Source organism: Streptomyces sp. RKAG337 (assembly GCF_023701715.1).
GTDB lineage: Bacteria > Actinomycetota > Actinomycetes > Streptomycetales > Streptomycetaceae > Actinacidiphila.
In genome coordinates, this window is the sequence record NZ_JAJOZA010000001.1 from 4,702,837 (window position 1) to 4,760,507 (window position 57,671).

General features: G+C 72.0%; 43 protein-coding genes, 4 tRNA genes and 1 pseudogene (2 of these 48 only partly in view). 16 read left to right on the forward strand and 32 right to left on the reverse strand.

Annotated features, from left to right (window positions below):
- From LNW73_RS20930 to LNW73_RS20940, 3 genes are all read right to left on the reverse strand, one after another.
- Positions 1-33, reverse strand: the 5' portion of a protein-coding gene (locus tag LNW73_RS20930) for a hypothetical protein (RefSeq protein WP_250976024.1). The gene continues 264 nt to the left of window position 1, outside the view; only the first 33 of its 297 coding nucleotides appear in the window; its start codon is at positions 31-33; the stop codon falls past the left edge of the window.
- 162 nt (positions 34-195) lie between these two features.
- Positions 196-269: transfer RNA gene (locus tag LNW73_RS20935), tRNA-Lys, on the reverse strand.
- A 131-nt stretch (positions 270-400) separates the two neighbouring features.
- Entirely contained in the window at positions 401-4,150 is a 3,750-nt protein-coding gene (locus tag LNW73_RS20940) for a S8 family serine peptidase (RefSeq protein ID WP_250990945.1), read from the reverse strand.
- A gap of 127 nt (positions 4,151-4,277) precedes the next feature.
- On the opposite strand from LNW73_RS20940, the gene LNW73_RS20945 reads away from it, so the two are divergent.
- Positions 4,278-4,351 (forward strand) — tRNA-Lys (locus LNW73_RS20945).
- A 77-nt stretch (positions 4,352-4,428) separates the two neighbouring features.
- Here the strand turns inward: LNW73_RS20945 and LNW73_RS20950 are convergent.
- On the reverse strand, positions 4,429-5,184 hold the full coding sequence (locus tag LNW73_RS20950) for an IclR family transcriptional regulator (RefSeq protein ID WP_250990946.1): 756 nt from the start codon (positions 5,182-5,184) through the stop codon (positions 4,429-4,431).
- Positions 5,185-5,540: 356 nt separating this feature from the next.
- Between LNW73_RS20950 and LNW73_RS20955 the strand changes: the two genes are divergently transcribed.
- Entirely contained in the window at positions 5,541-6,647 is a 1,107-nt protein-coding gene (locus LNW73_RS20955) for an LLM class flavin-dependent oxidoreductase (RefSeq protein ID WP_250976021.1), read from the forward strand.
- A 348-nt stretch (positions 6,648-6,995) separates the two neighbouring features.
- A complete protein-coding gene (locus tag LNW73_RS20960; protein WP_250990947.1) occupies positions 6,996-8,741 on the forward strand; it encodes a glycosyl hydrolase family 18 protein in 1,746 nt (581 codons plus the stop codon).
- 103 nt (positions 8,742-8,844) lie between these two features.
- Here the strand turns inward: LNW73_RS20960 and LNW73_RS20965 are convergent, their stop codons facing one another.
- Positions 8,845-10,620, reverse strand: a complete 1,776-nt coding sequence (locus LNW73_RS20965) for a putative bifunctional diguanylate cyclase/phosphodiesterase (protein ID WP_285391423.1) — start codon at positions 10,618-10,620, stop codon at positions 8,845-8,847.
- A gap of 331 nt (positions 10,621-10,951) precedes the next feature.
- On the opposite strand from LNW73_RS20965, the gene LNW73_RS20970 reads away from it, so the two are divergent.
- Both LNW73_RS20970 and LNW73_RS20975 read left to right on the forward strand, forming a co-directional pair.
- Positions 10,952-12,127, forward strand: coding sequence for a M6 family metalloprotease domain-containing protein (locus tag LNW73_RS20970; protein WP_250980175.1), 1,176 nt, complete (start codon positions 10,952-10,954; stop codon positions 12,125-12,127).
- Between the two features lie 4 nt (positions 12,128-12,131).
- Positions 12,132-13,385 (forward strand): M6 family metalloprotease domain-containing protein, encoded by a 1,254-nt coding sequence (locus LNW73_RS20975; RefSeq protein WP_250976019.1) that lies wholly within the window; start codon positions 12,132-12,134, stop codon positions 13,383-13,385.
- Between the two features lie 91 nt (positions 13,386-13,476).
- Here the strand turns inward: LNW73_RS20975 and LNW73_RS20980 are convergent, their stop codons facing one another.
- From LNW73_RS20980 to lysX, 3 genes are all read right to left on the reverse strand, one after another.
- Positions 13,477-13,908 (reverse strand): OsmC family peroxiredoxin, encoded by a 432-nt coding sequence (locus LNW73_RS20980; protein ID WP_250976018.1) that lies wholly within the window; start codon positions 13,906-13,908, stop codon positions 13,477-13,479.
- A 141-nt stretch (positions 13,909-14,049) separates the two neighbouring features.
- A complete protein-coding gene (locus LNW73_RS20985) occupies positions 14,050-14,913 on the reverse strand; it encodes a polysaccharide deacetylase family protein (protein WP_250990948.1) in 864 nt (287 codons plus the stop codon).
- A gap of 309 nt (positions 14,914-15,222) precedes the next feature.
- Entirely contained in the window at positions 15,223-18,459 is a 3,237-nt protein-coding gene (lysX, locus tag LNW73_RS20990) for a bifunctional lysylphosphatidylglycerol synthetase/lysine--tRNA ligase LysX (RefSeq protein WP_250990949.1), read from the reverse strand.
- A gap of 460 nt (positions 18,460-18,919) precedes the next feature.
- On the opposite strand from lysX, the gene LNW73_RS20995 reads away from it, so the two are divergent.
- Complete coding sequence (locus LNW73_RS20995; RefSeq protein WP_250990950.1) at positions 18,920-20,371, forward strand: alpha/beta hydrolase; 1,452 nt, start codon at positions 18,920-18,922, stop codon at positions 20,369-20,371.
- A gap of 70 nt (positions 20,372-20,441) precedes the next feature.
- Here the strand turns inward: LNW73_RS20995 and LNW73_RS21000 are convergent, their stop codons facing one another.
- The 13 genes from LNW73_RS21000 to LNW73_RS21060 all read right to left on the reverse strand — a co-directional run bounded on the left by LNW73_RS21000 (position 20,442) and on the right by LNW73_RS21060 (position 35,590).
- Positions 20,442-21,104 (reverse strand): hypothetical protein, encoded by a 663-nt coding sequence (locus tag LNW73_RS21000; RefSeq protein WP_250990951.1) that lies wholly within the window; start codon positions 21,102-21,104, stop codon positions 20,442-20,444.
- A 259-nt stretch (positions 21,105-21,363) separates the two neighbouring features.
- Entirely contained in the window at positions 21,364-22,200 is an 837-nt protein-coding gene (locus LNW73_RS21005; protein ID WP_250990952.1) for a phosphatidylglycerol lysyltransferase domain-containing protein, read from the reverse strand.
- Positions 22,201-22,226: 26 nt separating this feature from the next.
- A complete protein-coding gene (locus LNW73_RS21010; RefSeq protein WP_250990953.1) occupies positions 22,227-24,014 on the reverse strand; it encodes a phosphatidylglycerol lysyltransferase domain-containing protein in 1,788 nt (595 codons plus the stop codon).
- A gap of 32 nt (positions 24,015-24,046) precedes the next feature.
- Positions 24,047-26,620, reverse strand: coding sequence for a bifunctional lysylphosphatidylglycerol flippase/synthetase MprF (locus LNW73_RS21015; protein ID WP_250990954.1), 2,574 nt, complete (start codon positions 26,618-26,620; stop codon positions 24,047-24,049).
- A 13-nt stretch (positions 26,621-26,633) separates the two neighbouring features.
- Entirely contained in the window at positions 26,634-27,977 is a 1,344-nt protein-coding gene (locus LNW73_RS36425) for an alpha/beta hydrolase (RefSeq protein ID WP_250990955.1), read from the reverse strand.
- 225 nt (positions 27,978-28,202) lie between these two features.
- Positions 28,203-28,931 carry a class F sortase gene (locus LNW73_RS21025; RefSeq protein ID WP_308407697.1) on the reverse strand — a complete coding sequence of 243 codons (729 nt, stop codon included), beginning with the start codon at positions 28,929-28,931 and terminating at the stop codon, positions 28,203-28,205.
- A 184-nt stretch (positions 28,932-29,115) separates the two neighbouring features.
- Positions 29,116-29,189 (reverse strand) — tRNA-Lys (locus LNW73_RS21030).
- A gap of 57 nt (positions 29,190-29,246) precedes the next feature.
- Positions 29,247-29,864 (reverse strand): bifunctional DNA primase/polymerase, encoded by a 618-nt coding sequence (locus LNW73_RS21035; protein WP_250990956.1) that lies wholly within the window; start codon positions 29,862-29,864, stop codon positions 29,247-29,249.
- Between the two features lie 152 nt (positions 29,865-30,016).
- Positions 30,017-30,379: a hypothetical protein gene (locus tag LNW73_RS21040; protein ID WP_250976009.1), complete on the reverse strand. Its 363-nt coding sequence runs from the start codon at positions 30,377-30,379 to the stop codon at positions 30,017-30,019.
- A 122-nt stretch (positions 30,380-30,501) separates the two neighbouring features.
- The gene (locus tag LNW73_RS21045) at positions 30,502-31,884 is read right to left on the reverse strand and encodes an AAA family ATPase (protein ID WP_250990957.1); all 1,383 of its coding nucleotides are present in this window, start codon (positions 31,882-31,884) and stop codon (positions 30,502-30,504) included.
- Positions 31,881-33,443, reverse strand: a complete 1,563-nt coding sequence (locus LNW73_RS21050; protein WP_250990958.1) for a hypothetical protein — start codon at positions 33,441-33,443, stop codon at positions 31,881-31,883. The genes LNW73_RS21045 and LNW73_RS21050 overlap by 4 nt, the downstream gene beginning before the upstream one ends.
- Positions 33,434-34,573 carry a hypothetical protein gene (locus LNW73_RS21055; protein ID WP_250990959.1) on the reverse strand — a complete coding sequence of 380 codons (1,140 nt, stop codon included), beginning with the start codon at positions 34,571-34,573 and terminating at the stop codon, positions 33,434-33,436. Before LNW73_RS21055 ends, LNW73_RS21050 begins: the two co-directional genes overlap by 10 nt.
- A gap of 21 nt (positions 34,574-34,594) precedes the next feature.
- Complete coding sequence (locus LNW73_RS21060) at positions 34,595-35,590, reverse strand: phosphatase PAP2 family protein (protein WP_250976005.1); 996 nt, start codon at positions 35,588-35,590, stop codon at positions 34,595-34,597.
- A gap of 214 nt (positions 35,591-35,804) precedes the next feature.
- Here LNW73_RS21060 and LNW73_RS21065 point away from each other — a divergent pair, with 214 nt between their 5' ends.
- Together LNW73_RS21065 and LNW73_RS21070 are read left to right on the forward strand one after the other, a co-directional pair.
- On the forward strand, positions 35,805-36,512 hold the full coding sequence (locus tag LNW73_RS21065) for a TetR/AcrR family transcriptional regulator (RefSeq protein WP_250976004.1): 708 nt from the start codon (positions 35,805-35,807) through the stop codon (positions 36,510-36,512).
- 38 nt (positions 36,513-36,550) lie between these two features.
- Positions 36,551-37,158 (forward strand): annotated as a pseudogene (locus tag LNW73_RS21070) (histidine phosphatase family protein).
- A gap of 473 nt (positions 37,159-37,631) precedes the next feature.
- Here the strand turns inward: LNW73_RS21070 and LNW73_RS21075 are convergent.
- Positions 37,632-38,951, reverse strand: a complete 1,320-nt coding sequence (locus tag LNW73_RS21075; RefSeq protein ID WP_250990960.1) for a tetratricopeptide repeat protein — start codon at positions 38,949-38,951, stop codon at positions 37,632-37,634.
- A gap of 252 nt (positions 38,952-39,203) precedes the next feature.
- On the opposite strand from LNW73_RS21075, the gene LNW73_RS21080 reads away from it, so the two are divergent.
- Entirely contained in the window at positions 39,204-39,563 is a 360-nt protein-coding gene (locus tag LNW73_RS21080; RefSeq protein ID WP_250992989.1) for a hypothetical protein, read from the forward strand.
- Between the two features lie 25 nt (positions 39,564-39,588).
- The gene (locus LNW73_RS21085; RefSeq protein ID WP_198357335.1) at positions 39,589-40,455 is read left to right on the forward strand and encodes a spermidine synthase; all 867 of its coding nucleotides are present in this window, start codon (positions 39,589-39,591) and stop codon (positions 40,453-40,455) included.
- A 13-nt stretch (positions 40,456-40,468) separates the two neighbouring features.
- Here the strand turns inward: LNW73_RS21085 and LNW73_RS21090 are convergent, their stop codons facing one another.
- Positions 40,469-41,005, reverse strand: coding sequence for a hypothetical protein (locus tag LNW73_RS21090; protein ID WP_250990961.1), 537 nt, complete (start codon positions 41,003-41,005; stop codon positions 40,469-40,471).
- Positions 41,006-41,101: 96 nt separating this feature from the next.
- On the opposite strand from LNW73_RS21090, the gene LNW73_RS21095 reads away from it, so the two are divergent.
- From LNW73_RS21095 to LNW73_RS21105, 3 genes are all read left to right on the forward strand, one after another.
- Positions 41,102-41,791: a response regulator transcription factor gene (locus LNW73_RS21095; RefSeq protein ID WP_164295417.1), complete on the forward strand. Its 690-nt coding sequence runs from the start codon at positions 41,102-41,104 to the stop codon at positions 41,789-41,791.
- Positions 41,788-43,182: a HAMP domain-containing sensor histidine kinase gene (locus LNW73_RS21100; protein ID WP_250976000.1), complete on the forward strand. Its 1,395-nt coding sequence runs from the start codon at positions 41,788-41,790 to the stop codon at positions 43,180-43,182. The genes LNW73_RS21095 and LNW73_RS21100 overlap by 4 nt, the downstream gene beginning before the upstream one ends.
- A 125-nt stretch (positions 43,183-43,307) precedes the next feature.
- Complete coding sequence (locus tag LNW73_RS21105) at positions 43,308-44,783, forward strand: cellulose binding domain-containing protein (protein ID WP_250990962.1); 1,476 nt, start codon at positions 43,308-43,310, stop codon at positions 44,781-44,783.
- A 117-nt stretch (positions 44,784-44,900) separates the two neighbouring features.
- Here the strand turns inward: LNW73_RS21105 and LNW73_RS21110 are convergent, their stop codons facing one another.
- The 4 genes from LNW73_RS21110 to LNW73_RS21125 all read right to left on the reverse strand — a co-directional run bounded on the left by LNW73_RS21110 (position 44,901) and on the right by LNW73_RS21125 (position 49,837).
- Positions 44,901-46,364 (reverse strand): GH1 family beta-glucosidase, encoded by a 1,464-nt coding sequence (locus LNW73_RS21110; RefSeq protein WP_250975998.1) that lies wholly within the window; start codon positions 46,362-46,364, stop codon positions 44,901-44,903.
- 70 nt (positions 46,365-46,434) lie between these two features.
- On the reverse strand, positions 46,435-47,346 hold the full coding sequence (locus LNW73_RS21115) for a carbohydrate ABC transporter permease (protein WP_250975997.1): 912 nt from the start codon (positions 47,344-47,346) through the stop codon (positions 46,435-46,437).
- A 4-nt stretch (positions 47,347-47,350) separates the two neighbouring features.
- Positions 47,351-48,361 carry a carbohydrate ABC transporter permease gene (locus tag LNW73_RS21120; protein WP_250990963.1) on the reverse strand — a complete coding sequence of 337 codons (1,011 nt, stop codon included), beginning with the start codon at positions 48,359-48,361 and terminating at the stop codon, positions 47,351-47,353.
- Positions 48,362-48,490: 129 nt separating this feature from the next.
- The gene (locus LNW73_RS21125) at positions 48,491-49,837 is read right to left on the reverse strand and encodes an ABC transporter substrate-binding protein (RefSeq protein ID WP_250990964.1); all 1,347 of its coding nucleotides are present in this window, start codon (positions 49,835-49,837) and stop codon (positions 48,491-48,493) included.
- A gap of 272 nt (positions 49,838-50,109) precedes the next feature.
- Between LNW73_RS21125 and LNW73_RS21130 the strand changes: the two genes are divergently transcribed.
- Positions 50,110-51,168, forward strand: a complete 1,059-nt coding sequence (locus LNW73_RS21130) for a LacI family DNA-binding transcriptional regulator (RefSeq protein ID WP_250975994.1) — start codon at positions 50,110-50,112, stop codon at positions 51,166-51,168.
- A gap of 137 nt (positions 51,169-51,305) precedes the next feature.
- Here LNW73_RS21130 and LNW73_RS21135 read toward each other — a convergent pair.
- The 3 genes from LNW73_RS21135 to LNW73_RS21145 all read right to left on the reverse strand — a co-directional run bounded on the left by LNW73_RS21135 (position 51,306) and on the right by LNW73_RS21145 (position 53,337).
- Positions 51,306-51,378, reverse strand: a tRNA-His gene (locus LNW73_RS21135).
- Positions 51,379-51,445: 67 nt separating this feature from the next.
- The gene (gene orn, locus LNW73_RS21140; protein ID WP_138355047.1) at positions 51,446-52,048 is read right to left on the reverse strand and encodes an oligoribonuclease; all 603 of its coding nucleotides are present in this window, start codon (positions 52,046-52,048) and stop codon (positions 51,446-51,448) included.
- 5 nt (positions 52,049-52,053) lie between these two features.
- A complete protein-coding gene (locus LNW73_RS21145; protein ID WP_250980172.1) occupies positions 52,054-53,337 on the reverse strand; it encodes a helix-turn-helix domain-containing protein in 1,284 nt (427 codons plus the stop codon).
- 1,029 nt (positions 53,338-54,366) lie between these two features.
- On the opposite strand from LNW73_RS21145, the gene LNW73_RS21150 reads away from it, so the two are divergent.
- Positions 54,367-54,888, forward strand: a complete 522-nt coding sequence (locus LNW73_RS21150) for a universal stress protein (protein ID WP_138355048.1) — start codon at positions 54,367-54,369, stop codon at positions 54,886-54,888.
- 269 nt (positions 54,889-55,157) lie between these two features.
- On the opposite strand, the gene glmS is transcribed toward LNW73_RS21150, so the two are convergent.
- Positions 55,158-56,972, reverse strand: coding sequence for a glutamine--fructose-6-phosphate transaminase (isomerizing) (gene glmS / locus LNW73_RS21155; RefSeq protein ID WP_250975993.1), 1,815 nt, complete (start codon positions 56,970-56,972; stop codon positions 55,158-55,160).
- A gap of 98 nt (positions 56,973-57,070) precedes the next feature.
- On the reverse strand, positions 57,071-57,346 hold the full coding sequence (locus LNW73_RS21160; protein WP_250975992.1) for a hypothetical protein: 276 nt from the start codon (positions 57,344-57,346) through the stop codon (positions 57,071-57,073).
- A 178-nt stretch (positions 57,347-57,524) separates the two neighbouring features.
- Here LNW73_RS21160 and LNW73_RS21165 point away from each other — a divergent pair, with 178 nt between their 5' ends.
- On the forward strand, positions 57,525-57,671 hold the start of the coding sequence (locus LNW73_RS21165) for a beta-N-acetylhexosaminidase (RefSeq protein ID WP_374118147.1). Its footprint extends 1,551 nt past the window's final position; only the first 147 of its 1,698 coding nucleotides appear in the window; the start codon lies at positions 57,525-57,527; its stop codon lies beyond the right edge, outside the window.

Consider the following 57,671-nt stretch of genomic DNA (forward strand, 5'->3'; position numbering starts at 1 on the left):
ACCGGGGAATTCGAAGATCACGAGGATCGCCATGCGGGGCTCCTATGGGGGGAGTTTTGCGACACCGGACCAGTCGACCACCTCACCGGGCCCCCCGCGCGCCGGCCTGCGCCGTGCGGGTCGCGGCCGGAACAACCGGCCGGAAACGACCAAAGGTGCTCTTCCCGGAGGAAGAGCACCTTTGGTGTTCTGCTGTGCGCCGTCAGGGACTCGAACCCCGGACCCGCTGATTAAGAGTCAGCTGCTCTAACCAACTGAGCTAACGGCGCCTACGGGTCAATCATACGGGGCCGGAGGGGGTGCTGATGACCATCCTCCCCTCCGGCCCCGCGTCATGATCGGCGTGCGGCGAGCACGCCGGGATCAGCCGCCGGGATCGCTCCCGGGATCGGCTCCGGGATCAGCGCAGGCCGAAGGCGCGGATGATCTCCTGGCTGACGGTGCCGCCCTTGCCGTCCTGGGCGGTGGCCTTGAGCGAGACCGCGCCGCCGGGCTTGTTCGGCGTCCTGACGAGCGTGGTCCAGGAACCGTCGCCCGTCCTGACCAGGAGGGTCGGCGCCCAGGTCTTGCCGTCGTCGTACGAGACCGACAGCGTCGCCCTGGTGGCCTTCGTCACGCCGGCCAGCCACTGCTGCGTGGCGGACGAGAGACCGATCCGCGTCCACTGCCCGGCCTTGACGTCACCCGCGGTGTCCGTGGGTACGTCGTAGTCGAGCTGCAGCAGCTTGACGTCCTCCTGCCAGGGTCCGTCCTGCGGAATCGCGCCGGAGACGAAGCCCCACTCGGTGTGCGTGCGGATCGAGCTCTTCCACTCCTTCGCGTCCCGTGCGGAGTCCAGCACCAGGCGGTACGGGAGGGTCTGCGGGGACACGTTCCACAGTCCGCCCGCCCGGCCGGTGCCCTTCGCGATCACGGTGTCGCCCTGGTAGCCGGTGTACGTGGTGGTGTCGTACTCGTCCGGCGGCATCGAGCCGGAGTGGCCCGCTCCCGCGTCCGTCCACGGCGTGATGTTGAACTGGATGTCGTTGTAGACGCTGCGGTTCGGACCCCAGAACGCCTGGCCCAGACGCGGTCGCACCACCCCGCCGAACCACTCGGTGGAGTAGTGCCGGCCCGCGGTGAAGTGGTCGTTGCCGCCGCGCATCTCGAACAGCTCGTCCGAGTAGTCCGGCTTGTAGACCGCGTGGTCCTCGTACCAGAAGCCGGTGCCGTGCTGCGGCGAGACGTACTCGGTGCGCACGCCGGGGTAGGACTCCTTCTCGGTGAAGCCGATGCCCGGCCCCCAGGCGGGGATGTCGTAGCGGAAGCCGCCGCCGGCCCGCTGCCGGTCGCCGTCGTACTTGGCGTCGATCCGGGCGAGGTCCCGCTTGGGGTCGGGGGTGTAGGCGAGGGACCGGTCGGGGATCGCGCCGTCCTGCTGGGAGAGCAGGTCGTAGAGGTAGCGCGGGTCGGTGCGCTGTGTGACGTCGAGGGTGAGCCTGCCGCCCCTGGCGTCGGCGACGAGCCGGGCGCCCGCGTCGCGCATGATCGAGACGACGCCGAGCGGGGTGCTGGTGCCCGCGTCGTCCGCGTAGTAGTCGGAGAGCCGGCCGGTGCCGTCGTTGACGACGATCAGCAGCTTGGCGCCCGCCTTGGCCGCGTTCGCGGCGCGGTCGGCGGGGGAGACGTCGTCGCCGCGGGTGATGACGACGGCCTTGCCCTTGGCGTCCAGACCCGCGTAGTCGGCCGCGGCGCCCTTGCCCGCGGTGACGACGCGCAGCTCGGCCGAGCCGTCGTGGACGGTGGCGCCGGCCTGCGGCAGCAGTTCGAGGTCCCGGCCGTGCGCCGAGGCGTCGACCTGCTTCTCGCCGAGCCGCCAGCGGGTCACGAAGGAGAAGGTGCCGTCGGTGACCTTCCGGGTGGGCGCGGCGTAGATGGTGTCGACCGCCGGCGGCACGATGTACGCGTCGCGGATGAGGTTGCCGTTGGAGAAGGTGCGGGCCAGGTCCAGGTGCAGCTGGCGCTGCTCGGTCTCCTGCGGGACGCGGGCGCTGACCTTGTGCGCCGTGCTCGCGTCGAGCGTCACCGTGGTGTTCCTGGTGAGCACCGTCCCGGGGTCGGTGAGCACCGCCAGGCCGCGGGAGTCCGGGGTGTCACCGGTGACCTCCAGCTCCGCGTACGCCATGTACGTGCCCGGCGGAAGCCGCAGGGTGCGCTCGCCGGCCACGTCGAGCGGCGACGGGTACGGGTTGTCCTTCTCGGCGAGGACGACGGTGCCGGCGGCCGGCTTCCCGTCGCGTCCGGTCAGCTTGATCGTGTAGTCGTAGAGCTCCTGCTCCTTGGTGAGCGCGAAGCCGGTGTGCGCGACGGCCTTGCCGCCGGCCGCGTCGGTCGCGGTGACCTGGCCGGAGAAGGTGGTCGCGGCCGGGACGGTCGTGGGGTCGAGGGTGAGGGTGACCGCGGCGGTGCCGCCCGCCGGGACGGCGACCGTCTTCGCGGACAGCGTGTAGGCGCCGGCCGCCTGGGCGGCCGGGTCCAGCGCGAGGTTCAGCGTGACGTCCGCCGTGCCGTTGTTGCGGTAGGTGATGGTGCGCGTGGTGCTCGTGGCACCGGCGTGCGGCCACTTGTAGACGGCGGCGTCGACCGAGCCGGTGGCCTGGACCGTGGAGTCCACGGCGGCGAGCACATCGACCCGCCCGGTGCCCATCTCGTACGGGGTGAAGGCGGTGAGCTGCTTCGACGAGCTCATCAGCGCGTCCTTGAGCTGCTGCCCGCTCCAGTCGGGGTGCCGCTGCTTGAGGATCGCGGCGGCGCCGGCGACGTGCGGCGTGGCCATCGAGGTGCCGGACATGGTCTGGTACATGCCGCTGCCGGAGGCGAGCGCCTGCGAGCGGGCGGCGGTGATGTCGACGCCGGGCGCCGAGATGTCCGGCTTCAGTGCGTACGAGCCGGTCAGCGGGCCCATGCTGGAGAAGTCGGCGCGGCCGTCCTGCTTGTCCACGGCGGCGACGGTGAGCGCCGCGGCCGCGGAGCCGGGAGAGCCGATGGAGCCGGCTTCGTATGCGTTTCCGGCGGCGATGACGAAGAGCGGTCCGCCGTTCGCCGAGAGGTTGTCGACCGCCTGTGACATCGGGTCGGTGCCGTCGTCGGGGAGCGGCGAGCCGAGGCTCATGCTGACCACGTCGGCGCCCTGGGCCTTGGCCCACTCCATGCCCGCGATGATCCAGGAGTCCTCGCCGGAGCCCTCGTTGGAGAGCACCTTGCCGATCAGCAGCTTGGCGCCGGGCGCGACGCCCTTGTAGTCGCCGTTGGAGGCGGCTCCGGTGCCCGCGATCGTCGAGGCGACGTGCGTGCCGTGACCGTTCCGGTCGGTGACCGGCTGGTCGGGGACGAAGCTCTGCTCGGCGGAGACCTGGTCCTTCAGGTCCGGGTGGGTGTCGTCGATCCCGGTGTCCAGGATGGCGACCTTCCGGCCCTTGCCGTCGTAGCCCTGCGCCCAGGCCTGCGGTGCGTTGATCTGCGGTACCGACTCCTTCAGGCTCGCCTCGACCCGGCCGTCCAGCCACAGCTTGTCGATGCCGTTGTCGAGCGACCGTGCCTTCGCCGCGGCGGCCGGCGCGGCCACCACGTCCTGCCAGAAGGCGCGGCTGTCCTTCTTCCGGGCCTTGAGCGCGGCGCCGCCGATGCTCGGCAGCTGCCGGGTGGTGGTGCTGCCGGCGGGGGCGGCGGGCAGCGACCGGGCGGCGCGGGCGGCGGCGGTGTAGGTGGCGATCATCGGGACGCCGCCGGAGCGGGCGTCGTCGTAGCCCATCTTCACCAGCGCGGTGAGGTCGAACAGCCGGCGGTCGAGCTTGCCGGCGGCGATCAGCGGCAGCGCCTCGTCCGGCAGCACGTAGGTCTCACCGCCCGCCTGCTGGACGTGCACGCCGCCGGGGGCGCCGTGCGGGCGGTCCACGGTGACGGTGTCCTGGTTGCCGGCCCCGTCGGCGAAGTGCACGACGTCCCCGGTGACCAGGGTGATGTCGTACGTGGTGGCCTGCTGCGGTGCCGCGGGGCGCGGGGTGGCGCCGGGGGCGGCGGTCGCGGGGGTCGTGGGAAGGAGGAGTCCGGTACTGAGCGCGAGCGCGGTGGCGCTGGCGAGCAGGGAGGCGCGGCGTCTTATCGGCGTCATGCACATGATCTATCGGCCCGGAGCCGCGCCGCGCACCGGCACGGCCTGGCAGGATCCCGCCTGGCGGAGATCCGCCGCCGGTTTTTGAGCACCCCGGAGGATCGGGTACGATCTTCCATGTCAGCACGCGCCGTTAGCTCAGTTGGTTAGAGCAGCTGACTCTTAATCAGCGGGTCCGGGGTTCGAGTCCCTGACGGCGCACAGACGGTCGAAGGCCCCTCGCGGAAGCGGGGGGCCTTCTTCGTGTCGTACACCGGGTAGTGGCCGGTCCTGGTGGGTCAGAAGCTGAGCGAGAGCAGCACCGGGGCCGCGCGTTCGTTCAGGGTGTCGACGGCCGGTTTGAGGCGGTGCGCCTGGGAGGTGGGCATCGACAGCGCGAGGCAGGCGACCGTCTTCCCGATGGTGAGCGGTACCGCGGCGCAGACCGTGCCGACCGCGTATTCCTGCAGGTCGAGCATGGGGTGGCTGGCCGGCCGGCTCTCCAGGTCGGAGAGCAGGGCCTTCTCGTCGACGACGGTGCGCGAGGTGAGGCGCGCGGTCCGGTGCCGGGACAGGTGTTCGCGGCGGCCGCGGTGGTCGAGCTGCGCGAGCAGGCACTTGCCGACCGCGCTGGCGTGCGCGGAGGAGCGGAAGTCCACCCATTCGTTCACCCGCGGGGTGGCCGGCCCGTCCGCCACGTCGACCACCGTCACCTCACCGTCGTCGTAACGGCCGAAATAGACGGCGGCGCCGACCTCGTCGCGCAGCTCGTTGAGGACGCTGTTGAGCTTGTCGGCGAGCGCCTGCTCACGGTCGGCGGCGCCCAGCAGCACGAGGGATTCGCCGGTCACGTATCCGCCGCCGGGCAGGAACGCGAGATAGCGCTCGCGCTTGAGCATGGCCAGCAGTTGCGAGAGATAGCCGATGGGCACGCCGATCTCGCGGGCCAGCTGCTCGGCCGTCACGCCGTGCCGGTGGTGGTCGACGGCCTCCAGTACGCGCAGCGCGTACTGGACCGCGTACACCGGCGCGATCTGTCGGTACTCAAGCGCCACGGAATCCCCCTGCAGGTGTGCCGTTCGCGTCCGGTGCGGCGTGCCGTACGTCACGGCTGTAGCTGCTGGTCACGGCCGATGGGCGTACCGATCGGACCCGACAGCCGAGCCGCTTCCCACGATAGCCGTAACGGCGTTGAAGGTAGAGGCCGTTGACCGGCCGATCGGTGGGCTTCGTGCGTATATGCAGGAAAGCGTCGTATCGGCATATGCCATGGGCCTGGTCGAGGGGTGATCGGGATGGAGGGCGGGGTGCGGGTCGGCCGATGGTCGGGTGATGGTCGGCCGGGAATAACCGGAGTGCGTCTCCGGTTCCAGTTGCCGCAGGCGAATACATGACCGAGGAGGCGCCCCCCGTGGGAGACGAACCGCAGACCACCGATGACATCCGCGGAGCAGCCCGTGGCAGCGCGCCCGTGCCGCTGTCCGTGCTCGACCTGGCGACCGTGGGAAGCGGGCTGACCGCCACCCACGCCCTGCGCGCCAGTGTCGAACTGGCCGAACTCGCCGAGGCCCGCGGATTCCACCGGATGTGGGTCGCCGAGCACCACTCGATGCCGGGTGTGGCCAGTTCCTCCCCTGCGGTGATCCTCGCCCACCTCGCCGCGTTCACCCGCACGCTGCGGCTCGGTTCCGGCGGAGTGATGCTCCCCAACCACGCCCCGCTGGTGATCGCCGAGCAGTTCGGCACGCTGGAGGCGCTCGCCCCCGGCCGGATCGACCTCGGTCTGGGCCGCGCGCCCGGCACCGACGGCGCCACCGCCGCGGCGCTGCGCCGCACCGACCGCCCGGACGGCGCCGACGACTTCCCGCAGCAGCTCGCCGAGCTGACCCGGTTCCTGGACGACGACTTCCCGGACGGGCACCGCTACGCGCGCATCCACGCGATCCCCGGACCGGTGCAGGGCTCCGTCGCCGGCGGGGTGCAGTCCGCGTCGCGTCCGTCGGTCTGGCTGCTCGGCTCCTCCGGCTTCAGCGCCCGGCTGGCCGGCGCGCTCGGCCTGCCGTTCTCCTTCGCGCACCACTTCTCGGCGGCCAACACCGTTCCCGCGCTGGAGCTCTACCGCGAATCGTTCCGCCCGTCCGCGGTCCTGGACCGCCCGTACGCCGCGATCGGCGTCTCCGCCCTCGCGGCCGACGACCCCGCCGAGGCGCGCCGCCAGGTGCTCACCGGTGCGCTCGGCATGCTGCGGCTGCGCACCGGGCGGCCGGGGCTCATCCCGTCGCCCGAGGAGGCCGAGGCGTACGAATTCAGCGCCCTGGAGCGGGAGTTCATCGACTCCTGGCTCGTCAATGTGGTGCACGGCGGTGCGGAGGAGGTCCGCGACGGGCTCGACGCCCTGGTGAAGCGGACCGGTGCGGACGAGCTGATCATCACGGCCAACGCCCATACGCCGGCCGCCCGTCTGCGGTCCTACGCGTTGATCGCGGACGCCTACGGGCTGCCCGGCGGCGAGTCGTAGGGCACTCGGAACGACCCGGCGGGGCGACCCCGAGCCCGCACCGCCGATCGCCCCGCCGAACGCCCCGGCGGTTAAAAACGGGTTTCCCGAAGGGGCGTGGTTCGTCTCCCGGAGGGACATGTTCCGGATCCTTAACTCAGGCTAAAGCCGCTTGTCAGCACCTGCGACAGGCGGCTTTTCGCTGGCCGGAGGGGGTTTCTGGCGGGTAGCTGACACGTCAATTGGTCTAGTCCTAAGTCTGGTTCAGACCATTGACCGGAGCATCTCAAGGGCGCTATTCAGTGCGCAGCCCCCTGCTCCTCCCTCTCCCCCCGGAGGTCTTTCGTGCAGCTCCAGAAAAGATCACTCGTGGCTGCCGCCACCAGTGCGGCCCTCGCCCTCGGCGCGATCACCGCGCTCGTCGGCGGACTCGCCCCGGCGAGCGCCGCGGGCAGTGCGGGTACCGACGCCCAGCCGGCCGCCGCGGCCGCGAGCAGCGGCGGGGTGAAGATCGCCTACTACGACCAGTGGAGCGTGTACGGCAACGCCTTCTACCCCAAGGACCTCGACACCCGGGGGATCGCGAGCAAGCTCGACGTCATCAACTACTCGTTCGGGAACATCCACCCGACCGACCTCACCTGTTTCGAGGCCAACAAGGCCGCCTCGCAGGACGAGAACAACCCCAGCGCCGGTGACGGCGCGGGCGACTCCTTCGCGGACTACCAGAAGTCCTTCGGCGCGGCCGACAGCGTCGACGGGGTGGCCGACACCTGGAACCAGCCGATCACCGGCGCGTTCAACCAGCTGCGGAAGCTCAAGGCGAAGTACCCGAAGCTGAAGGTCGACATCTCCATCGGCGGCTGGACGTACTCCAAGTACTTCTCGGACGCGGCGAAGACCGACGCGAGCCGCAAGAAGCTCGTGACGTCCTGCATCGACCAGTACATCAAGGGCAACCTGCCCGTCGACGGCGGCTTCGGCGGCCCCGGCTCCGCGGCCGGCGTGTTCGACGGGATCGACCTCGACTGGGAGTACCCGGGCTCGACGGGCGGCCACCTCGGCAACCACGTGGACGCGGCCGACAAGCAGAACTTCACGCTGCTGCTCGCCGAGTTCCGCAAGCAGCTCGACGCGTACGGCACCGCCAACGGCGGCAAGAAGATGCTGCTGACCGCCGCGCTGCCGGCCGGCCAGGACAAGATCTCGCACATCGAGACCAACAAGGTCGGGCAGTACCTCGACTACGCGAACATCATGACCTACGACATGCACGGCGCCTGGGACACCGACGGACCGGTCTACCACCAGTCGCCGCTCGTCCCGTCGGCCACCGACCCGACCGACCCGATCGCGCCGGGCACCGAGAAGTACAACATCACCAACGCGGTGAACGCCTGGCTCGACGGCAACGCCGCCTACGGCATCGCCGGCGGCTTCCCCGCCAACAAGCTGACGCTGGGCTACGAGCTCTACTACCGCGGCTGGACGGGCGTTCCCGCCGGTGCCAACCACGGTCTGGGCCAGCCCGCCACCGGCCCCGCCCCGGCCCGCAGCCTCAGCGCCACGGCCGGTATCGCGTACTACAAGGAACTCGGCGGCATCGTCGACAACCCCGCGACCACCTTCTGGGACGACGCGTCGAAGTCCTCGTACTTCTACAACGGCACGGAGTTCTGGACCGGTCTCAACGCCCAGTCGATCCAGGCCCGCGCGGACTACGCGCACTGCCGCGGACTGGCCGGCGCGATGATGTACTCGCTGCTGGACCTGGACACCGGCACCACGCTGCTCAACAAGATCAACACCGCCGTGGGCGGCTCCGCGAGCGGCTGCGGCACCACACCGCCGACGACCCCGCCCACGACTCCTCCGACCACCCCGCCGACCACTCCGCCCACGACGCCTCCGACCACGCCTCCCACCACCCCGCCGACGACGCCGCCCACCGGCACCTGCGCCGCGGCCGCCTGGAGCTCCTCCGCCGTCTACACCAGTGCCAGCGGAACGGTCTCCTGGAAGGGCCACAACTGGAAGGCCAAGTGGTGGACGACGGGCGAGGAGCCCGGCACCACCGGCGAATGGGGCGTGTGGCAGGACCTCGGCGCCTGCTGACCTGACCGCCCCATCCGGAGCCCGCGTCCCTTCCCCCCACGGACGCGGGCTCCGGCATGTGCGGGTACAGGGGCCACACGGGCCTGGCAGCGGCCGCCCGGCGTCAGCCCGCGAGCAGTTCGGAGATCCGCTCGGCGGCGACGGGACGGGAGTAGTGCCAGCCCTGACCGGTGTCGCAGCCGATCCGCCGCAGCCGCTCGGCCTGTTCGGCGTTCTCGACGCATTCCGCGGTGACGGTGAGACCGAGCCGGTGGGCGAGCTCCACCAAGGCCTCGACGATGGTCTCGTCGGCGGGGTTGGGGTGTTCGGCCGAGCGGAAGCCCTGGACGAAGGAACCGTCGAGCTTGAGGGCGGAGACCGGCAGCCGGCTCATGTAGGCGAGGTTGGAGTAGCCGGTGCCGAAGTCGTCGATGGCGATCCGCACGCCCATCTCGCTCAGCGCGTGCAGGGCCTGCAGCGGCCGGCCGGCCGAGCCCATGACGGCGGACTCGGTGAGTTCCAGCTGCAGCAGTTCCGGCGGCAGCCCGGTCTCCTCCAGGATGGCGGCGACATCGGCGACGAGGTCGGAGTCCCAGACCTGCCGGACCGCGACGTTGACGCTGATGAAGATCGGGTCGTCCGGGTGGTCCTTCTGCCAGACCCGCGCCTGACGGCACGATTCGGCAAGCACCCAGCGGCCGAGCTGGACGATGGAGCCGTTCTCCTCGGCGAGGCCGATGAAACGGTCCGGCGCCAGCCGCCCGAAGTGCGGGTGCTGCCAGCGGACCAGCGCCTCGACGCCGCGCAGCACACCGCTGTCGAGCCCGACGAGCGGCTGGTACTCCAGGATGAACTCCCCGCGCTCCACGGCCTGTCGCAGCGTGCTGGACAGCGCCTGCCGGGTCATGCGGTGGGCGTTGCGCTCGGGGTCGAAGAGCGTCCAGCGGGCCTTGCCGTCGGCCTTGGCCCAGTAGAGCGTGGTGTCGGCGGCCTGCATCAGTCCGGTGGCGGAGCTGCCGGCCACCTCGCGCTCGACCACGCCGATGCTCGCCGACACGGCGAGCCGCTGGCCGTCCACGTCGAACGGCCGCTGCAGTGAGGTGAGTACGGACTCGGCGAGCACGGTGGCCTGTCCCGTGCCGGTGGAGTCCCGGACGAGCAGGGCGAATTCATCGCCGCCGAGCCGGGCGACCAGGTTGCCGCCGGGCTCCGCGCAGGTCAGCAGCCGCTGGGCGACGGCGGCGAGCAGCTGGTCGCCGATCCGGTGCCCGAGGGTGTCGTTGATGGCCTTGAAGCCGTCGAGGTCGAGGTAACAGAGCCCGATCCGGCCGGTCCTGCTGCCGGCGCCGTCGAGGGCGGCGGAGAGCCGCTCGAAGAACAGCGCCCGGTTGGGCAGCCGGGTGACGGAGTCGTGCATCTGCAGATGGCGCAACTGCTCGCGCAGGCTGTGGCGTTCGCCGATGTCCTCGACGGACAGCAGCGCCGTCCCGCAGGCGCTTCCGGTGCCGGAGAGCGTCACCTCGGCCCACAGGGAGCCGCCGTCGCGGCGCTTGATGCGGCGGGTGCAGCGCAGTTGGTCGCGGCGGCCGCCGAGCACCTCACGGTAGGCGGTGCGGACCGGATCGTCGTCGGCCAGGCCCAGCAGTCCGGCGGCGACGCGGGCGGCGAGCCCGGCGGGGCTGGTGCCGAGGAGCGCGCCGAGCGCCTGGTTGGCCTCCAGCACCCAGCCGTCGCGGTCCACCAGCGCCATGGGCAGCCGGGCCGCGGTGAAGGCGGCGCGGTAGTCGCGCGGTTCACCGGCCGTGGGGCCGGGCGGCCCCGGAGGGGAACCGTTACTCAGCGTGAGGATTACCGGTGTGATGTCGGGTTCGGCACTGGGGCCGCCCGAGGGTCCGCCCATTGCCCGCTCCCCGTGTCGCGCTGGTCTCGGTGGCGATCATAGGCGCTGGCGGAGCGGCTGATCCAGCGCCGTCGTGGTGATTCTTGGCACGCAAGCTGACGGATTGATCGTTTCTGCACGAATGCGGCGAGCAACTGACCGATTCGGATAGGCCATTACGCACAGTAATGACGACGGAATCACCCCGGGCGGAGCAACTCAACAGGACATAACGTCGCAATTCATAGCAACGTGGTGAAGGTGTCCCGAACGGGCTCACGATTCCTCCCCGGAGGTCCATGTGCGGCGGTCAGGCATCCTCATACGGGCGCGGCGGCGACCCCTGCGCGCGATGGCGGCGGCGGCGAGTGTCTTCGCCGCCGTCGTCGCCTGGACGCTCGTCGCGGGGCCCACCGCGGCCGCCGCTCCCGGCGGGGACTGCGCCCTGCCGCGCACCACGGCCCACCACTCCGAAGGAGTGGATACGTGGAACGCCTCGTACCCCCGGCCGAGCACGGCGCTGGACGCCGTGATGATCTTCCTCTCGTTTCCGGACGCCGTGCCGGCCCTGACGACCCAAGAGGTCGCCGCCGACCACTTCCCGGAGACCTCGCGTTTCTACGACCGTGCCTCGTACGGGCAGTTCCAGCTGCGCGACCACCCCGTCGATCACTGGATCAAGATGCCGCGGAACTCCACCGACTACGGGATCCGGCGCGACTGGGACCCCGATCTGCGCACCGGGTACCTGCGGGACGCGATCGCGGTGGCCGACCCCACGGTGGACTTCTCCGCCTACGACTTCGTCTACCTGGTCGCGGACCCGGACGCTCCCGGCGTCGACGCGGACGCCACCAAGGTCGTGAACCTCGCCACCCCGATGCGGGCGGACGGCACCGATCTGCGGCGGCTGGTCACGGTGTTCGAGCAACACCCCCCGGACCACAACGTGCTGGCCCACGAGACCGGCCATGTCTTCGACCTCCCCGACCTGTACTCCAGGCCGGCCATCGGCAGCGACGCCGACTGGGACACCCATGTCGGCGACTGGGACCTCATGGGCAGCCAGTTCGGCCTCGCCCCCGAGCCGTTCGCCTGGCACAAGTGGAAGTTCGGCTGGCTGCAGGACAGCCAGGTGCAGTGCGTGTCCCGGCGGGGCACCACCTGGCACGAACTGACACCGCTGGAGACCGCGGGCGGCAGCAAGCTCGTCGTGGTCCGCACCGGGCAGCGCACCGCGCTCGCCATCGAGGCGCGCACCTCGGCCGGCAACGACGTGGGGCTGTGCCGGGAGGGCGTGCTGCTCTACGAGGTGCGCTCCGGCACCGAGTCCGGCGAAGGCCCCGTCGACGTCCTCGACGGCCACCCCGCCACCTCCGCCTGCCACGACGGCTCCGCCTACCCGCAGCTGGCCGACGCGCCGCTCGGCGTGGGCGAGTCCTACTCCTACGACGCGGGCCGGGTCCGCGTGACGGTCGCCTCCCGCTCCCTGGACGGCTCCTGGGCCGTCAAGGTCAGCGAGGGATAGCGCCGTGGCGACGGACGGGCGAATACCGTGGATGCCCGGAGCGGGGCTGAAGGCCGCCGCCATCGGGACGGTCGCGCTGCTCGCGGTGGCCAGTACGGCCACCACCGGGCCGCAGGCCGCCTACTCCCCGCCGACGGCCGCCCGGCCGTGCGCGCTGCGCGCGACACCGGGCACCGCGATGTCCGAGGGCTTCCCCGACCGGGCCGCGCGCGGGGTGGGCAGTGAGTTCGCCCCGTCGACCGGCCGGGTGCGGGCCCTGACCCTGTTCATCGACTTCTCCGACGCGCCCGCGCCCTACAGCGCCAAGGAGCGGTACGCGGAGTTCTTCCCCGCCGTCCAGCAGTGGTTCGACCGCGGCTCGTACGGAAAGCTGCACTACGAGTCGACGCCCGTGATGCGCTACATCCGCATGCCACGGCCGTTCTCCTCGTACGGGATCGGCCGCGGGTACGGCTGGGACGCGCACACCGCGATGATGCGCGACCTGCTCCAGGTCGCCGACCGGGACATCGACTTCCGCGGCTACGACCTGGTCAACATCCTCGTCACCCCGAACGCGGGTCCGCCCGCCGACGAGGCCGTCCTGTCGGTGACCTGGACCGGCGCCTCGGCCGCCACCACCGATGACGGCGCCCGGCTCGACCGGGTCTCGCTGATCTACGGCCACGACCAGTCGGGCTCCCGCGTCCTCGGCCACGAGAACGGCCACGCCTTCGGCCTGCCCGACCTCTACGCCTCCGACGACTTCCAGCGCACCGACACCCTGGCGGGCCAGTGGGACAGCATGTCCCTGGACTGGGGTCTGGGCGGCGACCTGCTCGCCTGGCACAAATGGCGGCTCGGCTGGCTGGACGACACCCAGATCGCCTGCGCCTCGGTGCGCGGCGAATGGACGTACGCGCTGCGCGCCGTGTCACTGACAGGTGGCCGCAAGGCCGTTGTCGTTCCGTACGGGCGGACCCGCGCCTATGTGATCGAGGCCCGGCAGGCGTCGGGCAACGACGCTGAGGCCTGCCGCGAGGGCGTACTCGTCTACCAGGTCCGTACCGACATCGACTCCGGCGCCGGCCCGGTGACCGTACGGGACGCCCATCCCACCAGCAGCGCCTGCGACTTCAGCAGCGGATCGTTCAACTCCCTCAACGACGCGCCCTTCCGCGTGGGCGAGGTCTTCAACGACCCTGCCGCGGGCCTCACGGTCCGGGTGCTGGGCCGTGACTCCGCCGGCGAATGGGAGGTCCGGGTGACCCGCCACTGACCCCGGGACCGGCACCGGCGCGGCGCACCGGCTCTCGGGAGGGGGAGAGCCGGCGCACCGCGCCGGGGCGGGTCCGGGCGGAGAGCCGGTGTCAGGCGAGGAGTTCGGCCTTGAGGGTGATGTTCTTCACCGCGGCGAGGGCCTGGCTGACCGGGCAGTTGGCCTTCGCGTCCTGGGCGAGGGCTTCGAACGCCTCGGCGGTGATGCCCGGCACGGTGCCCTTCACGGACAGGACGATGCCGGTGATGCCCTCGCCCGGCTGGAAGGTGACGTCGGCCTGCGTCTGGAGCAGCTCCGCCGGAGTGCCCGCGCCGGCGAGGGCGTGCGAGAAGGCCATCGAGAAGCAGGACGAGTGCGCGGCCGCGATGAGCTCCTCGGGGCTCGTCTTGCCGTTGGCCACCTCGGCGCGCGAGGCCCAGGAGACCTCGTAGGTGCCGACACCGGAGGTGTCGAGGGAGACGGTGCCGGAGCCGTCGAGGAGGGCGCCCTTCCACTGGGTGGTCGCGGTGCGGGTGGTTGCCATGGTCACAAGCCTCCAAGAGAGAGCGGGAAACGCCTCTCGAACGCTACCGCGCCCCCGGGTCCCCGGCGGGGAACGTCGGCGGGAACGCAGCGGGAAGGTCAGCGGGACGGTCGGCGGGAAGGTCAGCGGCGGGGGAAGCTGTCAGCGCCCGGGGAAGCTGTACGTGTAGTGCTGCGCGTCGAGCTGGTCCAGCAGCCGGGACAGCGCCTGCACCGTCTGGGTGCGGTCGCCGCCGCCGTCGTGCATCAGCACGATCGCGCCGGGCCTGAGGTTGGCGTTGATGTGGCGCATGATCGCGGCCGTGCCGGGGCGCTTCCAGTCGTCGGAGTCGGAGGTCCAGCCCAGCGGGCGCATTCCGTGGCCGGCGGCTATCTCCCGTATCCATGGCTTGAAGTCGCCGCCGGGCGCCCGGTAGTACGGCACTTCGGCGCCGGGGCCGGCCGCGGCGGCGATCTCCTGGCGCGCGTCCAGGATCTCGTGCGTGTTGTAGTCGGCGGACTTGGCGCTCTGGTGCTCGTCGTGGTGCACCGAGTGGTCGCACAGCCGGTGCCCGGCCGCGGTGATCTGCCGGACGACGGCGGGGTGGGCCTGGGCGTTCGGGCCGATCTCGCAGAAGGTGGCCTTCGCGTGGTGCCGGGCGAGCAGCGCCAGTATCTGCGGCGTCCAGCGCGGGTCGGGGCCGTCGTCGAAGGTCAGGGCCACCGCCTTGCCGCCGTTCTCCAGGCCGTGTTGTATCTCCCGGCTCACGCGGGTGCCGCCGGGCGCGTCGTCGGTCGGGGTGGTCGGCGAGGACGAGGCGGGCGGTGACGCGGGCCGCGAGGACGGGGCGGGTGGGGTGCCCGTCCGGGTCTGATGGGGGATCGTGGCGGAGGACGGAGCAGGCGACGGGGCGGAGACGGGCGCCGTGCGGGCGCCCTGCTGGGCGCCGCAGGCCGCCAGGGCGGCGCCGGCGAGCGTCATCCCCAGAGCGGTGGCGGTCGTCTTCTTCGCGCTGCTCAGCGCCACGGTTGTACCTCCATCGATGCCAGGCCCCGTACCGCGCTGTCCGAATTGCGGAAAATGGGGTGGTTGTTATGATTTTTGAAGAGTGGGGAGAAGTTGGTTCGAATCCAGCCGGCTCCACGCACGGGGCCGTAGCTCATCGGTAGAGCGACCCACTCGCTAGTTCGTGTCGTCGGAGGGCCGGTCCGCTCCGGACCGGCCCTCCGTACGTCCCGTGCTCCCACCGTAAGGGCAGCCCCCGGCCGGCGCCCTCGTCCGTTCGGCCAATGTCCGGCCGTCCCGTATCCCCCCTAGGGCCGGTATATCCGCAGATCAGCGGCGGCGGACCAGGGGGAACGGCAGGGTTTCGCGGATCGACCGGCCGGTAAGGAACATCACCAGGCGGTCGACGCCGATGCCCAGCCCCCCGGTCGGCGGCATCGCGTACTCCAGGGCGGTCAGGAAGTCCTCGTCGAGTTCCATCGCCTCGGGGTCGCCGCCCGCCGCGAGCAGCGACTGCTCGGTGAGCCGGCGGCGCTGCTCGACCGGGTCGGTGAGCTCCGTGTAGGCGGTGCCCAGCTCGGTGCCGTACGCGACCAGGTCCCAGCGTTCCGCGAGCCGGGGGTCGACGCGGTGCTGCCGGGTGAGCGGGGAGACGTCCAGCGGGAAGTCCTTGTAGAACGTCGGGACGGTGGTGCGCTCCTCGACCAGCCGCTCGTACATCTCCAGCACGATGTCGCCGCGCCCGTCGGCAGGGGTGTGCGGGACGCCCGCGCGGTCGCAGAGCCGCCGCAGCACGTCGGGCGGGGTGTCGGCGGTGACCTCATCGCCGAGCGCCTGCGAGATCGCGTCGTTGACGGTCCGCACCGGCCACAGCCCGGACAGGTCGACGTCGCCGCCGTCCCGGCGGGCGGTCTGCGAGCCGTTGGCGGCGGTCGCGGCCTGCTGGATCAGCTCGCGGGTCAGATCGAGCATCGAGTCGTAGTCGGCGTAGGCCTGGTACGCCTCCAGCATCGTGAACTCGGGGTTGTGCTTGTACGACACGCCCTCGTTGCGGAAGGTGCGGCCGAGCTCGAAGACCTTCTCGACACCGCCGACGCAGAGCCGTTTGAGATACAGCTCCGGGGCGATGCGCAGATACAGGTCCAGGTCGTAGGCGTTGATGTGGGTGGTGAACGGGCGGGCGTTGGCGCCGCCGTGCACCGGCTGCAGCATCGGCGTCTCGACCTCCAGATAGCCGCGGGCCACCAGTGACTCGCGCACCGAGTGCACCGCGGCGCTGCGGGCCCGCAGCACGTCGCGGGCCTCGGGCCGGACCACCAGGTCGAGATAGCGCTGCCGGACCCGGGCCTCCGGGTCGGTCAGGCCGCGCCGCTTGTCGGGCAGCGGGTGCAGGCACTTGGCGCTCAGCCGCCAGGTGGACGCGTCGGCGGTCACCTCGCCGGTCCGGCTCGCGCCCATCACGGCATCGAAGTCCAGCAGGTCGCCCAGGTCGACGTCGGAGCCGAACGCCCGCATCCCCTCGGCGGTGAAGTGGTCACGGCCCAGCAGGATCTGCAGATCGCCCGACCAGTCCCGCAGCGTCACGAAGACCACGCCGCCGTGGTCGCGCAACCGCAACACCCGTCCGGACAGCCGTACTTCGGTGCCGGCGGGCGCCGCCGCCGCGGCCGCCAGGGTGTGCGTGGGCACGATGCCGGGCGGGTACGGGTCGGTCTCGGCGTCCCGCAGCCGCTCCAGCTTCCGCAGCCTGACGCGTACCTGCTCCGGGCGCCCGGAGCCGGCAGTCCGGCCCGGTCCCGCCGCTGCCGCCGACAGGTCGGCGGCGGCCGCCGAGGCCTCCTCCAGTTCGACGAACGCGGGCAGCGCGGCCGGTCCCTGCCCCACGTTCCGGTCCCGCCAGAAGCGCAGCCGCGGCATCTCCACGAAGCCTTCGGCGATTCCGGACGCCAGACCGATACGGGCCAGGTCCTTCGCCTCGGAGTAGCAGAGGAAGCGCGGATACCACTCCGGCTGGTACTTCACGTTCGACCGGTACAGGGCCTCCAGCTGCCACCACCGGGAGAAGAAGAGCAACAGCCGCCGCCACAGCCGCAGCACCGGGCCCGCGCCGATCCTCGCGCCCTCCTCGAAGACCGAGCGGAAGACCGCGAAGTTCAGCGAGATCTGCCGGATGCCGAGCCGGGGCGACTGCGCCGCCAGCTCCGTCACCATGAACTCCATGATCCCGTTGGGGGCGGCGGGATCGCGCCGCATCACGTCCAGCGAGACCCCGGCCCGGCCCCAGGGCGCGAACGACAGCAGCGCGATGACCTGTCCCGCGTCGTCCAGCGCCTCGACGAGCAGGCAGTCGCCGTCCGCCGGGTCGCCGAGCCGGCCCAGCGCCATCGAGAACCCGCGCTCGGTATCGGTGCCGCGCCAGGCGTCCGCCCGTGCCACGACCTCGTGCAACTCGTCAGGCGACAGCTCGCGGTGCCGGCGGATCCGGCTCGTCGCACCGGTGCGCCGCACCCGGTTGACGGCCTGCCGGGTGCCACGCATCTCGCGGCCCCCCAGATCGAAGCCACCGACCTCCAGCACCGCCTCGTCGCCCAGTTCCAGCGCACCGAGCCCGGCCCGGGAGTACGCCTTCGCGCCCTCCTCGCCCGCGCCCATCACCGCCGGCACCCAGCCGTACTGCGCCGCGTGCTCCAGCCACGCCTCGATGGCGGGCCCCCACGCCTCGGTGTCACCCAGCGGATCGCCACTGGCCAGACAGACGCCCACCTCGACGCGGAAGGTGACGGCGGCCTTCCCGCTGGGCGAGAAGACCACCGACTTGTCCCGCCGGGTGGCGAAGTAGCCGAGCGAGTCCTGCTCCCCGTACTTCGCCAGCAGGGCGCGGATCCGCGGCTCGTCGTCGCCGTGCAGCGCCGCTTCGACCTTCTGCGAGCGGAACAGCGTGGCGGCGGCGGCGAGCAGCGCGAGCGCGCCGAACAGACCGAGCCAGAAGTTGGTCCAGAAGGGCGGATGACCGATGCCGGCCGGCAGGTCGTTGACGCCACCGACCACCCGGTTGACCGCCCACCGCAGCCGGTCCTTCCCGACCAGCGTGCCGGGGAACACCGACAGCAGCGCCCAGCCGGCCAGGACGCCGATCACCAGGCCCACCAGCAGCACCAGCAGCGCCCGCCAGAACGCGCCCTTGCGCACCCGCGCGGAGAAATCGCCGCGCGCCAGCACCAGCGCGGCGAGCGCGGCGCCGGTGATGGCCAGCGCCGGGATGGCGCTCCACTCCGAGAAGACGATCAGCACCACGTTCGCCAGGACCGTCAGCCCGAGGAACACCACGACGATCCAGTACGCCACCCGCTTGCGCGCGGCCAGCGCGCCGGCGAGCAGCATCAGGAACGCCGCGTAGGCGAGGTTCGCGGACGCCGGCACCGTCAGAATCTCCACCCAGCGGCGCACGGGTTCGAGGAGACGGTGCAGGGGGCCGACTACGGCGAGGACGGCGCAGAAGATGGCGAGTGAGGCGAAGAACTCCCCGAACCACCCCGGTACCGAGCGCTTCCAGCGGGGTTCCTCCATACGACCATGCTGGTCGTCCCCCGGCTTTCCGCAACCGGGACGCCGCCGCCGGAGCCCCCACCGGAGCCCGGTACGGCACCGGGTTTCCCCCACCCGCCCGCCCTGTGCCCTCAAACGCCGGGCGGGCTGGGGGTGGCCTCAAGCGCCGGCCGGGCTGGGGGTGGGGAACGGCCTTCAGGCGCCGGGCGGGCTGGGGAGGGTGTCAGGCGCGGGCAGGTTGGGGGTGGCCTCAGGCGCTGGGCGGGCTGGGGGTGGGGAACGGCCTTCAGGCGCCGGGCGGGCTGGGGAGGGTGTCAGGCGCGGGCAGGTTGGGGGTGGCCTCAAGCGCCGGGCGGACCGGGGGAGGGGAACGGCCTTCAGGCGCCGGGCGGGCTGGGGGTGGGCCTCAGGCGCCGGGCTGGCGTTCGGGTCTGCCTTCGCCCGGCGTGCGGGGGCCCGTGGGGGCGTTTAGGTTGGCGGGATGGGGCTCGGGTTGTGGTTGGCGGTGGGGTCGACGACGGCGTTGGTGCTGGTCGGAGGCCCGGCGCAGCCGGATCTGACGCGGTTCTACGCGCAGCGGATCACCTGGTCCGCATGCGCGGCCGACGGCATGCAGTGCGGCAGCATCGTGGTGCCGCTGGACTACGCGACGCCCTCCCGCGGCACCGCCGACATCGCGCTGTCGCGCTACCCCGCCACCGGCCCCGGTGACCGCATCGGCTCCCTGCCGGTGAACTTCGGCGGCCCCGGGGTCTCCGGGATCGACACGCTCGCGGGCCGGGCCGGTACGGACCTGGCGGTCCTCAACACCCGGTACGACCTGATCGGGTTCGATCCGCGCGGGGTGGGCCGCAGTGTGCCGGTGGATTGCGGTGAGCCGCCGCCCGCGGAGGGGGAGCTGATCGAGCAGGTCCGGCGGCTCGCCGGGCAGTGCGGGCAGCGCTCCGGCAGGATCCTGCCGTGGATCGGGACGACGAACGTGTCGCGCGATCTGGACGTCATGCGGGCGGCGCTGGGTGACGAGAAGCTCGACTACCTGGGCTTCTCGTACGGGACCAAGCTGGGCGCGGTGTACGCGCACCAGTTCCCCGACCGCGCGGGACGGCTGGTGCTGGACGGGGTGGAGGATCCGGCGTCCGACAGCGAGCGGGTGGCGCTCGGTCAGGCGGCCGCGTTCCAGCGCGCGCTGGAGGCGTTCGTCAAGGACTGCGCGGCGCAGGGGAAGGCGTGCCCGATCGAGGGGGCCGACCAGCGCGCACGGATGGCAGGACTGGCGGACCGGAGCGAGCGGCTCGCGCACGACCCGCTGCGGACCGCCGTCGGGGACCTCGGCCAGGACGAGTACCTGGCGGCGCTGCAGACGGCCCTGTACAGCGCGGACTCCTGGCCGGTGCTGAGCGAGGCACTCGCCGCCCTGCGGGCCGGCGACGGCGAGCCGTTGCTGCTGCTCGCGCAGGACGGGGGCTCGGACGTCCGGCGGCGGAACCCGTCCGACGGGAGCGATCCGGGGCGGACCAACTACGCGGTGGCGAAGCTGGCCGTGGACTGCCGGGACACCTCCGACCGCTACACGGCCGGTCAGGTGGCGGCGGCCGGGGCGGCGTTCGCCGCCGCGTCGCCGGTGTTCGGCCGGGCCATCGCCGATTCGATGCTGGCCTGCGCCGGCTGGCCGTCCGCCGGGGACAACACCTCACGCGACGTCAGGGCGGCGGATGCCCCCAAGGCGCTGCTGGTGTCCACGAAGGGCGACCCGGCGACGCCGTACGCGAACGCCCGGCGGATGAGCGACGCGCTGGGCAACGGGAGCCCGGTCCTGACGTTCAACGGACAGGGCCACGGTGCCTACTTCGCGCACAGCACCTGCGTGACGGAAGCCGTCGACGGTTTCCTGCTGGAGGGCAGGCTGCCCGCGGCGGCCACCGTCTGCGACTGACCGACTGACCGACTGACCGACTGACGACCGACGGACCGATCGACCGACCGCGAGCAGCCCGCGCCACCGCTCAGCTGTCGCTGCCGCGGGCCCGTCGGCGTCCCAGGACGATCGTGCCGGTGAGAGCCGCGGCCACCAGTGCCGCGCCCAGCGCGGTCTCGGCCGGATCCATGCCGATGCCGCCGCCGAGGCCGGTCTGCACACCGCCCTTGGGCGTGCGGGACGAGACGGTGAGGGTGCCGGTGAACGGGCCCTGCTTGCCGGTGGTGGCCTTCTGGCAGGACACCGAGACCTCGTACTGGCCCGGCTCGGTGCCCTCCGGGACCGTACCGACCCCGCCGACCTGGTTGCTGAGCGTGGAGAGGTTGACCGAAGGGATGGCCGAGCCGCCGGAGGCGGACCTGAACGTGGCGACGCCGCTCGTGCCGCTGCAGTTGCCGCCGTCGAAGACGGAGAACTGGCCGCCGGGGGCCACCGGGTCCGGCTGGACGATGACGGGATTGGCCGGCCCCACCGGCGTGAGGGGCACGGCGGGCGAGGAGAGCTCGCCGGGCACGTCGGGCGAGGCCAGGTCGGTGGGCACGTCGGGGGAGGAGAGGTCGGCGGGTGCCGAGGGCTCCGCGGACTCGACGGGGGCGATGGGCTCGGTCGAGACGGCTGACGCGGCTCCCACCGCGCTCAGCGCGATGACCGCGGCAAGGGCGGAGCCGGCGAGTAGGTGCTGTGAGCGCATCGGGTTTCTCCCAGGGCGGGGTCACGGACGGTGTTCCGCGGGGCGGACAGGAGTCCGCCCACCCTCCGAGGACACCCGGACGGCGCTCCCGGTGCCTGTTGACGATCGCTCAGGACTACTCCGAACGGACCAACGGACGACCGGGGCCGACGCGGCAGGCGCAGGTCAGGGAGCGGATCGGGACACGTTGGGAACGGATGCCGGTGCCACGGCCGGTCGGGTGAAACGGGTCCGGCCGGCGCCCCGCACCCGGCCCGCCTCAGCGCGGGCCGGGAGCCGAATCGTCCGGCGTGGAATCCGGCGTGGAATCCGGCCCGGTACCGTCCGGTTCGGAACCCAGCGCCGTCGCGGGCGCCGCCGGGTACGGTGCCCCGCCCAGCCGCGGCAGCCGCGGCGCCGTCAGGAAGCCCTCGGCCATGGCGGTGGCGGTGGCGATACGGGGCAGCTCGGCGGACCGCTCGTACAGCAGGTGGCGCGGGCGCCACTCCGGCAGGTAGGCGGCGTAGGAGCGGTAGCGGGCCTCCAGGTGCCAGCGGCGGGAGAGCAGCCGGAGGACCTTGCGCCACAGCCGCAGCAGCGGACCCGCACCGGCCTTGCCGTCCTCCTCGAAGACCGAGCGGAAGACCGCGAAGTTGAGGGACACCCGCTCGACGCCGCGCACGGGCTCGGCGTCCGCCCGGGCCAGCAGCAGCAGTTCGGTGATCAGGTAGTCGATCAGCGCGCTGCCGGACTCGCGGTCGCGGCGCATCAGGTCGAGGCAGAGGCCGCGCCGGCCCCACGGCACGAAGCTCAGCAGCGCCGATGTGCGTCCCTGCGGGTCGCGGCACTCCACCATCACGCACTCGCCGTCCGCGGGGTCGCCCAGCCGGCCCAGGGCCACCGAGAAGCCGCGCTCGCTGGCGTGCCGCCGCCAGGCGTCGGCGAGATGGGCCAGATCGGCCATCTCGTCGCGGGGGATGTCGCGGTGGCGGCGTACGACGGCGGTGTAGCCGGCGTCGCGGATCAGCCCGTGGGCCTCGCGCAGCGGGCGCAGCGCCGCACCGCCTTCCGCTGACGTGCCCAGGTAGGTTCCGGCGAACGCGGCGACGTCGACCACCGCCTCGTCGCCGAAGTCCAGCGACTTCAGCCCGGCCCGTTCGTAGACCGCCGCGGCCCCCCGCCGGCCCCGGTGACCCCCGGGATCCAGGCGTGCCGGCGGGCGTCGGCCAGCCAGCCGTCGATCGCCGCCGGCCACTCCTCGCGGTCCCCGATCGGATCGCCGGAGGCCAGCGCGACCCCGTTCACCACCCGGTACAGCACGGCGGCCCGGCCGCCGGGCGACCAGCTCACCGACTTGTCGCGGCGCAGGGCGAAGTACCCGACCGGATCGTGTTCGCCGTGCGTGGCGAGCAGATCGCGCAGCCGCTGTTCGTCCGCCGGCTGGAGCCGGGCGCGGCCGCGCGGGGAGCGGAAGAACGCGAGCAGCACCATCAGCATCAGCGTGACGCTCAGCAGGTTGATGGCGAGGTCGGTCCAGGCGGGCACGGTGATCTCGGGCAGGTCGAACAGGCTGGAGACGGTCAGCACGCGCAGCACGGCGTAGTGCAGGCAGGCACGCCAGCTCGCCGGCGGCGGGGCGTCGGTCGCGTGCACCAGGACGGTGCCCAGGCCCACCGTGACGACGCTGCCGATCAGCAGCGACACCAGTCCGAGGGCGACGTTGCCGCGCTCGCCCCGCACGTTGAACGCCCGGCGGGACACCGCCAGCGCGAGTGCCAGCAGCAGGGTGAGGCCGAGGGAGATCCAGTTGAAGGGGTGCGCGCGGGCCTCCGGGAGCAGATCCAGCGCCAGCAGGCACAGCGCCAGATATCCCCAGACCAGCGTGACGGCGACGATCCAGGACGCGCGCTTGCGGCGGCGCAGCGTCACCGCGAGCAGGAAGGCCAGGACGGCGCCGGTGAAGCCCGGGCTCAGCAGGAAGGCGGTGAAGAACTCCCCGTCGGTGGCCCGGTGCACCCGTTCGCGGAACGGCGCGATCAGCCCGGTCAGGACGTTCACCACGGCGGCGGCCCGCAGGTACCAGACGGCGACCGCCGCGCCCGGCTGCTGCAGCGGCCGCAGCCACACCTCGATCCGGGACGGCGGGATGTCGACGAGCGTCGGGCGCGGCACGGGGGCGCTCTCGGACTTCGACTTCAGGTGCGGGGCGCCCGCGACCGCGTCCATCAGCCTGGTCTTGAACGCGACCAGCCGCCGGTGGACGCGGTCCTCGCGGCGCTCGGAGCGGGCCAGCCGCCGGGGCCGGGAGTGGTAGCGCCAGCGGGACCAGGGGCTGGCCGGGCGGGCCAGCCGCAGCGCCCCGATGATCGCGACCGGCGGCATCATCACGCCGATCAGCCCCGTCCACACCTTGCCCTTGATCAGGCAGATGACCACGAAGCCGAGCAGGACCGCCGCGACACCGATCTGTTCGCCGTTGATCCCGCCGACGAAGCCGCCCAGCGGGGCCTCCCCGATGAGCAGCAGACCGATCACCGCGACGGCGAGGATCACCGCGTCCACGGACTTGCGGCCCTGCTCGCTCCAGTAGACGTCCTCCAGGTGCAGGACGAGGGCGAACTCGTCGAGCACCAGCCCGCAGCCGATGCCGAACAGCACGGCCAGCAGGTTGTGCGCGAGGACCCCGCCGCGTACGGCGAAGGAGCCGATGCCGCCGATGAGCATCATGGCCTGGCCGAAGACGACATGGTGGATGTGCAGGCCGCCCGGGTTGACGTTCCCCGGCCACCAGCTCACCCCGCGCCGGATCATCCGCACGCTGAAGCGGATGAAGAGGAACGAGCCGATCAACCCGACGAGCAGCAGGAACAGCGGTTCGCGACCGTTGTCGACGATCCGCGACCGGTAGGCGTCGGCCAGCCAGTCCCACATGGCGTCACCTCAATCCGGAGTCGGACCCCGGCTCAGGAGCCGGACAGCTGGCGGACCAGCCGTACGCCCTGAGCCGCCGTCATGTGCGGAAGGTAGGCCTTGCCGATGGCCCGGGTGATGGTCGGCAGAGCGGCCGGATCGGGGTAGCACATGTACATAGGGTGGTAGTCGGGCTGGAATTTTGCCTTGAACGCGAGCAATGAACGGAAACCGTACACCGGTTCCAGTAGTCGCCCCGACACATCGACCAGCCGCTGCAGTGGCGCCGGGGCCTCGCCGCGGTCCACCCGCGCCATCGGCGCCCCCGACAGGCTGATGAACTCCGCGCCCTCCTCCTTCAGTCCGAGCGCGGAGGAGGCGATCAGGAACTCCATGACGCCGCGGAAGCCGGTGGAGCGGCGCCGCATGAAGTCCAGCGTCCAGCCGATCGGCTCGCCGTCCCGGTAGACCGGCATCCAGCTGGTGATGCCGTGGACGGTCCGGTCGGCGTCCAGCGCGATCAGACAGCGCACCTCGGGGTCGTCGAGTTCGTCGAGGCCGCCGAGGGTGAAGCCCATCTCGGGCAGCCCCTTGTCGGCGACCCACTCCTCGGAGATGGCCCGGATCTGCTCGGTGAGCGCCAGCGGCGTGTCCGGGAAGCGCCACCACTCGGCGGTGATGCCGGCCTTGCCCGCCTTGTTGAGCGCGGTGCGGACGTCCTGCCACTTCTTGCCCTTGAACTCCAGGCCGGCCAGCGGTACGACGGTGTCCTCGGCGACCTGCAGGGACTTCCAGCCGAGCGCCTCGGCGGCCTGCCGGGACTCCTCGTTGACGCTGTAGAAGCACGGTGACCAGCCGCGCGCGTCGCAGAACGCGGCGAACTCGCCCACCGCGCGCTCCCGGGCCGACCGCTCCCCGAAGGGGTCGCCGGTGGTCAGCGCGATGGTGGAGAGCACCCGGTACGCGACGCCCGCGTCGCCGCCGGGGGACGTCCAGTAGTGGTTGCCCTGCCAGGTGGACAGGTACGAGAGCGTGGAGCCGCCGTGCTCGGTGAGGATCGAACGGGCCCGCCGGGCCTGCTCGTCGGAGGACCGCAGCCGGTTGCTGCGGAAGACCACCAGCAGCGAGACGAGCGCGACCAGCCAGGGCACCAGACCGCAGTACTCGTACAGCCAGTGGGCGCCCGAGCCGACCGGGATGGGGCCCTGGTCGGCGAGGTCGCTGTAGATGGGCGGCAGGAAGACGGAGACGAGCCCCTGGCACAGGAAGGAGACGGTGGCGACCGGGTAGAACTGATCGCGGATCGCGTAGGCGGTGCCCACGTACACGGCGGCGACGGCCAGCACGCTGCCGCCGACGACCAGGGCGAGCCTGCGGACCGAGCTGCGCGGCAGCCGCAGTTGGAAGCGGCTCCGGGTGACGACCAGCAGGACGATCGAGGCGGCGGGCAGCAGGATCTGCTCGATGCAGGCGCGGATCAGCCAGCTCCGGTCGTCCCGGCCCTCCGGGGTGCTGAGGTCCAGCGAACCGAGGAAGTCCACCATCTCGTAGAGAACGATCGCCATCAGCGCCAGATTGACCACGATGGCGAGGATCCAGGCCAGCCGCCGGCCGCGCCGCAGTCCTTCGGCGAGGACGAGCAGCAGCAGCGCGGGCATGACCGTCATCAGGATCGCGGGGGAGTCGTAGAAGTGCTCCTCGGCGTGGATCTGGTGGCAGGCCCGCACCGATTCGGCGCAGGCGTCCTGGACGGCCTGGGCGTCGGGGTGCGAGGTGACGAGCAGATCGCGGAAGGTGGCCAGCGGGCCGAGCGCGTCGGGCGAGAGCATCGTCAGCGCCGGGCCGATCGCGGCGGCGGCGATGAACAGCCCGACCAGCACGCGGGTCTCGGAGTGCGACGCACCGGCCGGCCGGTGCGGCCGGCGGTGCGGCAGCCGGTGCCAGAACACCGCCCCGACGGCCAGGCCGATCACCCCGCCGGTGACCTGCAGCAGGTCCAGCAGGGTGCCCAGGTACAGCGCGAGGACCAGCACGACCGCGGCCAGCAGCAGGCGCACCCGGCGCCGCCACAGCGCCGTCATCGTCCCGCTCACCGTGAAGGCCACCCCCGCCACGGCGACCGTGGGGCCGACCGCCGCCTGCAGGGAGAGCAGTTCCAGCCAGTCGTCGCCGGCCAGGTCGCCGAGCTTGGCCAGGCCCACCCCCAGCAGGGTGCCGGCCACCTGGGCGGCCACCAGCGCCAGCACGGTGCGCGTGGAGCCCATCCGGCGCTCCGCCAGGGTGCCGAGCACGGCGAGCGCCACGGTGCTGATCAGATACATGTCGAGGCTGGAGCACCACAGGCCGGAGCTGAGCGGGGTCCACCAGTGGCCCTCGGCGAGGGTCTCCCAGCCGACGCCGACGGCGTCGAACAGCTGGTCGTCCGGGCCCCTGCGCAGCGATCCGGTGGCCGCGCCGGTGATCCACAGGGCGGCGATCAGGGTCACGGTGACGGGCGCGTGCCGCAGCTGCCCGGCGCCGCGCCGGGTGTTGGCCGCCCAGGACCGCCACCGGCCGGGCGGCTTCGGCGTACTGGGCCCGGTCGGCTCCGGGCCGTCGGGGAGTTCCCGCGCCTGCGATTCGGTCATCGGTGCAGTCCCGTCAGCCGCTGGATGGGGAGGTCAGATGGGTGACGCCGCCGAGCCAGGCCAGCCCCACGCCGAGGGCGGGCCGCCAGACCGCCCAGCTGTGGCCGCCCGGCAGCTCCTTGTACGTGACGTTCATCCCGGCCTTGCGGGCCGCCGCGTACGCGTCCCGCTGCTGCGGCGCGAAGGTGCCGTCGGAGGAGCCGACGATGAACAGGCCGTTGGTGCCGGGGAAGGACTTCTTCTGCATGATCTTCAGCGGGCTGATGGCGTCGTAGGCGGCCGAGCTGCCGCCGAACAGCTCGTCGACGGTGCGCTGGTGGCCGCCCAGGGTCGGTTCGCGCTGCCCGGAGATGTCGACGAACGACCCGAAGAGTTCCGGCGCGGTGACGGCCAGCTGCAGCGAGCAGGTGCCGCCGAGCGAGTAGCCGCCCGCGGCCCAGGACGCGGGTGCGCTCGCGACCTGGAGGTTGGCCCTGATCCAGGCCGGTACGTCCTGGGTGAGGTAGGTGTGCACCTTGCCGCGTTTCGAGTCCACGCAGATGGTGTTGTTCAGCGGCGAGTGGAGGGTGTCGACGGAGACCGCGACCGGCGCGAGACCGTGGTGCTCGGCGGCGTACGCGTCCATGGTCTCGGCCAGCTGCCCGGAGTCGAGCCAGTCCTGCGGCGATCCGGGCTGACCGGGCATCAGGACGATGACGGGGAGCAGCGCGCGCGGGCTGGTCCGGTAGGCGGGCGGCAGATAGACCCAGGCGTCGCGCGCGTCGAAGCCGGAGGCGGTGCCGGGGATCTTCACTTTCGACAGCGATCCCTTGTCGGGCATGTCCGCCGGCGGTTTCCACACCGATTCGAGCGTGCCGCCTTCCGGGGTGCGGACGGTGGCGTTCTGCTTGCCGCCGCCGGCCGTCCTGAGGTCGGTGCTCTGCCGGGTCAGCGCGGTCACCAGGGTGCGGAGCCGGGGGTACTGGTCGTAGAACACGTTCACTTGGGAGCACGCGGCGAGCAGCACGAGCAGGCCCGCCAGCAGCGCGGCCAGCCTGATCCGCCAGTGCGGGGTGCAGAAGCAGCGGGCCACGGCCAAGGCGACGCCGAAGACTCCGACCCCGATCCACACCAGGACGCTGAGCGGCAGTTCATCGGCGATCAGCCGCCAGGAGTTGTCCTCCAGGTACTGCACGACGAACACCGCGACGGCGGTACCGAGGGCGATCAGCGGGACGGTGACGGTCCACCAGGAGCGGCGGCGGACCACGAGCAGCCAGCCGAGCGACAGCAGGCCGATCACGAGCACGATCCAGGGCACGGCGCCGTTGGTCAGCGGCCACTCCATCGGCCCGCTCATGGCCAGCGGCTGTCGCACAGCGACCTCCCCGGTGACGCGCAGATTCATAAATGACATCAGAAATACCTAAACTAGGACATACTGCATTCACCTGCCAGTGGTGTGCCCCCGGTTCGGCCAACCGGCCGTTCCGGGGGTGGGCACGCCGGTGGAAGGGGTGTGGGCGACGGGGTGCCGGTGCGTCAGGAGGATGCGCCGGGCGGGTCCGTCGGCAGGTTCGTCCGCGGGCTCTGAGGCTGGTCCTCAGGCCGGTCCGGTGGAGCCGGTGAGCCGGGCGTAGACCACGACGTTGCCCAGGTATCCCGCCGCCTTGCTGAACACTCCGCCGCAGGTGATCACGCGCAGCTCGGCGTCCGGCGTCGCGCCGTAGACCCGGTCGGTGGGGAAGTCCTGCTTCTCGTAGACCTCGATGCCGTAGACCGTGAACACGGCGGTACGGCGGTCCGCGCGGTCGATCTCGATCCGGTCGCCCTTGTGCAGCCCGCCCAGCTCGTAGAAGACCGCGGGGCCCTCGCGGGTGTCCACGTGTCCTGCCAGCACGGCGGCGCCCGGAGCGCCGGGCGCGGCCCCGCCCGCGTACCAGCCGGCCAGCCCGCGCTCGGACTCCGGCGGGGTCTGCAGATGGCCGGTGGTGTCGAGGCCGAGCCGCATGAGGGGTGCGTCGACCCCGATGACCGGGACCCGGATCCGTTCGGGGGCGGCGGCGGTCAGCGGGACCGCGCGCGGCGGCAGTGCGAACTCCGTCGGCCCGCCGGCGTCCGGGTGCCGCCCGGCAGCGGACACCGCCTCGGCCGCCGTGGGCAGCGGCGGCTCCCGCTCCTGCGTGCCGTCGCGCAGCAGCCAGGCGCCGGTCACCACCGTGACCGCGAGGATGCCCGCCGCCATCCGGCCGACGCGGCGCGGCGGCGGACGCCACGCGTCCTCGCGCGCGCCGTCGGGCGCGTCCGGGGGACGGTAGTGCGGCAGCGGCATGCGGGGCCTCCTGGAGACGGTCTCTCCCTGGCCTTGTTACCGCGCCGGGCCGCTCCCGTACCGCTCTGGCACTGCTCCCGTACCGCTCTCGCACTGCTCCCGTGCCGCTCTCGCACTGGCCCCGTACATGACGAAAGGCGCCCCTCCCGAAGGAGGAACGCCCAGGTCAACGGTTTCCCGTAGGTGCGCCGCCAGGGACTCGAACCCCGGACCCGCTGATTAAGAGTCAGCTGCTCTAACCAACTGAGCTAGCGGCGCGTGCTGCGAGACAGACATTAGCATCCGCTTCCGGCGGAGTGAAAATCGATATCCCGTTCAGGCCGGGGAGCCCGAGGGGACCACCGCGGAAGCGGTCGTGCGGGCGGCGGCGCGGGCCGCGCGGATACAGGCCCACAGCAGCACGTCGGGGCCGGGGAGCCAGGGATGACGGGTGTCGGGGGCCACCACCCAGCGCGACGACCCGCCCTCGGTGTCCAGGCCGGACTCGTCGCCGTACAGCGGCGGCACGGTCACCGCGTCGCCCAGGCCGTGGCACATCAGCGGCGGCACCGAGCGGCTCCACTCCTCCCAGCCGAGCAGCGACGGCAGCCGCTGGGCGGACCCGGGGGCGACCAGCAGCAGCACCCGGCCGCGGTGCAGGGCGACCGGCCCGCTGCCGGGCCCCGCGGCCCATAACTGCTCCAGCACCCGGCGGCCGAAGAGCGCGGGGAGGTTCACCACGTCGAACACGGTGCCGCACGGCAGCACGCTGGGCGCGGTCGGGCGGGCGCTCCACAGCGCCTGGACGCTGCGCGGGAAAGCGCTGGCGGAGGCGAGCCAGGCGGCTCCCGCAGGGGTGACGTACGCGGTGTGCGACTGCCGTTCAGGGTCCGTCGGGTCGCCGGCCACGGTGATGTCCGGGTGCCTCCAGGTCTCCCACTGCCATTCGCTCATACACCTAGAGGTACCGGCCGCTCGCACTGTGTCGATGTTAATCGGACGAATACGGGACAGGAACGCCGGTCGTCCGGTACCTTGCGCAACCCGCATATGCCAAAGGGCCGTGGTCGCTTGACACAATCACCGGCTCAGGGCATTGGTTCTGGTCACCGCTCCTGCAGACGTGTCCCGAACTCGACCATCTTCTTCGCGTAGTCCTCGGTCCAGCCCGACTGCTCCGCGATCGCGGCATACGTCAGCCGGTCGAAGCGCCGGGGATCCGCCAACTGGGCAGCGGCTATCGCCTGGTACTCCGTCGCCCGGTCGGCGGCGGCGCGGAAGGCCAGCGCCAGCTCCGTGGAGCGCGCCAGCAGCTCCCGGGGATCGTCGAGCGACTCCAGGTCGAAGAAGTGCTCCTCGTCGGCGAGGGCCTGGGCGGGCTCGAAGAGCAGCTCCGCCGGGCGCAGGCGCCGTGCGGGGGCCGGCGGGACGGCGTCGCGCCGGTCGTGAGCCGACTGCGGCTCGGACATGTACCTACCTCCAAGGGATTCGCGCGTTCCATTGTCCCGCGCCCGCGCAAGTGGGCCTCCGGGCCGTCCGAAGTGCCGTCTGACGTGCGGTTCCGCAGCGTCCCGTGCCTTCCGCACCGGGGCTACGTCCGATACGGGACCCGGTGCTCGTCCAGGTGCGCCAGCACGGCGTGGTTGGCCTCCCAGCCGTCCGGGAACTTCACCGTCACGCCCAGCTGCACCGGTTCCGTCGACGGGTGCTCGTCCAGCAGCCGGGCCACCCCCGCCCGGCACACCACGATGCAGGCGTGCCGGTGCCGGGAGGCGAGCACGCAGAGCCGGCCCGTCTCCAGATGGAAGGCCGTCGCGTCCGGGCGGCCGGACAGCGGGTGCAGGAAGACCGTCACGTCGAACTCCCGGCCCTGCAGCCGGTTCGCGGTGTCCACGGCGACACCGGACACGCCCAGCGCGGTGAGCGCCGACCGCACCGCCGCCGCCTGGTCGCGGTGCGCCGTGCCGACGGCGATCCGGTCCGCGGTCAGCGGCGCCGGCTCCGGCGAGCGCTCGCTGAACGTCACCCCGCCCCGGTCCAGCAGCCGCCGCACCACCTGGGCCACCGCGTGCACCGCCTCCGGATCCGTCCGGGGAGTGTGCCGGGCCGGCAGCTCCAGCAGCCCCCAGCCCGACGCGGCCGCCTCGTCCAGCACCTCGTCAGGGCCGGTGCCCTGCGAGGGCACCCCGAACGACAGCCGCCGGACGCCGGGCCCGGTGCCGCTGCGGAACGGCGTGTACGGGTAGAACGCCCGCGACACCAGCGGCGCCGCGGATGCCGGCAGCCGCCACGAGACGGGCAGCCGGTGCTGCGGGAGGCCCGGATTGTGCGCCAGCAGCGTCACCACCGCGCTCGCCGACGGGTCGTAGCTCAGCCCCGCCCACTGGTCGGCGCCCACCACGCTGAACGGGTCCAGCTGCCCCGGGTCGCCGACGAACAGCGCCCGCTCGAAGAGCCCGGCCACCTGCAGCAGCGCGTCCGAGCGCATCTGGTAGGCCTCGTCGACGATCGCGTGCCGCCAGGGCGACGTCAGATCGGTGGTCTTGACGTACGCCCACTTCGCGGAGGTCGCGATGACGACCTTCTGCTGGGCGAGATCGGCCACCTTCGCGGACTTCACGATCGACGGATGCCGGTCGAGCAGCGGATCGGGCGGTGACTCGCTGCCGTGCAGCCGGCCGATCGGGAGCCCGGGATCGGCGGTCGCCAGCCGGTCCGCGAGATCGTCCACCTGCGCGTTCGTCTGCGCCACCACCATCAACGACTCGCCCGCCGCGGCCAGTTCCCGGGCCGCGCGCACCACGAGCGTCGACTTGCCCGCGCCCGGCGGGGAGTCGACGACGACACCGCGCGACGAGCCGTGCAGCGTGTCGCGCAGGATCGCCTCGGTGACCGCCGCCGCCTCGGCGGCGGGGTCGCGCGGCGCGGGCCGGGCCGTGCCGTGGGGCGGAGAGTCCTCCGTCGTGCGGCTCACAGGAAGTCCTCCACGGTGACGGGATCGGATGCGGGCGCTGCCGGTGCGGCGGCGGTCCCCGGCGGGCCGCCGTGCGTCCACGGGGTGTCCTCGGGGTCGGGCAACTCCGGTCCGCCGCGCGGCGCGTGCTCGAACAGCGTCCAGCACACGCGGTCGCCGGCCGCGGGCACCGACCCCTCGTCCGGGACCTTGCCCCGGCCCATGCCGTTCAGCAGTCGTACGGTGACCTCCCCGGGCGACGGCCACTCGACGAACCGCGCCTCCTGAGTCTTCCCGCCGGGCAGCGCGCGGTAGAGCTTCGCGTCGGCGTCGAAATGCGGTACGTCGGCGGTCGCGACGGTTACCAGCGGGCGCGGGCGCGGCACCTTCGCCTCGCTGTACGCCATCACCACGTCGGTGACCTCGCCCGCGAACGCCTCGCCTGACAGCCGCCGCCCGGCCATCACCAGCGGATCGTCCAGCGCCTCCTGCGCCTCCAGCCGCACCTGGGCCGTCTCGCGGCCCATCAGCTTCTGCGCGGCCGCGATGGCGTCGTCGCGCTTCGGCTGCGGCGGCTCACCGGCCCGCACCCGGTCCCGGTGGCCGGTGTACGACCAGCGGTCCCGCTTCCAGCGCTCCTCGACGTGCCCGCCCTCGGGCAGCGCCCGCAGCAGATCGAGACCACGCCACACGTCGTCCCAGGCGGGCCGCAACTGGCTCTCTACGAGCGCCCGCACCTCGGCCTCGGCGACGGAGGTCGCGGCGGACCGCTCCGCGCCGGCCGCCCGCGCCGCCGCCCGGGCCGCGTCGAAGCGGGACATCGCGGGCGCCAGCATCGTGTTGTCGAAGGCGGGGTCGGTCGCCGGGCCGGCGGGCGGGCTCAGCAGCAGGCCGTCGGGTCCGCGTCCGGTCTCCGCGCGGCGGGCCGCCTCCGCGCCGGTCATGCCCTCGGGAGGGTCGATCCAGCCGAGCAGCGCGCCCAGGTGCTGGTCCTCCAGATTGCTCTGGCCGGTCGCCCAGTGCCGCGACAGCAGCTCCGTCATCGACAGCAGCAGCGAGGCGCCGGGGGTGCGGGCGCGCTCCCCGTAGTGGGTCAGCCAGCGTCCGGACAGCGGTACCCGCGACGGCACCGGATAGGGCTCGTCCGGATTCTCCTCCGCCGTGCGGCGGAACCGGGTGGAGCGGCCGAGCAGCCGGACGTAGTCCGCCGCCGCCGCGTTCGGCACGATGATCTGCGGGGCGTCCGCGCAGACCTCGGACTCCTCGCGGTTCCGGGTCGCCGGTTCGGTCTCCACCGCGTCCGCGTACCGGTCCATGTGTGCGATGACCGTGGTCGCCAGCGCCGCGAGGAAGTCGAACCGCAGGTCCCGGTCGCGCGGCTGCGCCACCACCAGCAGGCTCGGCGCCTCCCGGTCGCGGCCCACCAGCGCGCCCAGCGGCGCACCGACCTCACCGGCCGTCGTCAGCGGCACGAACACCAGCGGATGCCGCGACAGATGCCGGTGCCGGACCGTCGCCACCGGCTGCGCCCGGCCCGCGACCACGGCCTCGGCCCGCGCCAGCGTCCCGATCAGTGACATGCGGCACCTCCGGCGGTGAGCGCCTCGGCGCGCAGCACGGCGGCGCGGCGCAGCGCGGCGACGGCGGGGTCCGCCTCGGCGCCGGCGGCGTCCGTGCCGAGGGCGGCGGACAGCACGGCCTCGACCGTGGTGAGGGTGCCCAGCTCACCGCGCAGGCCGCGGCCCAGGGACTCGACGGAGCCGCAGGCACGGGAGCGGTCACGGCAGTGGAGGGACAGCTCGCAGGCGGCCAGGCACTCGGGGGAGTACGCGGCCGGGACCGCCTCGACGGCGGCGGCCAGTTCGGGGGCCGGCCGGGTCGGGGTGCGGCCGTCCTCGGACCAGCGCAGGTCGAACGTGGTGCCGTCCGGCAGCTCGGCGGCGATCTCCTCGATACGCGTCAGCCGGGTCAGCTGCCGCCTGGTCACCGACAGCTGTTTGCGCACATCGACGAACTGGGCCGTCGGCAGGTTCGAGAAGTCCTTGGGGCACACCAGCAGCACGTCGTGCGACACCCGCACGGGACCCGCGGTCTCCTCCAGCGGCCCGGCCAGGCGCTCCAGCGCCAGCACGTACACCGCGGCCTGGCGGGCGGCGGCGCCCACCTTCACCGAGTCCGCGCTGCCGTCCAGGATCGGGAAGGACTTGACCTCGACGACCGTCCAGGAGCCGTCCGGCGCGACCGCCACCGCGTCCGGCTCCAGGTAGGCGGTGGACCCCGCCACGTCGAGCGTCAGCAGCGGGTGGTCCAGCAGCGTCCAGCAGCCGGCGGAGGTCGCCTCCGCCAGGGCCAGCCGGGTCCTGGCGGTGCGGCCCTCGGGACCGGCGGCCGACAGGTCCGGCAGCAGCGCCCCGCTGTCCTCGGGGGCGCCCAGCAGCCGCAGCAGCTCGGCGCACTCCTCCGCCTTGACCCGGGCCTCGAAGGCATGACCGCGGGCGAAGGCGAACTGGGACTGCCCGAACGGGGCGGGCGCGCCCAGCACCTGCGCGACCGCGCCCTTGTCGATCCCGGCGGCGTCGAGCAGGGCCCGGCGGCGGCAGCCGGGATTCGCGGCCAGGGCCGCGAGGGCCCGCGCGTCGAGCGGACGTGGAGACGTGGCCGGTCCGCGCAACTCGGCCAGCCGCTCCCGCAGATAGTGCGTAGTGCTCACCCGCGGAAGTCTCGCACCCGGCTACGACATTCGGCCCTGACCCACGGAAGACCTGTCCGAGGGATCCGATCTGTGCTCGTCCTGGGATCGCGTCCGCGAGGTCGGGACCCCGCTGGGGACGGGGCCGTGCGGAGCGCTTCTGGGAGCCGCCGGGGCCGGGGCCTGCGTCCCGGAGGCGGCAGCGGTCGCGGAGGCCGCCACGACCGGGCTGTGGCCCTCCGCGGAGGTGGTGGCGCCGGACCGGACGGCCCACCGGGCGCGCAGCGCGTCGACGGCGAGCAGGGCCCGCGGGGCCAGCAGGTAGCCGATGCCCATGACGGCCGCACCGGCGACCGCGTCCAGCAGGTAGTGGTTGGCGGTGCCCATCACCACGAACGTGGTGATCAGCGGGTACAGGATGCCCAGCGAGCGCACCAGCGGGGTCCGCCCGTAGCGCCACAGCATGATCCCGCACCACAGCGACCAGCCGACGTGCAGGCTCGGCATCGCCGCGTACTGGTTGGTCAGCCCGCCGAGGCCGCGCGGGGCGCTGGCGTCCTGGCCCCACCAGCCGTAGGAGCCGTACTGCGCCATGGTGTCGATGAAGCCGTGGCTGCTGTCGAGCAGCCGCGGTGGCGCCGTGGGCATGAGGGTGAAGCCGATCAGGCCGATCAGGGTGGACAGCATCAGCCATGTGCGGGCCGCGCGGTAGTGCGTCGGCCGCCGCCGCCACAGCCACACCAGGATCATGGGCGTCACGAGATAGTGCAGCGAGGCGTACGCGAAGTCCGCGGGGACGCCGATCGCGGCGTACTTCGTACAGATGCCGTTGAGCCAGCGCTCCGGATCGATCCGCATCAGCTCTTCGAGATGCAGGATGTCGATCCCGCTCTCGACGGCGTTGTCCACGTCGCCGCGGACCAGCAGGCGGCCGCACGAGTAGAGGGCGTACACGACGGCGATGAGCGGCAGCTCGGTCCACCAGCGCAGCCGGCCCCGGTAGGCCGAGGCGCGAGGCGCTGTGGCGGTGATCGTCATGCGGCCGTTCTCCCCGTTCTGCGGATGTGGCTCCTTGCGGACCATGTCGTAGGCTCTACCGTACGTCGTACGCTAGACAGCCCGCACATCGCCCCGGAAATTCCCGGCCACACTGCGTTCGTTCTGTGTTCAACATCTCTTGGTCGGGTATGCGTGCGGGAAGACGCCCGGGGCGCCCTCCCAGGTTGCTCTCCGCGAGAAGTTAGAGAATGGCATGACCGTCACCCAGTCGGCCCGCACCCCCCGGCGCCGCGCTCCACGCAACACGCTCAACCCCGACAGAATCCTTGACGCAGCGGTCGTACTGCTCGACCGCGACGGCGCCGAGGCGTTCACCATGCGCGCCCTCGCCGCGCAGCTCGGCGTCGGCACGATGGCCGTCTACTCGCACTTCCGCAGCAAGGAAGAGATCAGCGACGCCGTCGCCCAACGGCTGCTCAGCGAGGTCGAGCTGCCCGCCATGGGCGAGGCCGAGGGCACCGCGGACGCCCGCGAGCAGCTGCGTGAAGTATGCCGCAGCGTCTTCCGGCTCTTCGCCGACCACCCCTCGGCCCTGCAGCTGCTGACCACCCGCCCCATGCGCGGCGACGAGGCCATCGCCGTCATCGACCGGATGCTCGGCCTGCTGCGCGCCGCCGGTCTCGACCGGGTCGACGCCGCGCGCGCCCACGTCGCCCTCATGCAGTACACGGTCGGCTCCGCGCTGTGGAACGTCCGGCGGGACCGCGCCCTGTGCGAGGACGGTCTGCGCGACCGGGTACGCGCCCGGCTCGCCGACCTCCCCGCCGACCGCTACCCCGCGCTCACCGAGCTCGTCCCCGAGCTCGCCATCGCGCAGGACGCGGGGATGGCCCAGTACGAGCTCGGCCTCGACGGACTCCTGACGGGCCTCATCGGCCCGGCCGCCCGGAGTGCGCGATGATGGAGTGATCTCCATTACGTGATGAAAGGTCCCTCCGCATGGCTCCGCGCATCCTTCTGGTCCGGCACGGCCAGACGGAGTGGTCCCTCTCCGGCCGCCACACCGGCCGCACCGACATCCCCCTCACCGACGAGGGCCGCCGCACCGCCCGGCTGCTCGCCGAGCGCCTGCACGGCGCCCCCTGGGACGGACTGCCCGGCCTCGAGGTCCGCACCAGCCCCCTCGTCCGCGCGAGCGAGACCTGCGGCCTCACCGGCTTCGGCGACCGCGCCGAGCCGTGGGACGCCCTCATGGAGTGGGACTACGGCGCCTACGAAGGACTCGTCCCCGACGAGATCGCTGAGCGCGAGCGCGCGGCGGGCCGGCCCGAGTGGAACATCTGGCGGGACGGGGTGGTGGGGGCGAGTCCCTGGCGGGGGTGGCGGCGCGGGCGGACGAGGTGGTGGGGTGGGCGCGGTCGGCGGAGCGGGACGTGCTCGTTTTCGCCCACGGGCACTTCTTGCGAACGCTGGGGGCGCGGTGGTTGGGGTTGGATCCGTCGTTCGGGGCGTCGATCCGGCTGGATCCGGCGTCGCTGTCGATTCTGGGGTGGGCGTACGGGGACCCGGCCGTTGAACGCTGGAACGACACGGGTCACCTCGGGTGACGTTGGGGGTCGGGGCCGGGTCCTCCGGGAGGGGGGTCCGAAATCGACTATTCAGGGCCTGGCGGCCCACAAATAGCTCGGCAGCATTTCGGACCCCCCTCCCTGCGGCCCCGTCCCCCCAGGTCACAGCTGGCCCGCTGGTGCGGGCAGGAACGCCGTCCCCGGGTCTGCGGGCGGGTGCCGACGCACCTGCATCGGTGCCGGTGTCGGGCGGGTGGGGAAAAGCCCGCCGCAGGCGTAACGGTGGGGGTGGGCGCCGACGTACCCGCACCCCCACCGCAGGTGGGTCCTGAAACCTCCGCCGGAGGCGACTAGGGCCTGTCGTCTGGATCTCCGCGGCGTCGCGGTGTCCAGCACGCACATCTGCCGCGTTGTCGTCGGTCGACGACGCTCCGCGTCGCCTCCCTCCTCCGCCTTGCAGCTGCACGCACCGGACACCGCTCCTTCCCCCACGGAGATCCAGACGACAGACCCTAGCGCTGGCGGCTCAGGAAGGCGGCTACCGCCGTCGTCCGGTGGTGCGGGCGGAGGCGGGTGGCGGTGGTGTCCAGGAGGGCCCGTACGCGGGAGGACTGGACGCGGCCGAGGAGGTCGAGGACGCGGGAGCCCGCGGCGGCGGCCTCGTCGGGGCGGTTGCCGGCGGCCAGGTTTGCGGACAACTCGGCGCCGTAGAGGGCGATGTTGCGGGTGAAGTGCGGGTCCTGGAGGCTGACGGCGCGGCGGGCGGAGTCCGCGGCGCGGCGGTGGTCGCCGAGCGCCGACCAGGACTGGGCCTCCAGGCCCGCGAGTTCGGCCTCGCCGAAGAACGTCATCCACTGCGGGTCGGCGTCGGACGGGCCGCGCCCGAAGAGCGACTGGGCGCGCGACAGCGCGCGTTCGCAACCGGAGCGGTCGCCGAGTCCCGCGCGGCCGCCCGCTTCGCGCAGTGCGAGCAGGGAGAGCAGCCGAGGCGAGGCGAGGCGCCGGGCGGCGGCCTGGGCGGCCTGGGCGGCGCGGACGGCCTCGTGCGGCCGGCCCGCGTCGCGGGCGAGGAAGGCGGTGTTGCAGAAGGCGTGGGCCTCCAGGGCGGCGTCGCCCGAGACGCGGGCCGTGGCGAGTGCCTCGGCGTAGTAGGAGCGGGCGTCGGTGAACCGGCCGGAGTCGTGGGCCAGCCAGCCGACGGAGACGGCGAGTTCACCCGCTCCGGCGTACAGCCCGTCGGCCACGGACTGGCTGTAGGCGCCCTCGTCGAGCAGCCGGTAGGCGGTGCGCAGGGCCTGGCCCGCCTGTTCGTACAGGCCGTCCGCGCCGTGTCGGTCGTCGTGCAGCCGGATGTGCCGCACGGCCTCCTCGACGGCGTGGACCTCGCCGACGCCGACCCGGCCGGCGGGTGGGTGCACGGCGGAGCCGGACACCAGGGCGGTCGCGACGACGGCGGGGCCGCCGGTCATGAACACGCGACGCAGCACGTCGCTCTCCTCGAATTCGAATTCGTACGTCTCCAGCGGTGGCGCGCCGCCGCGTCTGCCCCGTACCGCTTCGCGCGGGGAGAAGCCCAGGTCGCCCAGCGAACGGCCGGGGAACATATGGCGGAACACCCGTTCGTAGGCGTAGTTGGGGCACCGGATCTCCCCGGCCTCCACCCGCCCGATGTACCGGGCGTCGCAGCTGACCTGCTCGCCGATCTCGCGGGCGGAACGGCGTACCGCCGCAGCGAACTCGTTGGGGGAACGGTCTCCGCGCAACTGCCGGAAGGCCGCGTTGGCCATGGTGGCGGTTCGGGCTGGATCGGGGCTTGAGGACGGTGAAGCCATGGCGGACTCCTGGTGCGGACGGCGCGACGACGGTACCCGCTGTGACAGGGCCGATACCGAGAGTTTGCCTACAAAACGGATATCTCACCCGTGATCCGCCATGAAATGCCACCCCTTGCGGCGTTAGCGGGGCGTAGCTGTTGACACGGAGGCGCGTTGTACTCCTCGTAAGGGCGGTGCTGCGTCCGCCCGCGAGGAGGGTTCCCCTTGTTGGACACCGATCGGCACGAACCGAGCCCGGAGCGGAGCGAGATGCCGCAGGCGACGCCGCCGTGCGATCTCGTCACCGTTCCGACCCAGCAGGGCCTGGAGGCCGTGGACATCCTGCGGCTGCGGACCGGCGTCGGGCCGGTGCTGCACGACGACGCGGGGGACGGCATCGGGTTCCTGGTGCCGCAGGGCACCGCGGACGGCTGGGACCTGCCCGGCAGTTCCTGTACGCGGAGCAACGGCCGCGGCTTCTCGATCGGCGCGGAGCCGTCGGTGGCCGGTTCCGGGTGGCTGGTGCCGCCGGACAGCGGGCCCGGCCGGATCACCGCCACCGACCCGGCCGTCCTGCGGGCGGCGCTCGGTGAGGCGGCCCGCACCATCAGGCTGGCCGGCGGCGTCTGACCGCCCGCTGGCCGATACTGGTCGGGTGGCAGGCAAGAAGCAGGGCGGAAGGGCGCAGGCCCGCGAAGCGGTCGGCGCCGTGGTCGACGGCGGGCAGGCCGAGCTGGTCCCGGACCGGGAGCGGCCGCACGGCTGGACGCTGCTGATCGACGGCGCCCCGCAGTCGCACGTCGACCTCGACGACCCGTCGTACCTGGACTTCTCGTACCAGCGCAGGCTCGGCCACATCATCGACCTGGTCGCGCCCCCGGGGCGCCCGCTGCAGGTGCTGCACCTGGGCGGCGGCGCGCTCACCCTGGCCCGGTACACCGCCGCGACCCGGCCGCGCTCCACCCAGCAGGCCGTCGAGATCGACGGTCCGCTCGTCGAACTGGTCCGCCGTGAACTGCCGTGGGACCGGACCTGGCGGATCAAGGTGCGGGGCGGGGACGCCCGGGCGGGGCTCGGGAAGGTCCCGGACGGCTGGGCCGATCTGGTCATCGCGGACGTCTTCGGCGGCGCCCGCACTCCCGCGCATCTGACCAGCGCCGAATTCCTGCACGAGGTCAGGCGCGCGCTGCGGCCCGGCGGTTTCTACGCGGCCAACCTCGCCGACGGCGGCGCCCTCGGCTTCCTGCGCGCCCAGATCGCCACCGCACGGTCGGCGTTCGCCGAGGTCTGTGTGTCCGCCGACCCGGCGGTGCTGCGCGGCCGCCGGTTCGGCAACGCCATCCTGCTCGCCGCCGACGTCGAGCTGCCGCTCGCCGAGCTGACCCGGCGGGTCGCCTCCGACCCGCACCCCGGCCGCGTCGAACACGGCCGCCCGCTGGCCGACTTCGCGGGCGGCGCGGCCCCGGTCACCGACGCGACGGCCGCCCCGTCCCCGGCCCCGCCGGAGTCGGTCTTCCGCTGAACCGGAGGCCGGCCTAGCTCTTGTACATCTCCACCACGGGCGGGTGGCCGTTCCACGTGCAGAAGACCGACGAGGTGGTGGTTCCGCTGGTGAAGTCCACCCGGATCCATTCGTCCAGCTTCCAGACCTTCATCTCCCAGCCCGTGTCGGGGGTGGCCGAGACGAGGGTGGCCGAGGCCGGCCCGAGGTCGAGCACGACGCGGCCGCCGGTGACCTTGTAGGCGTGCACATTGCCGGTGGTGTTGCTGGTGGAGGCGTCGTGCGAGGTGCCCGGGGGCTTCTCGGGCGGCGGGGACGGCGCCTTCGTCGCGGGCTTGGTGGGCGGCACGGTCGGTGCGGGGGACGTCGTGGACGGCACCGGCTTCGGCCGGTGCGTGGAGGAGGCCACCGGCCGCGCCGAGGAACCGGCGACGGCATCGGAGACCGGGAGCGCGCGCGGTGGATCGTAGGCGGTACCGGCGAGCACGGAGTGCACCCCGAACCACGACATCGTCACCGCGGCTGTGGTCGCGAGCGTCCAGGCCCCGGCGTGAAGCAATCCTCGTTGCATCGGCACATCCTGCCGTACGCGCGGCAGGTCCGGACGCGGAGGGCGGTAAACGGACGGAGCGGTACCGGGTCCCCCGGATGGGCTACCGTGCGGGCCATGGCAAGTGTGCTCGTGGTCGAGGACGACCAGTTCGTGCGCTCCGCCCTCATCCGGCACCTCACCGAGGCGGCCCACACCGTACGCAGTGTGGGCACGGCTCTTGAGGCGCTGCGCGAGGTGGCGCAGGTCGGTTTCGATGTCGTGATCCTGGATCTCGGCCTCCCGGATCTGGACGGGTCGGAGGCGCTGAAGATGCTGCGTGGGATCACCGATGTCCCGGTGATCATCGCCACCGCCCGTGACGACGAGGCGGAGGTGGTCAGGCTGCTCAACGCGGGCGCCGACGACTATCTCGTCAAGCCGTTCTCGGTCGAGCACCTGTCCGCCCGGATGGCCGCCGTGCTGCGCCGGGCGCGCGGCCGGGAGGCCGCCCCCGACGAGACCGCGCGGCTCGCGGTCGGCGGGCTGCGGATCGATGTGCGCAGGCGGCAGGCGGAGCTCGACGGGGTGACGCTGGACCTGACCCGCCGCGAGTTCGACCTGCTGGCCTTCCTCGCATCGCGTCCCGGTGTCGTCGTGGCCCGCAAGGAACTGCTGGCCGAGGTGTGGCAGCAGTCCTACGGCGACGACCAGACCATCGACGTCCATCTGTCCTGGCTCCGCCGCAAACTGGGCGAAACAGCCGCCCGGCCGCGGTATCTGCACACGCTGCGCGGCGTCGGGGTGAAGCTGGAGCCACCGGCATGAGATGGCTGCTCGTCAAGGTGTGCCTGGCGGTGACCGCGATGGTCGTCGTCGCGTTCGCCGTACCGCTGGGACTGGTGGTCAAGGAGCTGGCCCGCGACCGGGCCTTCTCCAACGCAGAACGGCAGGCCGCCGCGATCGGTCCCGCGCTGGCCATCACCACCGACCGCGTCCAGCTGGAACGGGCGCTCGCCTCCACCCAGGCCGGCGCGGACGGCCGGATGGCGCTGCATGTGCCGGCCACCCCCGGCACCACCGCGGTCGAGATCGGCAGGCACCGTTCCTCCGACGCCGCGATGGACGCCGCGTCCAGCCGCGGCCGGGCCTCCACCGTCGCGGTCGGCGGCGGGTACGCGCTGCTGCAGCCGAACGCGGTCAGCTCGGGCACGGTCGCGGTCGTCGAGGTCTTCGTCCCGGACAGCGACATCACCCGGGGCGTCGCCACCGCCTGGATCGTGCTGGCGGCGGTCGGCATCGGCCTGATCGTCGGCTCGGTGGCCATCGCCGACCGGCTCGGCACCCGGATGGTGCGGCCGGCGGGCCGGCTGGCGAACGCGGCGAACGCGCTCGGCCGCGGCGACCTCGGCGTCCGGGTCTCGGAGGCCGGGCCTTCGGAACTGCGCTCGGTCGCCGTCGCGTTCAACGCCATGGCCGACCAGGTCGTCCAACTGCTCGCCAACGAGCGCGAACTGGCCGCCGACCTCTCGCACCGGCTGCGCACCCCGCTCACCGTGCTCCGGCTCAACGCCGCCTCGCTCGGGAACGGGCCCGTCGCCGAGCAGACCCGCGAGGCCGTCGCGCAACTGGAGCGCGAGGTCGACACGATCATCCGTACCGCGCGCGAACAGCAGATCACCGCGCCGGTCATGGCCGGCTGCGACGCCGCCGAGGTGATCCGGGAACGGATGGCGTTCTGGTCCGCCCTCGCGGAGGACCAGGGGCGCACGGCCCGCACAGCGGGCGTGGACCGGCCGGTCCGGGTGCCGGTGGCGCGCGGTGAGCTGGCCGCCGCGCTCGACGCCATGCTCGGCAACGTCTTCCGGCACACCCCGGAGGGCACCGCCTTCGCCGTGGACGTGCACAACGGCGAGGACGCCGTGATCGTGCTGGTCTCCGACGCCGGTACCGGCATCCGGGACCCCGCGGCCGCGCTGCGCCGCGGCCAGGGCGACGGCGGGCCGGGCTCGACGGGACTGGGCCTGGACATCGTGCGCCGGGTCGCCGAGTCCACCGGCGGCGACATCGCCATCGGCCACTCCGTGCTCGGCGGCACCGAGGTCCGGGTCTGGCTGGCGCTGCGCCCCGGCTCCGGCGAATCCGGCCGGGGTCACCGTGTGCCACGCCGCCGTCGCAGGCCGGGACAGAAGTCCCCCGCCAGTGGTCTGAACCTTTAACTCGCTCCGATGCCGTCCTTAAGGGCGCCATAAGAACCCCAACCCCCGCTGTGGTCAGGGCTTTTGTCCGTTCCGCCCGCGCTAGCGTCGTGCCGCACCCCGCCCCCCACGAAAGGCAGGCCGGTATGGCCAGCACGCATCGCCGTCGACCCGGGATCAAGACCAAGGCGATCGGCGGCCTCGTCGCCGCGGCCGTCGTGGCGGGAGGCGCCTTCGCGCTGGCCGGGTCAGCGAGTGCCGCCCCGGTCGGCGCCGCCTACACCAAGACGAGCGGCTGGACCGGTGGCTACACCGGGCAGTACGAGATCACGAACTCCTCGGACAAGGCGCTTTCCGGCTGGACCCTGTCGTTCGACCTGCCGGCCGGCACCACGCTCAGCTCGCTGTGGAACGGCAAGTTCACCGCGAACGGCCAGCACATCACCGTGAAGCCGGAGGGCTGGAACGCCACCGTGGCGCCCGGCGCGAAGGTCGACGTCGGCTTCGTGGCGGCGTCCGGCGGCACCGCCGCGGACCCGGTCAACTGCCTGATCAACGACGCCAAGTGTTCGGTGGACTCCGGCCCGACCGCCACCCCCAGCGGCCGTCCGACCGTGACCGCGAGCCCGACCGCCTCGCCCACCCCGACGAAGACCGCGTCGCCGACCCCCACCAAGACCAGCACGCCGACCCCCACCCCCACCAAGACCGGCGGCACCACTCCGGTCGCCGGCGCGGGCTTCTCGCCGTACATCGACACCTCGCTGTACCCGGCCTTCGACATGGTCGGCTCCGCCAAGAGCACCGGCGTCAAGCAGTACAACCTCGCCTTCATCACCTCCGGCGGCGGCTGCACCCCCAAGTGGGGCGGGGTGACGGACCTCGGCTCCGACGCGGTGGCCGGCCAGATAGGCGCGCTGCGGGCGGCGGGCGGCGATGTCCGCGTCTCGTTCGGCGGGGCCTCCGGCTCCGAACTGGGCACGGCCTGCACCTCGGTCGGCGATCTGACGGCCGCGTACGGCAAGGCCGTCGACCAGTTCAAGCTGACGAAGGTCGACTTCGACATCGAGGGCGGCGCGCTCCCGGACACCGCGTCCAACAGCCGCCGCGCGCAGGCCATCGCAGCGCTCCAGAAGAGCCACAGCGGGCTGGACGTCTCGTACACCCTCCCCGCGATGCCGACCGGTCTGACGCAGGACGGCATCAACCTGCTGGCCGACGCCAAGAAGAACGGCGTGCGGATCTCGGCCGTCAACATCATGGCGATGGACTACGGGCCCGCGTTCAACGGCGACATGGGCCAGTACGCCATCGACGGCGCCACGGCGACGCAGGCGCAGGTCAAGAGCGTGCTCGGGCTGTCGGACGCGGCCGCCTGGAAGGCGGTGGCGGTCACCCCGATGATCGGTGTGAACGACGTCAACACCGAGATCTTCAAGGTCGACGACGCGACCCAGCTGGTGAACTTCGCCAAGTCCAAGGGCCTGGGCTGGCTGTCGATGTGGTCCTCGACCCGTGACAAGCAGTGCCCCGGAGGTGCGAAGAACTTCGCCGACGCGAGCTGCAGCTCGATCGTCCAGGGCGACCTCGCCTTCACCAAGGCGTTCGCCTCCTTCGGCTGATTCCACGGCCGGCCCCATGACGCAGCGGCCCATCGGCGGGGTTTCCCGCCGGTGGGCCGCTGCCCGCGTGAAGTGGTGTCGACGGCACCCTCGAACCCCCGCACCACCCCGCGTTCCTTACGGAGCGTCAGGCTCCGTGATCTCACCCGTGCGCGCCACCTGGGCGTACCAGTGGGCGCTGGACTTCGGGATCCGGGTCTGGGTGGCGTAGTCGACGTACACCGCGCCGAACCGCTTGCTGTAGCCGTAGGACCACTCGAAGTTGTCCATCAGCGACCACAGGAAGTAGCCGCGGACATCGGCGCCGTCGGCCATCGCCCGGTGCACGGCCGCGAGGTGACCGCGCAGGTAGTCGATCCGCCGCGGGTCGTTCACCGCGCCCTCGGGCGAGACGTAGTCGTCGAAGGCGGCGCCGTTCTCGGTGACCATCAGCGGCAGGCCGGGGTTCTCCTCGGCGGTGCGCCGCAGCAGGTCGTACAGCCCGCTGGCGTCGACCGCCCAGCTCATCGCCGTGGTCTCGCCGGGCGGGAGGTGGAAGGCGACCTGCTCCGAGCCGGGCCAGGGGGAGTGCGCGCTGGCGCCGTGGCCGTCGAAGCGGGCGGCCTCGGTCCCGTCGGGCGCGGTCCGCGGGCCCGAGACGACGGTGGGCGTGTAGTAGTTGATGCCCAGCAGGTCGATGGGGCGGGAGATCTCGGCGAGGTCGCCGTCCCGCACCAGGGACTGCCAGTCCACGACGTGCGCGGTGTCCTCCAGCAGGTCCGCCGGGTAGTCGCCGTGCAGGACCGGCCCGGTGAAGATCCGGTTGCCGACGGCGTCGATCCGGCGCGCGGCGTCCAGTGCCGCCGCCGACCCGTCGAGCGGGCGCACCTGGTGGAGGTTGAGGGTGATCGAGGTCCGCGCGGTGGCGGGGAGCGTGGAGCGCAGGACCCCGATCGCCCGGCCATGGGCGAGATTGAGATGGTGGGCCGCCTTCAGCGCGGCGTCCGGCTCGGTGCGGCCGGGGGCGTGCACACCGGATCCGTAGCCCAGGAACGCCGAGCACCACGGCTCGTTGAGGGTGGTCCAGTACGGAACGCGGTCGCCGAGCGCGCCCGCCATGATCGCGGCGAAGTCGGCGAACCGCTCGGCGGTGTCGCGTACGGTCCAGCCGCCGACCTCCTCCAGATCCTGCGGCAGGTCCCAGTGGTAGAGCGTCGCGACCGGGGTGATCCCCTTGCCCAGCAGCTCGTCGGCGAGCGCGCGGTAGAAGTCCAGGCCGCGCTGGACGGCGGGCCCCCGGCCGGTGGGCTGGACCCGTGACCAGGAGACGGAGAACCGGTACGCGCCCAGGCCGAGGTCGGACATCAGGGCGACGTCGTCGCGGAACCGGTGGTAGTGGTCGGCCGCGATGTCGCCGGTGTCGCCGTTGTGGACCCGGCCCGGAGTGTGGCTGAAGGTGTCCCAGATGGAGGGGGTGCGGCCGTCTTCGGCCACGGCGCCCTCGATCTGGTACGCGGCGGTGGCCGCGCCCCAGACGAAGCCGGGCGGGAAGCGGAGCAGACCGGTGGATGCGGTCTCGGTCTCGGGTCGGACAGCGGTCATACGGGGGCACTCCCAAAAGTGAGCATGACGGGGGTGGGGGCGTCGGCCTGCGCGAAGCGCTGCGAGCGGGTCAGCTCTTGACGGCGCCGGCGGTGATGCCGCCCACGATGTGTTTGCCGAGCAGCGCGAAGACCAGCAGCAGCGGCACGGTCGCGATCAGCGCGCCGGTCAGCACGACCGCGTGGTCGATGGTGTGGTCACCGGAACCGAGCCCGGCCAGCGCCACCTGCACGGTGGGGTTCTGTTGGTTCAGTGCGATGAACGGCCAGAAGAAGTCGTTCCAGGACTGGACGAAGACCAGCATCCCCAGCACCGCCATGGCCGGCCGCGCGATCGGGAAGACCACGTGCCAGACGATCCGCAGGCTGTGCGCCCCGTCCACCCGGGCCGCCTCGATCAGCTCGATCGGCAGCGCCTCGGCCAGGAACTGCCGCATGAAGAACACCCCGAACGCCGCCACCAGCGACGGCAGGATGACCGACTGCAGCCGGCCCACCCAGCCCAGATCGGTGATGATCTGGTAGAGCGGGATCACGCTGAGCTGCGGCGGGATCGTCATCGTCGCGACCACGAGGGTCAGCAGCCCGTTGCGGCCCCGGAAGCGCAGCTTCGCGAAGGCGAAGCCCGCCAGCGTGGCGAACAGCACCGTGCTGAGCGAGACGAACCCGGCCACGATGGTGGAATTGACCAGCGCCTGGCCCATGTTGACCTGGTCCCAGGCGATCTTCAGGTTGTCGATCAGATGGCTGCCGGGCAGCAGCTCGGTCGGCGGCTGCACGATCTGGGTGTCGGTACTGGAGGCCGCGACCACGGTCCAGTACAGCGGGAAGAGCGAGACCAGCGCGGCGACCACCAGGACCACGTACGTGACGGGTCCCGCGTGGTCCTGCCGTCCGGCGCGGGCCGCGAAGCGCCGCGGTTTGGGCGGGGTGGGGGTGGGTTCCGACCGGTGCGCGGTCCGGTCCGCGACTGCGTGTGCCATGAGGTCAGCCCCCCAGCTTCCTGCGGTTGACCCGCGTGATGATCAGTTGGACGGCGCCCACGAGCAGCAGGATCAGGAGCATCACCCACGCGACGGCCGACGCCTGTCCGAGCGCCCCGTTCTGCCAGCCCTTCTCGTACATGTAGAGGCTGAGCGTCTGGTACTGGTGCGCCGATCCGCCGCTGACGCCCAACCCGCCGCCGAACAACATCGGTTCGCCGAACAGCTGGGTCGCCCCGATCGTCGAGACGATGATCGTGAACAGGATCGTGGGACGGATCGAGGGGATGGTGACGCTGAGGAACTGCCGCCAGCGCGACGCCCCGTCGAGCGCGGCCGCCTCGTACAGATCGCCCGGCACGGCCTGCATCGCGGCCAGGTAGATCAGTGCGTTGTACCCCGTCCAGCGCCAGGTGACGATCGTCGAAATAGCGATCTGGGACGGCCACTTGTCGGCCTCCCACTGGATGTGGTGCACCCCGAAGTGGCCGAGCAGCTGGTTGACCATCCCGTAGTCGGGATTGAAGAGCTGGACGAAGACCAGCGAGGCCGCCGCGATCGACGTCGCGTAGGGGGCCAGCACCGCGACCCGGAAGAACCCGCGCGCCCGGAGCTTGTAGTTGAGGAGATGGGCCAGGCCCAGCGCCATCAGCAGCTGCGGGACGGTGGAGATCACCCCCAGCGAGAACGTGTTGCGCAGCGCGTTCCAGAAGAACTCGCTGTCCCACAGCCGGGTGTAGTTGTCGAAGCCGCGCCACTGCGCGGTGCCGCCCAGTTCGACCTGGTGGAACGAGAGCCAGCCCGTGTAGATCAGCGGGAAGAGCCCGAAGGCGGCGAAGCAGACGAAGAAGGGGGCGATGTACGCGTACGGCGTCGCCTTGAGGTCCAGGCGGTACAGCCGCGAGCGCCAGGAGGGGCCGGCGGGCGTGCCGGGGGTGCCCGGCGGTGCGGCGGCGGGGACGGGCCGGGCCGGCGGCGGACTGCCGTCGGCCGACGCCCTGACGGAGGTGGCCACGAGTGGCGTCCTTCCCGGTCGGGTCGGTCGGTCTCAGTCGGTCCCGGCCGGGACGAGGGGTCGCGGCCGGATCAGCGTCGTGGGGCGGGCCGCCCGGCAGGTGTGCGCACTGCCGGGCGGCCCCGCCGGCTACTGGTCGATCTTGTCCTTGACCAGCGCCTGCACGGTGGACCACGCCTTGTCCTTGGACGTGCCGTGCTGCTCGATGTCGAGCAGCCCGTTGTCGGTGATGTACGTCTTCACCTGGCCGTCGTAGCGGCCGATCGGCGCCGGTGTGACGCTCTTCGCGGTGGCCGTGTAGACCTTGCCGACCGGCGCGGTGCCGAAGTACGGGTTCGTCGCGCCCTGCACGGCCGGCGAGTCGAGGCCGGCCTTGGTGGACGGGATGTTGCCGTTCTTGGCGAACACCTTCGCCTGCTGCTCGGGTGCGGTCAGCCAGGCGGCCAGCGCGGTCGCCTCAGCGGTGTGCTTGCCCGCCTTGGGCACGGACAGGAACGCGCCGCCCCAGTTGCCGGACTCCGGCGCCGCGGCGATGTCCCACTTGGCCGCGTTGGCCGGGCCCGCCTGTTCCTTGATGATGCCGGTCATCCAGCTGGGGCAGGCGATGGTGGCGAACGTCGAGTTCTTGAACGCCGCGTTCCAGGTGCCCTTGTCGTCGAACTGCCGCAGCTTGGCGCTCAGGCCCTGCTGCGCCGACTCCACCGCCAGGTCCCACGCCTTCTTCACCCCCGGGCTGGTGTCGTAGATCAGCTTGCCCTGGTCGTCGGAGTACTGCTGCGCCTGGCTGGAGACCACCGCGTTGAAGACACCGCTGGCGGAGTCGGTGAAGGAGACCCCGGCCGGCGCCTTGGCCTTGAACTGCTTGCCGGTCTCGATGTACTTGGCCCAGTCGCCCGCCCACAGCGCGGCGACCGCCTCGCGGTCGGTCGGCAGACCGGCCTTCTGGAACAGGTCCTTGCGGTAGCAGACCGCCATCGGGCCGACGTCGGTGCCGAGCCCGATCACCTGGCCGCTCTTCGTGGTGGCCTGCTTCTCCTTCCAGTCCAGCCACTTGGTGGTGTCCACCCCGGCGGCCTTGCCCAGGTTGATGAACCGGTCCCCGAGCGTGGCGGTCGCCTCGGCGATGAAGCCGACCTCGATCGCCTGGACGTCGGCCAGGCCGCTGCCCTGCGACAGGTGCAGCTTCAGCGCGTCCCAGTACTTCTGGCCGTCGGCGACGTTGTCCTCGACGATCGTGATGTTCGGGTGCAGCTGGTGGTACTCCGAGAACAGGGCCGCGCCCGTCTTGTCGTCGTAGCCGAACGAGCCGAAGTCGCCGACGTGCAGCGTGATGTTCCCGGCCCCGGTGTTCCCTTTCTTCCCCGAGTCCGAGCCGCTGTCGCTGCTGCAGCCGGTGATCAGGGTCGCGCAGGTCGCGAGCCCCGCGACCGCTATCAGTGCGGTCCTGCGGGCGCGAGTGCCGCTGGAAGTGCGCATTCCACTCTCCTTGTCCAGGGTGGTTCTGGCGTGCGTGCTGGCTTCTGTTCCGACGTGCGGGTGTACGACGAGGTGTGGGAGCGCTCCCACGAAGGCTTGCCGGAACAGTCCTGCCTCGGAGGGGGGAGTGTCAAGGCATGAAGTCGTTTTCGTTGCCGGAACGTGTCCGGACCGGACCTTCGATCACTTCTTGAACGAAACCGGCACCGCACGGCCGCTATCGTGAGAGATCGTGGGAGCGCTCTCACGCACGGTGCGTCCGAGCGCCTAGGATGGCGCGTCAGTCATGTCGGGAGGCGGAAGTGACCGTGAACGGTCGGCACAGCGGACGGCCCACGCTCGAAGAGGTCGCCGCACGCGCCGGGGTGGGCCGCGGCACGGTCTCCCGGGTCATCAACGGCTCCCCCCGGGTGAGCGACCGGGCCAAGGCCGCCGTCGAGGTCGCCATCGCCGAGCTGGGGTACGTCCCCAACCGCGCCGCCCGCGCCCTCGCGGGCAACCGGACGGACGCCATCGCGCTCGTCATCCCGGAACCCGAGACCCGGCTCTTCGCCGAGCCCTACTTCTCCGACATCATCCGCGGCGTCGGCGCCGAGCTCGCCGACACCGACATGCAGCTGCTGCTGACGCTGATCCGTACCCCCAAGGAACGCTCCCGCTTCGCCCAGTACCTCAGCGCCCACCGGGTCGACGGCGTCCTGCTCGTCTCCGTGCACGAGGACGACCCGCTGCCGGACCTGCTGGAACAGCTGGACATGCCCGCCGTCCTGAACGGCCGGCGCTCCGACCTGGAGTCCGTGTCCTACGTGGACTCCGACAACGTGGGCGGCGCCCGGTCCGCCGTCGGCTATCTGCTCGGCCGCGGCCGCCGCGTCGTCGCCACCATCACCGGCCCCGTCGACATGTACGTCGCCCGCTGCCGCCTCGACGGCTACCGCCAGGCCGTCGGCGCGGCGGGCCTGGGCGACGACGCCTCGCTCGTCGCCCGCGGCGACTTCACCGAGGAGGGCGGCCGGCGCGCGATGCGCGAACTGCTCGCCCGGCGGCCCGACGTGGACGCCGTCTTCGCGGCCTCCGACGTCATGGCCTCCGGCGCCCTCCAGGTCCTGCGGGAGGCCGGCCGGCGGGTCCCCGACGACGTGGCGCTCGTCGGCTTCGACGATTCCGTCATCGCCCGCCATATGGACCCCGCCCTCACGAGCGTCCGGCAGCCCATCGAGGAGATGGGCCGCACCATGGCCCGCGTCCTCCTGGAGGAGATCGCGGAACGCACCTCGGTGCGGCGGCATGTGGTGCTCGCCACGGAACTGGTGCGGCGGGACTCGGCGTAGCGAAGGTCGGCGTTCACCGGAAAGTGTGACGTCGGACACAGGGCGAACGGCGCCGCCCCGGCCCCCACCGGGCCCTCGGGACCCAGGACATGACGAAGGCCCGGTCTGTTCTCACAGACCGGGCCTTCGTCGTTCAGGGTGAGTGACGGGACTTGAACCCGCGGCCACCTGGACCACAACCAGGTGCTCTACCAACTGAGCTACACCCACCATGTCCGGCGCTTCTCGGCGCCGACCTGAAGAAGCATACAGGGTCCGGGAGGGTGCTCGCCTCAGGCTATTCGGCGGCCAGGACGTGCTTGGCCGCGATGGCCCGGGCGGTGTCGGTGTCCGGGCCGGGCTGCGGCACGAAGACGGCCTCGCGGTAGTAGCGCAGCTCCGCGATGGACTCGCGGATGTCGGCCAGGGCGCGGTGGTTGCCGTTCTTCTCCGGGCTGTTGAAGTACGCCCGGGGGTACCACCGGCGGGACAGCTCCTTGATGGAGGAGACGTCCACGATCCGGTAGTGGAGGTGCTGTTCGAGAGCCGGCATGTCCCGGGCGAGGAAGCCGCGGTCCGTGCTGACCGAGTTTCCGCACAGCGGGGCCTTGCGCGGTTCCGAGACGTGCTCGCGCACGTAGTCGAGCACCAGCTTCTCGGCCTCCTCGAGCGTCACACCGCCCTCGAGCTCCTCCAGGAGCCCGGAGGCGGTGTGCATCTCGCGTACGACGTCGGGCATGGTCGTCAGGGACTCGGCGGGCGGGCGGATGACGATCTCCACCCCCTCGCCGAGAATGTTCAGCTCGGAGTCGGTGACCAGTGCGGCCACCTCTACGAGCGCGTCGTGGGCCAGGGACAGCCCGGTCATCTCGCAGTCGATCCACACCATGCGGTCGTTCATGGGTCTCACCCTAAGGGGCGATCGCGTGGACCAGGCATAGCCGGGTTGCGGCCGCGTGCGATGCGCTCCGCGCGCAGCCGCCCCCTGATGATGCCGTCGGAGCCGTCCATGCGGCTCTGCTCGGGCACCCGAGGGGCGTACACGTCGGAGTCGGGCTTGCCCGGCACCGTCAGGAGCTGTGGCGGCGTGCCCCGGCGGGGCGGCAGGTGCTCGGCCGGCGCGGGTGGCCGCTCCGGGTCGTCCTGCGGGCGCCGGGCCCGGTACGCGGCCCGGTAGGAGGCGGGCGACGACCCGAGCTGGCGGCGGAAGTGCCCGCGCAGCGCGACGGGGGAGCGGAAGCCGCAGCGGCCCGCCACCTCGTCCACCGAGAAGTCGGACGTCTCCAGCAGCCGCTGCGCCTGCAGCACCCGCTGAGTGATCAGCCACTGCAGCGGGGCACTGCCGGTGAGCGAGCGGAAGCGCCGGTCGAAGGTCCTGCGGCTCATATAGGCGCGAGCCGCCAGGGCCTCCACGTCGAACTGCTCGTGCAGATGCTCCAGCGCCCAGGCGACGACCTCGGCCAGCGGGTCACCGCCGATCTCTTCTGGTAATGACCTGTCGAGGTGGCGCTGGCTGGAGGGCCAGTCACTGCGGCGCGGCGGCACGACGAGCCGCCGGGCGAGCGCGTTCGCGGCCTCGGCGCCGTGGTCGGTGCGTACGACATGCAGGCAGAGGTCGATTCCGGCCGCGGTGCCGGCCGAGGTCAGTACATCTCCGTCGTCCACGAAAAGCTCCCGGGGGTCCACATGCACGGAGGGATAGCGCTTGGCCAAGGTGGGCGCGTACATCCAGTGGGTGGTCGCGGGGCGGCCGTCCAGAAGCCCCGCGGCGGCCAGTACGAACGCCCCTGTGCACAGGCCGATGATCCGGGCGCCCTCCTCGTGGGCCCGGCGCAGCGCGTCGAGGGCCTCGGGAGGTGGTGGTTGGGAGATCGAGCGCCAGGCGGGCACCACTACGGTGCCGGCCCGTGAGAGCGCTTCGAGTCCGTAGGGGGCGCTGAGTTCCAGGCCCCCGGTGGTGCGAAGTGGCCCGTCCTCGCCGGCGCAGACCAGCAGCCGGTAGCGGGGCACGCCCGCGTCCTGCCGGTCGATGCCGAACACGGAGAGCGGGATGGAACTTTCGAAGATCGGCCCGCCGCTGAACAGCAGCACGGCGACGACTTCGGCACGCCGCCGCGCGGACAGTTTGCGAGTGGCGCGGGACGACGCTGACGGTGCTGAGGATCCGGCTGATGGCGACAGGTTCTCCATCGCCGTACCGGTCCTGGACTCCTGGCTCATCATGGAGCTCAAGCCCCCCTCGATCGACGCGGCCCCTCGGTCCTGCACGTTTCCCCCGCCGTATTTCCCAAGATCGAATCTACTGTGTTTGGTGTGTCAGATGAGGCAGTTGTGAATACTTCACCACCTGGCGCTAAGTCGACTTGACCACGTGGCGTGAAGCATTCGATCACGAAGCGTTCCACTCACCGGGCCTGCTGGGAAGTACGCCTCTGGCTCCCGCGGTGGCCTACGACGCTCCTCGCGCCCCCTGGAGCCGTTTCATTGCAGGTGGCAGACGTGTCAGCAAGGCCTATTACCAACAGGGGTACTGCGGCCAGAAGTTGGCTGAAAAACATAGGCACCGATGTGCACGCCCCTGGACGGCGCCCCGGTGTGCGCCCCCTGGCCAGCCAACCGCCCCGGTGCGCCCCTCACGGCCCTCGGCGTCGTCGGGGCGTTATCGGGCCATTTGCCGGTCCCGCTCCGAGCCCGTGTCTTGTTCACGCCGGTGCCGCGGGGAATTTGGTTTGCGCGGGGGGCGGTGTTCGTGCGGTGGCCTCCTGCCGGGCGTCCCGTGCAGGTCCGGAGTGCTCTCCGCATCGCACCCGGGTGCCTCCGGGGGAAGCCCTCGGATCGCTCCGGAAGACCCCTCGAGCCGTTCTGGAGCCGCCCTGGACCCGTTCTGGAGCCGGCCCGCCCGCGACGGCCGCTCCCGCCGCGCGGATTCGTCCGGCCGGATGACGGCGCGACGTTGCGCTCACGGCCGGGCTGCGGCATTCTCCTGGAAACTCCGGGTACGTAATGCCTGCGGAGGCTCGATGAGTCTGTGCAGGGATACGTCTCCGCCGTACTCTGGAGTCACAAGGATCGGAAGCCTCGAACTGGCCGAAACCGGTCAGCCTCGCGGCCCCCGTCAGGGTATTACCGAAGACGCAGCGAAGCTCGCTGTGACGACCGCAGCACCGCCGTTGTCCGCCGGTCGGCGTCTCCACGCCGCCCTTGTCGAGAAACCGCATCATGGCCGGTTATGAGCTCCCTGAGCCCGCTGAAGGCAAGCCGCTCGCCGAATCGGCGGCGCTCCCCGAAGCGGCCCCCGAGCTGCGCTCGTCCTGCGACCCGGCCTTCCGGCACGGTGTCGTGGTGGGATTCGACGGTTCGGTCTCCAGCGAGCGGGCACTCGCCTACTCGATCGGCATGGCCCGCCGCCTCGGCTCGGCGCTGATCATCGTCCATGTGGCCAACCGCCTCCCCGCCACGGTCTGGGCCGGCTGCGAACCACCGGTCTTCGTCGATGTCCCCGACCACAGAACCGAGGTCCTGGGGCTGGAACTCGCCTGTGCCGACCACCTCGCCGAAGTCCCCTGGATCCTCGTCGAACGCGGCGGCGACATCTGCCACGAACTGGAGGAGGTCGGCCGCGAGTACGAGGCCGACGCCATCGTCGTGGGCGGCACCCAGGGCATCATCGGCCGCATCTTCGGCTCGGTAGCGGGCCGCCTGGCACGACGGGCGCAACGGCCGGTCATCGTCATCCCGTAGAACCACCACGGGAGAGCCACCACAGCCACAGCCCCCACCGGCCGCACACCCACGCCGCAAACCGTCGCCGCCGCAGGTTCACGACCCGGGCCCGGCGCACCATCCACCACGTTCCCGCAGGTCGGAGGGGACATGAGGGGGCCGGGGCCGCAGGTGGGGGGCTTCGAAATGCTGCCGAGCTATTTGTGGGCCGCCAGGCCCTAAATAGTCGATTTCGAAGCCCCCCACCGGAGGACCCGGCCCCCGGAACCACGAACCAACCCGCAGGCTTACTCCACCGTCACGGACTTCGCCAGGTTCCGCGGCTTGTCGATGTCCCGCCCCATCGCCTTCGCCGTGTGGTAAGCGAACAACTGCAGCGGAATCCCCATCAGGATCGGATCCAGCTCGACCTCGTTCTTCGGCACCACGATCGTGTGGTCCGCCTTCTCCTGCACCTGGTGCGCCACCGCCAGAATCCGCCCGCTCCGCGCCTTGATCTCCTCCAGCGCCGCCCGGTTCTTGTCCAGCAGATCGTCGTCCGGCACGATCGCCACCGTCGGCAGCGCCGGCTCGATCAGCGCCAGCGGACCGTGCTTCAACTCGGAGGCCGGGTACGCCTCCGCGTGGATGTAGCTGATCTCCTTGAGCTTCAACGAGGCCTCACGGGCCACCGGATAGCCCCGCACGCGCCCGATGAACATCATCGACTTGGCGCCCGCGTACTCGGCGGCCAGCTTCTCGATCTCCGCCTCGCCCTCCAGCATCTCGGCGATCTGCGCCGGCAGCTTCCGCAGTCCCGCGATGATCCGCTTGCCGTCCGCGACCGACAGGTCGCGGATCCGGCCCAGGTGCAGCGCGAGCAGCGCGAACGCGACCACGGTGTTGGTGAAGCACTTCGTGGAGACGACGCAGACCTCGGGACCGGCGTGGACGTACACACCGCCGTCCGTCTCGCGGGCGATCGCCGAGCCGACGACGTTCACCACGCCCAGGACGCGCGCGCCCTTGCGCTTGAGCTCCTGGACGGCGGCGAGCACGTCGTAGGTCTCGCCGGACTGGGAGACCGCGATGTAGAGGGTGTCGGGGTCGACGACCGGGTTCCGGTAGCGGAACTCGGAGGCGGGCTCGGCGTCCGAGGGGATGCGGGCCAGCTCCTCGATCATCTGCGCGCCGATCTGGCCCGCGTGGTACGACGTGCCGCAGCCGAGGATCTTGATCCGGCGGACGCTCCGCGCCTCGCGCGGGTCGAGGTTCAGACCGCCCAGGTGCACGGTGGAGAACCGGTCGTCGATACGGCCGCGCAGCACGCGGTCGACCGCGTCGGGCTGCTCGGAGATCTCCTTGTGCATGTACGTGTCGTGGCCGCCCATGTCGTACGACTCGGCCTCCCACTCCACGGTGGTCGGCGTGGCCGAGGTGCTGGAACCCTCGGTGGTGTACGTGCGGAAGTCGTCGGCCTTGAGGGTGGCCATCTCGCCGTCGTCGAGGGTGACGACCTGACGGGTGTGGCTGACCAGCGCGGCGACGTCCGAGGCGACGAACATCTCCTTGTCGCCGATGCCGAGCACGACCGGCGAGCCGTTGCGGGCGACGACGATGCGGTCGGGGAAGTCCTGGTGCATGACGGCGATGCCGTAGGTGCCCTCGACGCGGCGCAGCGCTTCCTGGACCTTGGCCTCGAGGGTGTCGGCCTGCGAGCGGCCGATGAGGTGCACGACGACCTCGGAGTCGGTCTCGGAGGTGAACTCCACGCCGTCGGCGATCAGTTTGGCGCGCAGGTCGTCGGCGTTGTCGATGATGCCGTTGTGGACGAGGGCGACTTTGCCCTCCGCGTCAAGGTGGGGGTGCGCGTTCTCGTCGTTCGGAGCGCCGTGCGTGGCCCAGCGGGTGTGCGCGATACCGGTGGTGCCGGCGAAGCGCTTGGGGATGCGCGCCTCCAGCTCGCGGACCCGGCCCTTGGCCTTGACCGTCTTGAGGACCCCGGACTTTCCGGTGATGACGACGCCCGCCGAGTCGTAGCCCCGGTACTCCAGCCGCTGCAGGCCTTCCAGCAGCAGTGGAGCCACGTCGCGCTTACCGATGTATCCGACGATCCCGCACATATGGTCGTCCCTCTCCGTCGTAAGTCAGTAGTAGGTGGTGCCCGTTCCGCACGAGGGGCACCGGGTGCTTCCGGTGTGTCTGCCGGCGTCCGCCGGTGTCAGCCGTAGACGATGCGGCGCAGTTGCCGCAGGGAGAGCTCGGGAGGCGTCACCGCGCGGTACGGCAGCTCCTCGGTGATCCGCTCGAAGATCACCGCGTTGACCAGGCCCCTGGCCTGGAGCTCGCGGTGCCGGCGGCGGACGAACAGCTCGGTCGTCTCGTCGAAGTACGCCAGCACGTCCTGGATCACCCGGACCGCCTCACCGCGGTGCAGCGGTGTGGTGCGGACCAGGTGGTCGACAAGGTCCTCATGGGACGTCTGGCGTTCGGGCATCCGTCGATACTGGTGTGATCATCGCCCGTTTGCAAGAATCCTGCCCGATTTCGGGCAGGAGGTGGATCGGGGTGAGCCAAAAGTGTGGGGAATTGGTCTACACCTTGACCGTTCGGGGGGTGCAGGGTACCCAGAGGGCATCGGTACTCTCCGCCGCCCGCTGAAGGGAAATCCCCCTGTGAGACGACCCAGCGTCCGGAACCACCTGCCCCAGGTCCTCTGCTCGCTGCTGCTGATCACCGGCGCCGCCTGCGCTTCGGCCCCGACCGCGCCGGCCGCTTCGGACGCCGGAGCCGACGCCGAGGCGACCGTCCTGGAGCGGGTC

Excerpts from the sequence above, each read along its gene's own strand:
- LNW73_RS20940 (WP_250990945.1), bottom strand. The coding sequence starts at position 4,150 with ATGACGCCGATAAGACGCCGCGCCTCCCTGCTCGCCAGCGCCACCGCG.
- LNW73_RS20965 (WP_285391423.1), bottom strand. The coding sequence starts at position 10,620 with ATGGGCGGACCCTCGGGCGGCCCCAGTGCCGAACCCGACATCACACCG.
- LNW73_RS20970 (WP_250980175.1), top strand. The coding sequence starts at position 10,952 with ATGGCGGCGGCGGCGAGTGTCTTCGCCGCCGTCGTCGCCTGGACGCTC.
- LNW73_RS20980 (WP_250976018.1), bottom strand. The coding sequence starts at position 13,908 with ATGGCAACCACCCGCACCGCGACCACCCAGTGGAAGGGCGCCCTCCTC.
- lysX (WP_250990949.1), bottom strand. The coding sequence starts at position 18,459 with ATGGAGGAACCCCGCTGGAAGCGCTCGGTACCGGGGTGGTTCGGGGAG.
- LNW73_RS20995 (WP_250990950.1), top strand. The coding sequence starts at position 18,920 with ATGGGGCTCGGGTTGTGGTTGGCGGTGGGGTCGACGACGGCGTTGGTG.
- LNW73_RS21000 (WP_250990951.1), bottom strand. The coding sequence starts at position 21,104 with ATGCGCTCACAGCACCTACTCGCCGGCTCCGCCCTTGCCGCGGTCATC.
- LNW73_RS21010 (WP_250990953.1), bottom strand. The coding sequence starts at position 24,014 with ATGTGGGACTGGCTGGCCGACGCCTACCGGTCGCGGATCGTCGACAAC.
- LNW73_RS21015 (WP_250990954.1), bottom strand. The coding sequence starts at position 26,620 with ATGACCGAATCGCAGGCGCGGGAACTCCCCGACGGCCCGGAGCCGACC.
- LNW73_RS21025 (WP_308407697.1), bottom strand. The coding sequence starts at position 28,931 with ATGCCGCTGCCGCACTACCGTCCCCCGGACGCGCCCGACGGCGCGCGC.
- LNW73_RS21035 (WP_250990956.1), bottom strand. The coding sequence starts at position 29,864 with ATGAGCGAATGGCAGTGGGAGACCTGGAGGCACCCGGACATCACCGTG.
- LNW73_RS21040 (WP_250976009.1), bottom strand. The coding sequence starts at position 30,379 with ATGTCCGAGCCGCAGTCGGCTCACGACCGGCGCGACGCCGTCCCGCCG.
- LNW73_RS21050 (WP_250990958.1), bottom strand. The coding sequence starts at position 33,443 with ATGTCACTGATCGGGACGCTGGCGCGGGCCGAGGCCGTGGTCGCGGGC.
- LNW73_RS21060 (WP_250976005.1), bottom strand. The coding sequence starts at position 35,590 with ATGACGATCACCGCCACAGCGCCTCGCGCCTCGGCCTACCGGGGCCGG.
- LNW73_RS21065 (WP_250976004.1), top strand. The coding sequence starts at position 35,805 with ATGACCGTCACCCAGTCGGCCCGCACCCCCCGGCGCCGCGCTCCACGC.
- LNW73_RS21075 (WP_250990960.1), bottom strand. The coding sequence starts at position 38,951 with ATGGCTTCACCGTCCTCAAGCCCCGATCCAGCCCGAACCGCCACCATG.
- LNW73_RS21080 (WP_250992989.1), top strand. The coding sequence starts at position 39,204 with ATGCCGCAGGCGACGCCGCCGTGCGATCTCGTCACCGTTCCGACCCAG.
- LNW73_RS21090 (WP_250990961.1), bottom strand. The coding sequence starts at position 41,005 with ATGCAACGAGGATTGCTTCACGCCGGGGCCTGGACGCTCGCGACCACA.
- LNW73_RS21095 (WP_164295417.1), top strand. The coding sequence starts at position 41,102 with ATGGCAAGTGTGCTCGTGGTCGAGGACGACCAGTTCGTGCGCTCCGCC.
- LNW73_RS21100 (WP_250976000.1), top strand. The coding sequence starts at position 41,788 with ATGAGATGGCTGCTCGTCAAGGTGTGCCTGGCGGTGACCGCGATGGTC.
- LNW73_RS21105 (WP_250990962.1), top strand. The coding sequence starts at position 43,308 with ATGGCCAGCACGCATCGCCGTCGACCCGGGATCAAGACCAAGGCGATC.
- LNW73_RS21110 (WP_250975998.1), bottom strand. The coding sequence starts at position 46,364 with ATGACCGCTGTCCGACCCGAGACCGAGACCGCATCCACCGGTCTGCTC.
- LNW73_RS21115 (WP_250975997.1), bottom strand. The coding sequence starts at position 47,346 with ATGGCACACGCAGTCGCGGACCGGACCGCGCACCGGTCGGAACCCACC.
- LNW73_RS21125 (WP_250990964.1), bottom strand. The coding sequence starts at position 49,837 with ATGCGCACTTCCAGCGGCACTCGCGCCCGCAGGACCGCACTGATAGCG.
- LNW73_RS21130 (WP_250975994.1), top strand. The coding sequence starts at position 50,110 with ATGGCGCGTCAGTCATGTCGGGAGGCGGAAGTGACCGTGAACGGTCGG.
- orn (WP_138355047.1), bottom strand. The coding sequence starts at position 52,048 with ATGAACGACCGCATGGTGTGGATCGACTGCGAGATGACCGGGCTGTCC.
- LNW73_RS21145 (WP_250980172.1), bottom strand. The coding sequence starts at position 53,337 with ATGGAGAACCTGTCGCCATCAGCCGGATCCTCAGCACCGTCAGCGTCG.
- LNW73_RS21150 (WP_138355048.1), top strand. The coding sequence starts at position 54,367 with ATGGCCGGTTATGAGCTCCCTGAGCCCGCTGAAGGCAAGCCGCTCGCC.
- glmS (WP_250975993.1), bottom strand. The coding sequence starts at position 56,972 with ATGTGCGGGATCGTCGGATACATCGGTAAGCGCGACGTGGCTCCACTG.
- LNW73_RS21160 (WP_250975992.1), bottom strand. The coding sequence starts at position 57,346 with ATGCCCGAACGCCAGACGTCCCATGAGGACCTTGTCGACCACCTGGTC.